The following is a 41,407-nucleotide window of genomic DNA, read 5'->3' as shown; positions in this document are numbered from 1 at the left end:
GGGGGAGGGTGGTGTGCGGGACCCGGGCGGGGCGGCGACGTGCGGGGGCTCCGGCCGGGCCAGCCGGTGGTAGGTCGCCCCGACCGGCAGCTCGGCGCGGTGGTGCAGGTCGGCGGCGAGGTCGGCGAGAAACGCGTCCCGGCCCGCGGGGGCGATGAGGGTCAGCCCGTGCGGCAGCGCGCCGGCGAAGCCGACGGGAACGGCGATCGCGGCCAGGTCGAGCAGGTTCACGAACGTCGTGTACCGGCCGAGCCGGCTGTTGAGGCCGACCGGATCGGCGTGCACCGCGGCGAGCGGGTAGGTCGTGGGCACCGTGGGCAGCGCCAGCACGTCGATGTGCCGCCAGACCTCGTCAGCCTGGCCTCGCAGCGCGCGCAGCCGGGTCAGCCCGCGGAAGGCGTCGGCGCCGGTGACCGCCGCGCCTGGTGCGAGCACCGACCGGACGACCGGATGCGTCCGGTCCGGATGGGCGAGGACGAACTCGCCGACCGAGGCGAACCGCTCGGCAAGCCACGGGCCGTCGTACAGCAGTTCGCCGGCGGCCAGGAACGGCCCGAGGTCCACCGGGACCAGCTCGCCACCGCCCGTCTGCAGCAGTCGGATCCCGTGCTCGTGGACCGCCCGGGCCCCCTCGTCCCCGAAGAAGGTCAGATCCGTCGACCTGGCCACCCCGACCCGGACACCGCCCGCCGCCCGAGCGCGCGGAACCCGAACCGGGGCCGGGATCGGAGCCGAGGTCGGGACCGGAGAGGTCGGGACCGGAGCTGGGGCCGGCGCCGTGGCCGCGACCGGGGTCGGACCCACGGGCGGCATCGGCCTGGACCACGGGTCGGCCGGATCGTGGCCGCTCATGACGGACAGCACCAGGCGGGCGTCCGCCACGTTGAGCGCGAACACGCTCAGGCAGTCCAGCGACCGGCAGGCGGGCACCAACCCGCGGGTGCTGACCAGCCCGCGCGAGGGCTTCACCCCGACGACGTTGCTCAGCGCCGCCGGCACCCGGCCCGACCCGGCGGTGTCGGTACCGATCGCGAAGCTGACCAGGCCGACCGCGACGGCGACGCCGGAGCCCGAGCTGGAGCCACCGGCGATCATGGTCGGGTCGAACGGCGAGACCGGGGTGCCGTAGGGGGAGCGGGCCCCGGTCAGGCCGGTCGCGAACTGGTCGAGGTTCGTCTTGCCGACGCAGACGGCGCCGGCGGCGAAGCCCGGGCAGCCGGCGGTCGTCGGCAGCCCCGCGACGTCGATGTTGTCCTTCACCGCGAACGGCAGTCCGAACAGGGCGGGCAGCTCGGCGCCGGCCGCCCGCCGCGCATCCAGGGCGGCCGCCAGGGCGAGCGCGGCGGCCCGTGGCACGAGTGAGATCCACACGCCGTCGTCGCCGCGGGACTCGATCCGGTCGTAGACCTCGGCGATCACCTCGGTCACCCGCAGCGTCCCGGCGCGGTACCGCGACCGCAGCACGGCGGCCTGCAGGTCGGGCGCCCGCAGGTCGGGGGCGGGGTCGGGGACGTCGATCGGCATCGGCCGGCCGGGCCGCTCAGCCGGCGGCCACGGCGGCGCCGACCGCCGTGCGCACGGCGGTGGAGGTCGCGACCGCGCCGAACACCCCGCCCTGCATGGTCACCATGTGCAGGGCCGCCGCGTGGTTGGCCGGGTCGGTCGCCCCGGTGCAGTCGGACAGCAGCAGGCACTCGTACCCACGGTCGTTGGCGTCGCGCATCGTGGTGTGCACGCAGACGTCGGTGGTGATTCCGGTCAGGATGATGTGGGTGATGCCGTGGCGGCGCAGCACCAGGTCCAGGTCGGTCGCGTAGAAGGAGCCCTTGCCCGGCTTGTCGATCACGATCTCGCCGGGCAGCGGCGAGACCTCGGGCACGATCTCCCAGCCGTCCTCGCCGCGGGTCAGGATCCGCCCGCGCGGGCCCCGGTCCCCGATACCGGCGCCGATCCGCTTCGAGCGCCACAGCTTGTTCGGCGGGCAGTCGGACAGGTCCGGTCGGTGGCCCTCACGGGTGTGCACGATGAGGAAGCCCAGCGGGCGCAGCAGGTCCAGCAGTGCGGCCGTCGGCGCGAGCCCGGCACGGGTCAGCGAGAGGTCGTAGCCCATGGCGTCCACGTAGCCGCCGGGGCCGCAGAAGTCGACCTGCCAGTCGATGTTGATGACCGCCGTGGTCGCCGGGCTGAACGACCCGTCGTAGGGCCAGGCGTAGGGCTCGGCGGCGACCGGCCCGATCCGGCGCCGCCCGGCGGTGGCGAGGCGGTCCGGCTCCGCCAGGGCGGGACCCGCGCTGACGGCGGGTCGCTCCTCGGCCGAGGCAGGCGATGCTCCGGTCGCGGGAGACGGTGCGTCGGCCGTCGGCGGGGCGTCCGTCGCGGGTGGGGTGGTGGTCATGGGACGGGGTCCTCTCGGGCGGTCCGACGCTGGTCGGGCGTGCTGGCGGTGGGCCGTCGGGGCGCCTGGTACGGCAACGGCACTAGGCCCGGTTGCCCGCGGCGCGGCTGCGGTGGAGCACCATCTGGGTGATCGCCCGGGCCGCCCGCTTCTCGACCACGTCCATGGACTCGCCGACGTGGCCGCGCAGCGCGAGGACGCTGGCTTCCAGGTCGCCGGCGAGGACCTTCTCGACGATGTCGAGGTGCTGGTCGATCGTGAGGCTCACCCGGTCGGCGGTGACGAAGTCGTGCATCCGGACGGGGCGGATGCGGGCGTTGACGGTGTCGAGCATGGTGGCGAGCTCCACGTTGCCGGACGCCCGGCTCAGCGTGATGTGGAACCGCTCGTCCAGGGCGACGAAGTCGGGATCCGGCGCGGGCGGGTCGGCGCGCAGCTCCCGCCAGGCGTCGCGCAGCGGCTCCAGCAGACCGGGGTCGTGGGTCGTGCCGGTCTCCACCGCACGCTGCAGGCCGCGCAGTTCCAGGGTGACGCGGATCTCGTAGAGGTCCCGCAGGCCGACGAGGTCGGGCTCGGCCGGGTAGTAGCCGCCGTCGGGCCGCTTCTCCACCAGGCCGTCGCTGGCGAGCCTGGTCAGGGCCTCTCGGATCGGGGTGCGGGAGACGCCGAGCAGCGCGGCCAGGCGTTCCTCGGCGAGACGGTCGCGGAAGGAGAACTCCCCGGACATCAGCTGGCGGCGCAATGCGACGTAGGCCTGGTCACGCAGGTTCCCGTTGGTGGACCGCGAGGTCGGCGACGGTGTCATACCGCCGAGCATCCGGCATCGCGCCGTGTGCCGCGGCACCCCCCTCGACCGTGCCGCGGCTGGCGGGGACCGTGACAGTCCTTCGGTCCGTGCTGCATACTGACCTGTATACAGGATCGGGTACATGATTGGGACGTTAAGGGATTCGTTCGCTTCCAATCAATGCGTTCATTGTTACGTTCACCCGACGGCGATTGCGGTCGCGTTAACGGCGATCTCCGCGGGTCGGGATGGGAGCCGTGATGGCGCTGGTCAGGTCGGCGGACACGGGCATGACCGGGGTGGCGTTGCCGCCGGTCGTCCTGGTGCACGGAACGGCGACGACCGGCGCGGTGTGGCGGCGGGTGCGCCGGGAACTCGGCGAGCGGCGCGTCCAGGCGCCTGACCGGCCGTCCAGCGGCCGGCTGTCGGCCGAGGTGGCCGCGTTGTGGCCGCTCGTCGACGGGGCGGTCTACGGCGGCGTCAGCGGCGGCGCGACGCTGGGGCTGGCGCTGCTCGCCGCGGGCGCGCCGCTGGCCGGCGCGGTCCTGCACGAACCGGCCGTCGGCTCCCTGCTACCGGGACTGCTCGCGCCGGTGGCCGCCGCGTACGCCGAGGGCGGGGTGGAGGCCTTCGGTCGTGCGCTCTACGGCCCGGCGTGGACCCCGGCGGAGGCACCGCCCGACCCGGCGGCGGTCGATCGCGACCTGTCGATGTTTTTGGAGTTCGAACCGCTGCCCCTGCCCGCGCGGCGCGGCCCCGTGGTCGTCACCGTCGGCGCGACGTCACCGCCGGTACGCCACCGGGCCGCGCGGCTGCTGCACGAGCGATTCGGCCTGACCGTGCGCGTCCTGCCGGACTGCGGGCATGCCGCGCATCTGGAAGCTCCCGCCGCCTTCGCCCACCTGCTCGCCGACGCTCATCGCCGCTGACCGGGCATTTCGCGTCGGGCGACCACCGATGCCGATGGCCGGCCGGGCCGGATTCCATCGCGGAATCCGGCCCGGATGGCCGGTCATATGGGGAGGCGGGCCGGCGATCGGCCGGATCATTGGCCCGGAAAGGGCGGAGTGTGGCTTTCCACTTCCGGGGTGCGAGCGCGCCCGGCTGGACGCGGGGGCTCAGCGCTCGACGTGGTGCGGCGGAAGATCCGCGAGGAGCCGGTCGATGTCCGGATCCTCATCCTCGGACAATGCCTCGTCGCCCCATCCGATCTCGCGATCGTCGTCGAACGGGTCGTCGTCGTGTGGCTCGGTGACGCTCATCGTCTCCCCCTCGTGTGGCGTGGCTTGTTCCGCGGTCACGATCCCACTCGGGATCCCGCCGCCGGGCCGCGTTCGCTGGTAATCGGTTACCGATGTGACGGGAGTGCCGACGCGCCCAGAAGGCGCGCGGGCGGCGGCGGAGCCGGCGGGTCAGCCACCCGCCGGCGGTCAATCTACGCCGCGCGTGGGCGGTGGCGTGGTAAGGGCGTGGCCGACCATCTCGACGACGAGCCGCAGGGTGGCCCGGCTGCCCGCCAGGAAGGCCTCCGTCTCGCGCTGGGACCAGGCGGTGGCGACGAACCCGGGGTCCGGCACCTGCGCCGCCAGCATCGCGCGGATGGCCGCCCGGTACCGGCTGACCGTGATGGGCGGATCCCCGACCGGATCCTGGTCGTAGTCCTCGTCGCGGTCTAACAGAGCGCCGACCTCATCGGACCGGCGCGGCCGGCCCTGATGGTGGTCCCCATCGATGGGGGGCATGGTTTCCTCCTCGAAGTCATTTGCTGTCGAGCAAATTAGACCCTAGCGAGGTTCTTGGGGAAGAGCAAAGTGGTTACGATGTTCCGCGTGGACGACGGTGAGCAGTTGGTCGGCATCGGGGACATCGCGTTCCAACTCAAGATCACGCGCCAGGCGGTGGACTACTGGACACGCAAGGACTCCCGGTTTCCGGCGCCCTTGCAGGTCATCAACGCGCCGACGGGTAGTGGTGCCAAAGGCACCCGGGTTTGGCGCAAGCGTGAGGTGGACGCCTGGATCGTGGAGCACTATCGGCGGCGCAAACAGTAGGACGTGGGTGGGCGGCCGCGACGCGCGCGGCATGCCCGATCCCGGTCCATCCGACAGTCATCCGATCCCGTCCGGATCGGGTCCTCGAGGTCGCCGCGCGGCCCGTCGCGTTCGCCGTTCCGGAGTGACCGGAAAATATCCGCCAACCGGTGGGAACGTGCCTGTCCGCGCATTGTGGCGATCCGGGGTGAAACGGAGGGATCGCTCCCGTCCGGACCCGGCGCGGCGTGTGTGCCGCGCCCGGGCCGGGTCACTCGTATGCCGGCATCCGCCGGCCCGTCCGGCTCGTCCGCCGGCCCCCGTCCGCTCGGCCCCCGTCCGCTCAGCCCGTCCGGTCGGACTCGGCCGCCCGCGGGCCCGACCGTGGCGGATCGGTCCCCGCACACGACGAAGGCGCCCGGGCGCTTACGCCTGGACGCCTTCGACGGTGTGATGTGGCTGACAGGTGCTCCTGGTGCGGCGGTGCCGTGCTGTGCGGGCGGTGTCTGGAGGGTCAGGCCGCCGCGGTGCTGGAGGCCGTGCTCGCCGTGGAGGAGGACGCGGCCGCGCCGCTGCCCGCCCCCGAGGCCGACGACGCGTCCGCCGTGGTCGACGAGGACGAGTCGCCGGACGAGGAGGCGCTGGAGCTCATGGCGTCGATGGTGGTGTCCTTCGGGCGCTGCTGCGTGGACCCGCCCGAGGAGCTGGAGCGGCTGTCGTTCTTGTAGAAGCCGCTGCCCTTGAACACCACGCCCACCGAACCGAACACTTTGCGGAGCCGCCCGGCGCAGGTCGGGCACTCCGTCAGTGACGCGTCGCTGAAGCTCTGCACGACCTCGAGGTCACGACCGCAGTCGGTGCAGCGGTACTGGTAGGTAGGCACGTACTCCTCCGGAGTTGGCACTCGGAAGTGGCGACTGCCAACTTTAGCTCGTGGGCGGCCCCGGATGTTCCCGGGTTCCGTCAGATGGTTCGCACCGTAGGGTACGACTCGGCGTGACGACGATGGTGACGCTGCGGTCGTGGGGCTCCGCCGGTACCCGTTCGAGCAGCTCCTGGTCGTACACGACGGCGATCACCGCGGCCCCCGTCGCCGCCCGGACGAGCGCCCGGTCGTAGGAGCCGCCGCCCCGGCCGAGCCGCCGGCCCGCCCGGTCCACGGCGAGCGCCGGAATGATCAGAGCCTGCGCCTCGCCGATGTCGCCCGGCGCCGCCGCCGGCGGTGGCTCGCGGGTGCCCAGGGCGCCGGGGACGAGTGTTCCGACGTGCTCGCGGAAGTCCAGATCCAGATCGGCGCGCAGGACGGGCAGCAGTACCCGGGTGCCGCGGGCGAGCAGCCGGGCCAGCAGGTCGCCGAGGTCGGGTTCCCCGGGCAGCCCCACGTACGCCGCCACGCAGCGCGCGTCGGTGATCTCGGGGATCGACAGGATCCGGGTGGCGAGCGAGCCGGGCGCCGAGCGGGGCCAGGTCGGATTCGCCACCGCCTGGCAGGCGCGGCGCTGGGCCAGGAGCCGGGCGCGCAGCCGGGCCTTGTCCGTGCCCAGGGGCGGGCGGGCCCGAGCCCGAAGCTCCGGGGGGAGTTCGTCGGGCGGTTCCTGTCGTCCCTGCACGTGCACGGCCTCCCGCGGGTCGGCACCGCGCGTGCGGCGCGGCCCAGGTCTCTGACCTCGGATGATGCATCGGAACTGGCACCAAGGAGGGGGTGGCGCGAAGGGTGACCACCAAGGGTCACAGCATGCCCCCGCGCAGGTCACGGCGGCCCCGTGCGGCCGGCCCGGCGGTAGCCCGGTCGATGTGAGCTGTGCGTTGCCCGTGAACGCCGCCGCGGCGCTGCCCCGCGCGAGGGACCCCGCTAAGGTTTGCCCATGCCAGTGACGAAGGCGGTAATTCCGGCCGCGGGTCTGGGCACGCGCTTCCTGCCGGCGACGAAGGCGGTACCCAAGGAGATGCTGCCGGTCGTCGACAGACCGGCCATCGAATACGTCGTCGAGGAGGCCTCGCGCGTCGGCCTGAGGGACGTCCTTCTTGTCACGAGCCGGGCGAAAAAAGCGGTCGAGGACCATTTCGATCGTGAAGGGGAGATCGAGGCCGCCCTCGAGCGCAAGGGTGACGAGGCCAGGCTGCGGCGGGTGCGCGCGTCGGCCGAGCTCGCCGAGGTGCACTCGGTCCGGCAGTCGTCGCCGCGTGGCCTTGGCCACGCGGTGCTGTGCGCCGCCGCGCACGTGGGCGACGAGCCGTTCGCGGTCCTGCTCGGCGACGACCTCATCGACGAGCGCGACCCGCTGCTCGCCGAGATGCTCAGCGTGCAGTCCCGCTTCGGCGGGAGCGTGATCGCCCTGATGGAGGTGCCGCGCGCGCAGGTCTCCATGTACGGCGTGGCCACGGTGGAGTCGGTGCCCAGCGGTCCGGACGACCGTTACGGCATCGTCCGCGTGCGTGACCTCGTCGAGAAGCCGCCCGTCGAGGAGGCGCCCAGCAACCTGGCGATCATCGGTCGGTACGTGCTCGCCCCGGAGATCTTCGAGGTGCTGCGCCAGACCGAGCCCGGCCGGGGCGGCGAGATCCAGATCACCGACGCGCTGCGGACGCTGGCCCTGCGCGCGGCAGCGGAACCCGGCGCGCTGCCGGTGCACGGCGTCGTGTTCACCGGCCGCCGCTACGACACCGGTGACCGGGTGGACTATCTGAAGGCCGTCATCCGGCTGGCCTGCGAGCGCGCTGACCTCGGGCCCGAGCTTTATCCGTGGATCGAGGAGTACGTGGCCGCCGGCGGGCCCAAGGGCGAGCTGTCCTGATTGGCAGGCGTCCACCCCTTGTCATGCACCTGACAAGCCTGGTTGCATTCGATTCACCGTGACGGCCCCCACAGGGTCGGGATCGCTCCCGGATACGGCCGGCGTGCGGATCGGCGCATCGCGCCGGCGCCGGCCGTGACCCGCGCCGGGGGCCTCCGGACCCCGTGGCCGGCGCCGTCGGGGACATGCCCGGGTTCCGATGGCCGCAGCCGGGGCGACGGCGGACGACGCGGCCACGGCGGGTCGCCGTCGCAGGCTCGGGAACGGGGATGGGCGCCGATGACGACGGTGGACGACCACCTGGAACGGATCCTCGCGGCGGTGACGCCGACCCGTGCCCGCCGCGCCGCCCTGCACGAGGCGCACGGCTGCGTGCTCGCCGCCGACGTGCGGGCGACCGTGGCCCTGCCCAGCTTCGACAACGCGGCGATGGACGGCTATGCGGTGCGGGCCGCCGACGTGGCCGGGGCCACCGAGCAGGAGCCCGTCACGCTGCCGGTCGCTGCCGACATCCCCGCCGGTCCCGGCACCCCGGCACCGCTGCCCGCCGGCACGGCCGCCCGGATCATGACCGGCGCGCCGCTGCCCCGAGGCGCGGACACCGTCGTCCAGCTGGAGTGGACCGACGGCGGGGGGGAGTCCGTCGCCGTGCGCGACGTCCCGCGCCGCGGCCAGCACATCCGCCGCGCGGGGGAGGACGTCACCCCCGGCGCGCTGGTCCTGGCCGCCGGGACGATCATCGGGTCGGCGCAGATCGGCCTGCTCGCCGCCGTCAACGTGGCCCGCCCGCCGGTGCACCCCCGGCCGCGGATCGCGGTGCTCTCGACGGGCACCGAGCTCGTCGAGGTCGGCTCCCCGCTGCGCGACGGCCAGATCGTCGACTCGAACAGCCACGGCATCGCCGCCGCCGCCCGCGAGTCCGGCGCGCAGGTCCAGCGGCTGACCGGGGTGCCCGACGAGCCCGACGCCTTCGCCAAGTCCTTCTACGGCATCCTGTCGCAGGTCGACGCGGTGGTGACCACCGGTGGGGTGAGCGTGGGCGCCTACGACGTCGTCAAGGAGGTGCTCACCGGGGCGGGCAGCATCCGCTTCGACCAGGTCGCGATGCGGCCGGGCCGGCCACAGGGCTTCGGCCTCGTCGAGGGCGTCCCGGTGTTCACGCTGCCCGGCAACCCGGTCAGTGCGCTGGTGTCGTTCGACCTGTTCGTCCGCCCCGCCCTGCAGCGGATGCGCGGCCTGCCGGCCACCGGCCTGCCGCGCGTCGAGGTGACCCTCGCCGAGCCGCTGCGCTCCCCGGCCGGCAAGCGCGGCTTCGTGCGCGTCACGCTCGACGGTCTGGGCGCCGACGGCCGCCCGGCCCCGGACACGCTCGCCCGCCCGGCCGGCGGCCAGGGCTCCCACCAGCTCACCTCGCTCGCGGCCGCGCAGGCGCTGGTCGTCATCCCCGAGGACGTGACGGAGGCGCCGGCCGGCTCGCGGGTGGCGGCGTTGTTGCTCGGCGATGTTCCAGGGTCCATCCTCTCCGGAGTGGGCTGGGCGGATGCGCACGCGGACGCGACGGGCCCGCCCGCGGGGCTCCCCACCCGATGAGCCGGTCGCACCTCACCCACGTCGACGAACGCGGCGAGGCCCGGATGGTCGACGTGTCGGCCAAGGAGGCCACCGCCCGCACCGCCGTCGCGACCGGGCTGCTGTTGGTGACCCCGGATGTGGTCGACCTGCTGCGCGGGTCGGGGGTACCCAAGGGGGACGCTCTGGGCACCGCCCGGATCGCCGGCATCATGGCGGCCAAGCGCACGCCCGACCTGGTGCCGCTGTGCCACCCGATCGCGATCTCCGGCGTGACCGTGGAGCTCACGGTCCGCGACGACGGCGTGGCCATCACCGCCACCGTGCGCACCACCGACCGCACCGGCGTCGAGATGGAGGCGCTGACCGCCGTCACCGTGGCCGGGCTGACCCTGCACGACATGGTCAAGGCGGTCGACCCCGGCGCCGAGCTGACCGGCGTGCGGGTACTCGCCAAGACCGGCGGCCGCCGCGGGGACTGGCAGGCCGGCCCGCCACGGGAGCCAGGCCCGTGAGCGGACGGCGGGCCACGCTGCCGCCCGGGACGCGGGCCCGGGTCGTCACCGTCTCCGACCGGGCGCACGCCGGGATCTACCCGGACCGCTCCGGCCCCCTGCTGGTCAGCGGGCTCGCGGAGCTCGGCTTCGCGGTGGGCCCGGCGACGATCGTGCCGGACGAGCGGGACCGGATCACCGGCGCGCTGCGCGAGGCGGTGGCTGACGGGTGCGCGCTGGTCGTGACCACCGGTGGGACCGGCCTCGGCTCGCGCGACGTGACGCCGGAGGCCACCGACACCGTCATCGAGCGCCCCGTCCCGGGCCTCGCCGAGGCGCTGCGGGCCGCCGGCCGCGACACCGTGCCCGCCGCGATGCTCTCCCGCGGCCTCGCCGGCACCGTGGGCGCCACCCTGGTGGTGAACCTGCCGGGCTCCACCGGCGGCGTCCGCGACGGCCTGGCCGTGCTGACCCCCGTGCTCGTCCACGCGATCAGCCAGCTGAGCGACATCGACGACGACGCCCACGGCGAGCCTGTCGTCGGCGGCCGTGCCCGCGGCGACCGGGCCATCGGCGACCCGGCCGTCGGCGACCGCGCCCGCGGCGGCCAGGCCCATGGTGGCCAGGCCCGTGGTGGCGGGCTCGGCGCCGCCGGGGCGCCGGGCTAGGGGGCGGGAATGGCGCGGGCGCCGGGATGGCCGGCCGTCCTGTCCGAGGGGTCCGTCGAGGCGCGCCCGCTGCGGCTGCGGGACGCGTCGGCCTGGGTGGACATCCGGCTGCGCAACGCCGACTGGCTGGCGCCGTGGGAGGCGACACCGCCGGGGCTGGTCATGGTACGCGAGACCTGGGCGCAGCGGCAGACGCTCGCCGTCTACCGGCAGATGTGGCACCGGCTGCGCCAGCAGGCACGCCTGGGCATCGCGCTGCCGTTCGCCGTCGCCCTCGACGGCCGCCTCGTCGGCCAGGTCACGGTCTCGACGATTGCCCGCGGCGCCTTCAACAGCGCACAGGTCGGTTACTGGGTGGACCGCGAGTATGCCGGCCGGGGCATCACGCCGACCGCTCTCGCCCTTGTCGTGGATCACTGTTTCGGCCCCGTCGGGCTGCATCGCGTCGAGGCGAATGTGCGCCCGGAGAACGTCGCCAGCCAGCGCGTCCTCGCCAAGCTGGGCTTCCGCGAGGAAGGCCTGCACCGGCGCTATCTCGCCATCGACGGCCACTACCGGGACCACATCGCATTCGCGCTGACGACCGAGGACGTTCCCGAGGGACTGCTGCGCCGGTGGCGGCAGAGCCCGCTGCGCCGCTCCTGACCCGCTGTCGCTCCCGTGCGGGCGCCGCCGCTTCCGGGCCGGTTCCCACCCCGGCGCGCCACCACCCGGGGGCCCGCACTCCGGTGGCCTCGAGGGTGGGGTGACGAGTTCCACTCCCGGTGTCGCCGGGGTGTCGTCATCCGGACGGTGACCGTGGTTCGTCACCCACCGTTGTTCCCGTACTCACCGCCGAGCCCATTCGCAGCGTCTGGCTGGAGCCTGGTGCTTTTCGTGAGTGTTTCCGTATGTTCTGTCGTGACCTTCCCGGGGGGTGATGGCCACTTGGACGACGAGGGGACGATGAGGCAACACCGCATTGCGGATGCGACACGCCGGGTTCGGGTCGGTGACCACGTGGATTTCGCTCACTAGCGTCAACGTCGAAATCGCAATCCGCTGGTGTCGAGAAGAGGCTCCTCATGGTCAGCGCCGCCGCCCCTGCCGGGCCCGCCGTGCCTGACGCGGGCACGGCGTTCGGGTCGCCGCTTCGCCGCCGGGGCCTCGACCGCCGCCGGGCGGTGATGCCACGGTGAGCGCGCTGATCTGGGTCGCGATTGTCGCGGTGTGGGGCTTCGTGCTGATCCCCATGTGGCTGCGCCGGCACGACACGTTGTCCGAGCAGCGTTCCACGGAGCGGTTCACGGTGGCGATGCGGGTGCTTTCCCGCCGCCCACCGCTGGACGACGAGGCCGCGGCCGCCGCGGACGTTGGTGGGGTGGGAGGAACGGCCATGTCGCACGTCGAGCCGTCGCACGTCGAGCTGCCGGACGTCGAGCTGCCGGACGTCGAGCTGCCGGGCGGCGAGCTGCCGCACGTCGAGCCCGGCTCCACCGGCGGGCCCTTCGCCGAGCGGGCGACGCCTGTCCGGCCGGCGGCCACCGGTACGCCGCCCGCCTCCACGGGGCCACGTACACCGCGCCCGCTCGGCGCCCGATCCGCCCCGGAGCCGCGGGCCGACACCCGCGCGGAGTCCCGTTCCGACACGCGCCCCGACGCCCGTTCCGAGCCGCGCCGGCCTGCCGCTGCAACGAGCGGCCCGAGCCGGCGGGTCAGCGCGGAGCGGGCGACCCTGATGCGGGTGCGCCGGCAGCGACTGACCGTTCTCGGCGCGCTGTTCCCCCTGACGGTGATCCTCGCCGCGGTGTTCGGTGGCCTGTGGATCGCCGTGCAGCTGCTGACGGACCTGGGGATCACCGCGTACCTCGTGCACCTGCGCCGGGCGGCGCAGATCGAGCGGCGCCTGGAGGTGACGCGGGCCGCGATCGAGCGCCGCATCGAGGCCGAGCGGGCCGCCCGCGGCCGCCGGCGGCCGGTGGGGTCCTCCTTCGCCTACCACGAGCGTGACGGGCTGGACGCGCTCACCCCCGAGGAGCTCGCCCACGCCCAGGCCGAGACCATCGACCTCGGCGCCCTGATGTCCGAGGCACCCAGGACCAGCGAACTTCCCGCTGGCTACCGGGCCGCGCCGGACCTCGAGGGGGCGTACGGCGTCGCCGCGGGTCACGCCGACAGCGGCGGCCACGCCACGGTGCTGCCGAACCAGGGAGCGATCGGCTCCGACCACGCGCCCGACTCGGATCAGGCCTTCGACGCGGGCCACGCGGACCAGGTGTTCGAGGGCGACCGCGGGCTCGTGCCCGGCCACGCACTCGGCGCGGAGCACGGTCTCGGCACGCAGTACGCGGCCGACGCGGACGAGGTCGAGGCGACCGCCGCGCGCACACCGTCGCGCTCCGCGGCCCGCCCGGCCGCGCGTCCGACGACCTCCAGGCCTGGCCGGGTCCAGATCAACCCGCCGGGCACGCACGGCGGCCTGACCGCGCCGCCGTCCGTCGAGCCGGCGCCCGCCCCCGTGGCGGACCCCGCCGCCCCCGAGGAACTCGACGATCCGCTGCTGCGCCGCCACGCCGTCGGCAGCTGATCCCGCCGCCGCGCCGGCCAGGCTCGGGGCGCCCACTTCGGAGGCGCGGTGCGTTCCGCGGAACGCGCACCCTGATCAGTGATGCGCGGTGCGTTCCGCGGAACGCGGACTCTGATCAGTGATGCGCGGTGAGCTCCGCGGTCGCGAACCCTGATCAGTGATCGACGGGTCGGATGGCGTGGGTCCCAGGCGGGCGACGGCTCGGACGGGAGCGCCGTCAGCGCCGGCGAGGGGCAGCGGGAACAGGAAGACCTCGATCGACCGGCGCTGACCGTGGGCGAGCACCAGCCGGTCGAGGCTGGTGAGGTTCTCGACGATCACCGCGCCGGCGCCGCACAGCACCCGGTGCGCCGCGAGGCCGTCCGTGCCGTCCGTGCCGTCCGTGCCGTCCGTGCCGTCCGTGCCGTCTGAGCCGTCTGAGCCAGCGGTGCGATCCACGCTGGCCGCGTCGATTCCCACCGTCCGCACGCCGGCGTCGACGAGCGCCTGCGCGGTGTCCACCGCCAGGTAGGGGTGGTCGAGGTAGGAGGGTCGTCCCCACCGGGTCGACCAGCCGGTCACGATGAGCACGACGTCGCCGGGCCGTAGCCCCGCCGGCAGCGAGGTGGGCCCGATCGGCGTTCGCGGAGGCAGGCCGCGGGCGTCGACGAGCCGTGCCGGTCCAATGAAACGTTCCAGCGGCAGCTCGTCGAGGCGGGGCAGCCGATCGTCGACATGCCAGGGCGCGTCGACGTGGGTGCCGGACTGGGAGCCCAGGTGCAGCCGCGCCACGTTCACACCATCGGCGGCGACCCGCAACGCCGGCGTGACGGTGATCTCGGGATCACCGGGGTACACGGGCATCCCATCCATGATCGGCACGGACAGGTCGACCAGCTCGGGCCCGGGCGCCATCACCGGCTCGCGGAGAGGGTCGCGCCGCGGGCGGACGGAGTGCGCGCGACGCCCAGGACATGCGCGCTCACGCTGTCGATCCGCATCCCGCCATTGTCGGCGATCAGGCCCCGGTCGGCGATCAGGTCACGGTCCGCGATCGGGGCGTGGTTCACGGTCGTCCTGCGCAGGCCCTGGTCATCGGTCCGAGGGTGGGCTAACATACAACCCGATGGTTGTAGATCGGGAGTCCGGGGACCGCGCCGACCGCATCTTCGCGGCGCTGTCCGACGCGACGCGCCGGGAGATCGTGGCGATGACCCTGACGGCGGAGTACTCGGTCTCCGAGCTCGCCCGCCGGTTCCCGGTGAGCTTCGCGGCGGTGCAGAAGCACGTGGCCGTGCTGGAGCGCGCCGGTCTGGTGATCAAGCGTCGCAGCGGTCGGGAGCAGCGGGTGCGCGGCAACGCGGATGCCCTGCGGGAGGCGCATCGCCTGCTCGACCAGCTGGCCGACGTCTGGCGGGGCCGGGTCGAGCGGATCGGGGCCCTCCTCGCCGAACCCGAACCCGAACCCGAACCTGGCCTTGACCTGGACCTGGACCCCGGCGGGGCATGACGTCCCGCGCGGACGGGACGGGGAACAGCCGGAAACGCCGAGAGCCGGAAACACCGAGAGAAGGAGAGGTACGCGCGCATGAGCGTGATCGACGTCCAGAAGGATCTGGCGGCCCTGACCCTGACGGTGACGTCCAGGTTCGAGGCGGCGCCGCCGCGGGTGTGGCAGGTCTGGTCGGATCCGCGCCAGCTGGAGCGCTGGTGGGGCCCGCCGAGCCATCCCGCGACGGTCGTCGAGTACGAGCTGACCCCGGGCGGGACGGTCACTTACTACATGACCGCGCCGGACGGCCAGCGCTTCCACGGCTGGTGGCGGGTGCGGTCGGTGGGCGCGCCGAGCGGGCTGGAGTTCGAGGACGGCTTCGCCGACGACGAGGGCAAGCCGAACCCGGACCTGCCGACGACGATCGTGCGGGTCACTCTCGACGCGGACGAGGCCGCCGGCGGCGCCGCGACCGTGATGCGGATCGTGACCACGTTCGGCGACGAGGCGGCGATGAAGCAGGTGCTCGACATGGGGGTCGCCGAGGGCATGTCGGAGGCGCTCGGCCAGATCGACGCGCTGCTGGCCGCCTGAGGAGCTGCCGGCGCCGCCGGGCCGGCGGCCCTCGCGAGCGCCGCCGGCCAGCCTGAGCAGGGGCGACGGCCCCGCCGTCACCGGTGGGGCCGTCGCCGCACGTGCTATCTTAAAAAGGAAACGACCCTGTTTCCTTTCTTTGACAGACGGGACGGGACGGCGGATGGACGGGACGGACCCCCGAGCCGGTGCGCGTCGGTCGGCGGGCGCCGGTCGGCCGATGAGCCAGGACCGGGAGGACGCCCTGCTGGACGCGGCGCTCGTCGTGCTGACGGAAGTGGGCTACGACCGGCTGACCGTCGGCGCCGTCTGCGAGCGGGCCGCCGCCAGCACGAAGACGGCCTACCGCCGCTGGGCGAACAAGGACGAGCTCATGGCGGCGGCCTTCCGCCGGGCGATCGAGCGGGAGACCGCGGCGCAGCTGGAGCCCGTGCGTACCGGCTCCCTGCGCGGCGACCTGATCGGCAACCTCGACCTGCGGGCGCGGTCCCACTGGACCTCGGTGAACCTGGTGGTCGGCCTCGTGGTCGCCTCGCGGATCGACGGGGACGCCGGCCGGCTCGCCCGCGAGCTCGTCCGTCAGCACGAGGCCGCCTACTGCGCCGAGCTGCTGCGGGCGGCGGCGGAGCGCGGCGAGGTCCGGCCCGGTCTCGACGTCGAGTCCTTCGCCGACCTGGCCCGCTCCTTCTTTCTGCACGAGCTCCTGGTCCGCGGCACGCGTCCCGATCGTGCCCGGATCACCGCCTTCGTGGACAGCGTGCTGCTCCCGGTCTGCTCCACCGGCGAGCCCCTGCGACCGTCCGGCCCGCCGGCCGGACCGGCCATCCCCTGACGACGGCCCACTCGGGCTGGAGAGGACCCCTGGTGACAGACGAGTTCGCAGCCAAGTACACCAAGATCCAGCATTCGGACACCGACGTGACCCTCGAGGATGAGGGCACCCACTTCGAGTCCCTGGCCAAGCCGTCGAGTGAGACCGACCTGTGGGAGGAGACGGCGCTGGGCGTCGTCGCCGAGGCCGGTGAGTACGACGTGCTGCTGTGGTCCGCCGGCTACGCGCTGTTCGGCAACGGGCGGGGCCTGTGGGGCCCGGGCGCGTCGGCCGAGCGCGAGATCCAGCTCATCGCGGTGCCGAGGTCGCAGCGCGGCACGATGAGCGACAACGACTTCTCCCGGGTCGGCTGGACCCAGGGGCAGCGGCTGCGCGGTGACCAGTTCGGCGTCACCACCACCGAGGACGCCGTGACCTGGGACTTCGACGGGCTGCGCTTCGTCTCCGCGCCGCCGCAGTGGCGGCTGGAGGGCAGCGCCGGCGACGCCACCTTCGACCTGCGCTACCACCAGAAGGGCTCGCCCCTGTGGAACTGGGGCCCCTTCGCCGGAGCCGCCGAGGCCGACCGCGCCGGCTACGACGTGTTCGTCGACGTCAACGGCACGATCCGCACGTCGAAGCACGACCTTGAGCTGACGAACGGCTACGGCGTGCGCGAGCACATCATCACCGGCCAGTCGAACGACCCGATCCGCAATCTGCCGGCGCCGCACTGGATGTGGTGGCTCTACACCATCAAGGACGACGTCAAGGTCAACTTCTTCCAGCCGCGGGACGACATGCGCCTCGGCTTCGTCAAGTACGGCGACAAGCAGGTGAACATCGCCCCCGGCGTCGGCCGCCTCGACTTCGAGGTCACCGAGCGATGGGACGACCCGCGCACCTCGCAGCACCTGCCCGTGCGGTGGCGGCTCGGGATGGAGCAGGACGGCGCCGCCGTCGACGTCGAGATCGCCGCGCACGGCCGCGCCTACAGCTTCTGGCAGATGTCGAACGGCGTCCGGATGTACTGCTACCTGCTGTCGACGACCACCGGCACCGTGTCGCTGCCCGACGGGCGCACCGTCGAGCTGGACAACCACCTGACAGTGAACTCGTTCTGCCGGACCATCCTCACCGCCAACGAGACCAGCCAGGGCCCCGTGTTCGACGCCCCCTGACGTCGACGCCCCTGGTTCAGGTTCTCGCGACGCCGGTGGCCCGCGGCCGCCCGCGTCGAGAGAACCTAACGGATGTTCGAGCCGAGGTCGATGCCCAGGACCTGGCCGGTGACGAAGCGGGCCTCGTCGGAGGCGAGGAAGAGCAGGGCGTGGGAGATGTCGACCGGCTCGGCCCAGGACTCGGGCAGCACGTTGATCATGGTGGCGAACATCTGGGCCGCGTCCTCCTTCGTCGGGTTCTCCAGGTCCGGGCGGAACAGTCGGTACAGGCCTTCGTTGAGGACCATGTCGGTGGCGACGGTGCCCGGGGTCAGGGCGTTGACCCGGATGTTGTGGCGGCCGACCTCGTTCGCGAGGCTCTTCATCAGGCCGATGACGCCGAACTTCGAGGCGCAGTAGTCCGAGAGGTTCGGCACGCCCTTCGTACCGGCGCCCGAGCTGGTCAGGATGATCGAGCCGCCCCGGCCCGCCTCGATCATCGGCGGCAGGCACACCGAGGTCGTGTTCCACACTCCGGTCAGGTTGACGGCGAGCACGTCCGTCCACTGCTGCGGGGAGATCTTCCAGCTCTCCGGGCCGAACGGGCTGATCCCGGCGTTGGCGCTGACGATGTCGACGTGGCCGAACTCGGCGAGCCCGGCGTCGAGGGCGGCACGCAGGCTGTCCCGGTCGCGCACGTCGGCCTGCCGGGCCACGATCCTGCGGCCGGTCTTCTCGACCAGGGCCACCGTCTCGTCGAGCTGGGCCGACTCCGCCTGCGGGTAGGCCATCCAGGGGAAGGCGTCGGGCTGGAGCAGGTCCACGGCGATGATGTCGGCGCCCTCGTTCGCGAGCGTCACCGCGTGCGAGCGACCCTGCCCTCGCGCGGCACCGGTGATGAAGGCGACCTTGCCCTCGACCCTACCCATGGCATCCACCTCGTTCTCGTCGACGGACTTCTGATCACCACGCGAGCGGGCCGCGCGGGGGGCTGCGGGCTGCGCTGAGGTTGCGCAGAGCGCTGGGGCCTACCGGAAGCCGCGGCCGCTGCCGCCGATGCCCGGGACGGTGCCGATGACGTTGTCGGCCTCCAGGGCCTTGATCTCCTCGTCGGTGAGGCCGACCAGATCGCGAAGGATCTCGACGTTGTGTTCGCCGAGCGTCGGGGCGGAGGTGTGGTTGTGGGTCTCGGGGCCGTCGGCGAGGCGTGCCGGGTAGGCCTGGAGCAGGTGCTTGCCGGTGACGGGTCGTTCGGCGGGCTCGTAGAAGCCGCGGGCGCGCAGGGGCTCGAGGTCCAGTGGCTCGTCCTGGCGCAGGATCGGGGCGGCGGGGACGCCGGCGGCGGCGAGCCGTTCGGCGGCGTCGGTGGCGTCCTGGTCACCGGCCCAGGCGGCGAGATGGGTGTCGATGCTGTCGTGGGCGGCGCGGCGACCGGCGCGGGTGTCCAGCGCCGGGTCGCGGGCCCAGTCGGGATCACCGAGCACGCGACGCAGGGCCTGCCACTGCTCGTCGCTCGCGACGGAGATCATCAGCCAGCGGTCGTGGCTGCCGTCGGGCAGCGGATCGACGGTGCGGTAGGCGCCCTGGGGGGCCGCGTACGGGGTGCGGTTGCCGTCACGGGAGAGCAGGGTGCCGTAGGCGGAGTGGGCGATGACCTGCTCGGCGGTGACGTTCAGCGCCCCGAAGATCATCGGGCTTTCGACGAGCATGCCGCGGCCGGTGCGGCGGTGGTGCTCGACGGCGAGCAGCAGCGCGAGGGTGGCGTGGCCGCCGGCGGTCGGGTCCATCGGGCCGTTGGGGATCTCGGGGGCGGCATCGGCCCAGCCGGTCATCCAGGCCATACCGGAGGTCATCTCCATGGTCTGGGCGTAGCCGCCGCGGTCGCGCCAGGGGCCGGTCAGACCGTAGGCGGGCGCGCGGACGACGATGATGTCCTCCTTGATCGCCCGCAGCTCGTCATAGCCCATGCCCCAGCCCTCCATGACCCGGGGCGAGTAGTTCTCGATGACGACGTCGACGTGCGCGATGAGGCGTTTCGCCAGCTCGCGGCCCTGTTCGGAGCCCAGGTCGAGGGTGAGGTCACGCTTGTTGGAGTTCGGGCCGATGAACAGCGGCGCCATCTCCCACCAGCCGGGCTCGCCCATCGGCCGGACGGCGTTGAAGCGCATCGCGTCGGGGCGCTGGGCCGATTCGACGTGGATGACGTCGGCGCCGAACATCGCGAGCACATGGCCGGCGACGGGCCCGGCCCAGTTCTGGGTCAGATCGAGAACCCGTAGGCCCTCGAACGGCAGTGCCGCACTCGGCATGCCGCCCGCGCTGCCCGCGCTGGGCGTGGTGGTGCCGGCGGCCGCCGCCCGGGGGGTGGAGATGATCTCCGGGGTTCGGGGTGGTTCGGCCTGGTAGTGCTCGGTCTGCTCGCCGAGACGGGGCGCGGGGGTGAACGGGCGGCGGGCCGCGCCGCCGGACAGGGTGTAGGAGACGTCGGGCTGCAGGAAGCCGCCGCGCGGGTTGGACAGGTAGCCGTGCCGTTCGACGAGATGGTCGAAGGCGGCGACCGTGTCGCCGCGGCCCACGGGCGAGGCGGGGACGCGTAAGGCGTCGGCGAGTTCGAGGATCTCGTCGGTGGTGTGCTCGGCGGCCCAGGCGTCGATGGCGGCGGTGAGTTCGGCGGAGCGGCGGGTGCGCACGTCGAAGCGGATGAGGGACTCGTCCTCCATCCATTCCGACTGGCCGGCGAGCACGCAGAAGTCGAGCCACTGCTGGCCGGTGACGACCATGAAACCGACGTAGCCGTCCTTGGTGCGGTGGATCGCAGGCAGGTTGCTCATGCGGTTGGCCCGCATCGGCGAGCCGGCGATCGACGCCCAGGTCACCGTGTACATGGTCATCGTGTGGATGGCCGCCTCGAGCTGGGAGACGTCCACCAGGTCGCCGGTGCCGGTGGCAAGCGAGCGCCAGCGGGAGGCCAGCGCGCCGGTGGCGGCCATCATTCCCGAGGTCCACTGGATCAGCTCGCCGCCCTGGATCACGGGCGGCCGGGTCGAGCTTCCCCGGGTCATCAGCGCACCGCCCAGCGCCTGGAGCGTCGCGTCGGTGGCCGGCCGTTCGGACCACGGCGAGTCCAGGCCCCACGGGGTGATGCTCACGACGATCGCGTGCGGATACCGGGCGCGCAGCGCGCGCGGGTCCAGCGCCTCCAGCCCGCGCGGCACCCCGTTGCGAGCGGTGACGATGATGTCGGCCCCGGCGAGCAGGGACCCGAGCAGGCCGGCGTCGCCGACGGCGGGGTCGACGAGCACGCTGCTCTTGGACGTCGCCAGGAACTGGAACAGCGCCCCGTCGTCACCCTCTGCGACGGGCGCGCCGTCCGCGCGCCAACCACGCAGCCAGTCGCCGTCCGGCCCCTCGGCCTTGATCACCTCGGCGCCGCCGTCCGCCAGCAGTTTCGTGGCGTACGCCCCCGCGATACCGCAGCTCAGGTCGACGACGCGAACACCGTCCAACGGCGTGGTTGGCATGTGCTTCCCCTCAGAGCGATGCGACGGGCCCTTCAGAGCGATGCGACGGGCGACGGCGTCACAGCGCCATCCAGACGTTCTTGGACCGGGAGAACTCGCGGATGCCCGCGATGCCGCCGAGCCGGCCGATGCCGCTCTGTTTCACCCCGCCGAAGGGGATCGCCTCGTGGATGCCGACGAAGCCGTTGACCCAGACGTTGCCCGCTTCCAGCGCGGCGCTGACCCGGTGCGCCCGGCGAACATCGTTGGTCTGGATGTAGGCGGCGAGGCCGAACTCGGTGTCGTTGGCGATGCGGATCGCGTCCTTCTCGTCGATGAACTTGATCACCGAGAGGACCGGCCCGAAGATCTCCTCCTGGGCGAGCCGGCTGGAGTTGTCGACGTCGACGAACACCGTCGGCTGGATGTAGTAGCCGCCGGCGAAGTCGTCGGCGCCGCGGGACCCGCCGATGAGCAGGCGCCCCTCGCCCTGGGACTTCGCCCGGTCGATGACGCCCATGATCCGGGTGCACGCGGCGGAGTTGATCACCGGGCCCATGGTGGGCGGCGCGAGCGCGGTGGCGGGGTCGCCGAGCGGGATCTGCTCGACGGCCGCCCGGATGATCTCGACGACCTGGTCGTAGACCGAGGCCTGGACGAGGACCCTGGTGCCGTTGATGCAGCCCTGGCCGGACAGGTTCACGATCGCGCCAAGCGACTGGCTCGCGGCGGTGACGAGGTCGGCGTCATCGAAGATCAGGTTGGCGGACTTGCCGCCGAGCTCCAGGGCGACGGGCTTGAGTGTCGCCGCGGCGCCGGTCAGGACCGCCTTGCCGACCGCCCCACTACCGGTGAAATGCACCTTGTCGACGCCCGGGTGGGCGACCAGGGCCGCGCCCGCGTCCGCCGCGCCCGGTACGACCTGGAACACGCCCGGCGGCAGGCCGGCCTCGAGGGCGAGCTGGCCGATGCGCAGAGCGGAGAACGGCGTCAGCTCCGGCGGCTTGACGATCACGCAGTTGCCGGCGGCGAGCGCGGGGGCGCAGGTCATGCCGATCGCGTGGACGGGCCCGTTCCACGGGATGATCACCCCGACGACGCCGAACGGCTCGTCCCGGGTGTAGTCGAACGACGGCACCTGGTCGGTGGTGATGACCTCGCCGCCGATCTTGTCGATCCAGCCGGCGTTGTAGGTGAACAGCTCGGCGGCCGCGTGCGGGGCGAAGTGGTGGATGTAGGCGGGTGCGCCGTTGTCGATGACGGCGAGCCGGCCGAGCTCCTCGGCGTGCTCGCGCAGCAGCCCGGCCAGGCGCAGCAGCGCGTCGCGGCGCGCGCTCGCGGGCATCGCCCGCCAGGCGCCGAACGCCGCCCGAGCGCTCGTCACCGCCTGGTCGATCTCCGCGGGTCCGGCGACCGGCACCTCGACGGTCGGGCTGCCGGTGGCGGCGTAGATGTGCTGGTGGATGCCGCCCGAGGCGGAGTGCACGATCTTGTCGCCGATCAGCAGACCGGCCTCGCCTAACAGGTCGAGCGGAGCTTCCTGGACGGGCATGAGGGTCCTCTCGCCGTACGGGTCGCACGGGTGTGACGGTCGCCGCGTGGATGTCCGTGACCAAAAAGTAGTGAACTTGTATTACTGACTCAACCCGCCGATTCGGTCAGTCCTCGAGAACGATCGCCCGCTCGGGGCAGCCGAGCTCCGCGAGCCGGGCCGTGGGCACGAGCTCGGGCGGGACCTCGGAGACGAGCGCGACGGCGTGACCGTCCTGCTCGCTCGTGTCGATCAGGTCGGGCGCGTTCATGGCGCACAGTGCATGCCCCTGACACTCCGCGTCCTCGATGCGGATCCGCATGGCCTACCTCCGTCTGACGGTGCCCAGATCTGTTGTCCGCGCGGGGCGCGGCTGGGACGCCACGTCCACCGGGCGCGGTGCGGGGTGGCGCTGCCGACCGCGAGCCGCCGCGGCGTCGTCTCCGGGGTGTGGTGTCCGGCCTCCTACGTGACCTTGGTCACGTGGAGTCTGAGTATAGGTAGTAGATATCGCTGATATCAACCAATGCGCGCTCGCCTGACGGCCCCGCCGGCCTCGGCGCCGGAGGTGGCACCCGCCGCCGCGGGCCGTCCAGGAGCCGGGCGGTGGATCTCACCGGAGGTGACGCTCAGGGGCAGCCACCGCCCTTCCGAGCGCAGTCCGATGATCTCCGCGGCGATGGAGACCGCGGTCTCCTCGGGCGTGCGCGCGCCAAGGTCCAGGCCGATGGGGGAGCGCAGCCGCGACAGTTCCGCGGTCGTGACCCCCGCGGCGCGCAGCCGGCGCACCCGATCGGCATGGGCGCGCCGCGACCCCATGGCGCCCACATACCCCGCCGGCCCGCGCAGGGCGGCGGCCAGCAGCGGCGTGTCGAACTTCGGGTCATGGGTGAGCGCGACGATCACCGTGCGGTCGTCGACCGCGGTTGACCTCAGATAGCGGTGCGGCCAGTCGCGGACGACCTCGTCGGCGTCCGGGAAACGTCTCCCCGTCGCGAAGACCGGTCGCGCGTCGCACACCGTCACCCGGTAGCCGAGGGCCCGCCCGATCCGGCTGAGGGCCGCCGCGAAGTCGACCGCGCCGAACACGAGCATGCGCGGCGGCGGACCGAACGACTCGACGAAAACCTCCACCCCGTCGGCCGTCTCGACGACATCCTCGGCCCGTTCGTCCTCGTCGGCCCGTTCGCAGTCCGCGGCCCCTTCGCCGTCCGCGGCCCCTTCGCCGGGCTGCTCGCGGCGCCGCCGCCTGCCGGGCGGCCCGTAGTGCCACAGCGCCACGCCGCCCTGGTCGAGCTGACCGCGCGTGTCCTTGACCACCGCCGCGTCCAGGTCCACCGCGTCCGGATCCGTCGCCTCCTGGGCGGCGTAGGCCAGGGTGTCCGGGCTGAGCGAGCCGGCGACCCTGTCGCCCCAGACCGCCAGCTGCGCCCCCGTCGACGCGGCGCCGGACACCACGGTGGCCACCGACACCGGCTCGCCGCCGGCGATCGACGCGAGAATGTCGCCGAGCGGCCCGCTGTTGGTCGGATCCACTGGCCGGATCAGCACGTCGAGCGTCCCGCCGCAGGTCAGCCCGACGGCGAAGGCGTCGTCGTCGGTGATGCCGAAGGACCGCAACACCGTCTGTCCGGTGGTCAGCACCTCAACTCCCGCGTCGTACACGGCGGCCTCGACGCACCCGCCCGACACGCTGCCCACCACCTCGCCGCCCGCGGTGACCGCCATCGCCGCGCCGGGCTCGCGGGGCGCGCTGCCGTGGACGCGGATCACCGTGGCGAGCGCGAAGGTCTCGCCGGCGTCCCACAGCCGCCGAAGTGACTCGAGGATGTCCCGCATTGTCCGCTCCTTGGCAGCGACCGCCCACGCCGAGGCGGGGGCGAGGGCGCCGACCCGTGCGGGACCAGGCTCCCGAAGGACCACCAGAACGTGGGAAGGCCGGCACGGACGAGGGTACGGGCGAGTTCCAGGGCCTGGTGCTCGCCCGCCTGCACCGCAGCGCCTTCGAGCACCTGGGTGTGCGGGCGTGCCCGAAGCTGACCGGCCGACGCGGCGTCCAGATCTGGATGCCGGTGGCACCCGGGACGACCTTCGACGAGACGCGAGCCTGGGACGAGCTCGACGACCCCGCGCTGCGCCCCGACAGCGTCACGATCCGCACGGTCTTCGACCGTCTGGCTCGGCGCGGCGACCCCTTCCGCGCCGTGCTCGACGCGAGCCAACCCCTCCCGCCCCTCACCTGAGACCCGGCGATGGTGGGCTTGTCCGTCGCGCCGTGGGGTTTTCGCCGGATCAGGCACGAAGTGGCCAGTGGGCCGCGACGGCCTGGCCTGGTTGGTATGAAGCAAGCACCCAGCCGCGTCTGATGGATGGAGAGCCGAAAAACCATGGTCTCGGCCCTTGCCGCAGTCTCCCTCGTACTGACCGGGCTCGTCGCCGGCACGATGACCATCGGCCTGGTCGCAGTGCGCCCCGCGATGCACTCCCTGCCTACGACCACCTACGTCCTCGTCAAACAGGCGTTCGATATCAGCTACCCGAAGTTCATGAAGCCGTTGCAGATCGCCTGCCTGCTCTCGACGGTCGCTCTGGCGGTGACCGCCGCCGTGGCCGGCTCCAGGGCCTGCGCGATCCTCGCCGCGGTCGCCGCGGTGGGCGTCCTCGTCAACATCATCGTCACCGTTCGGGGTGACCTCCCGATCAACAACGCGATGGCCACCTGGACGCCGGAGGCGCCGCCGAGCGACTGGCAGTCCCAGCGGGCCCGCTGGGACCATTTCAACTCCATCCGGACGATCGCCGCGATCAGCGCCCTGGTACTGCTCGCCCTGGCGGCGACCGCGTCCTGACTCCTCTCCAGTGGCGGCCGTGACGCCGCCTTCCGTGGCAGGTCACCCGGAGAGCGCCGGCCTCGTCGATGTCGAGGCCGGCGCTCTCCGGGCTTGACTAGTACGGCCGTCCTAGTGCATCCGCCGACGCGGCGGCGGCGGACTACGACGCGTTCGTCCTGCCCGGCGGCGTCGCCAATCCCGCCGCGGCCCGTTCCGCAGGTCTGGGGGTCCGGACGCCGCGGTCCGTCTGGTGACCGCTATCGTGGGGATCGTCGTCGGGATACGTTTCTCTTCGCGTTCGGAAACGTGGCGACGCTTGGGATACCTTGGTCAGATTCTTGTGAGCAGGTTCTGCATAGTTGTAATTTCGGTTGTCTGTGTGGTCTGAATGCTGTCCGCGAGCTTCTTCGCCGGGGCGTAGCGTCCGTCGCGGATCTCCGCCTTCGCCATGGCGACCGCTCCCTGGTGATGCATGATCATCATCGTGAGGAACATCCTGTCGAAGGCTTGACCGGTTGCCATCGACATTTTCGTCATGTCCGTGTCGCTCATCATTCCGGCCATGCCACCCGGCATGGGGGTGGCCGAACCGGTTCCGCCCATGCCGTGCTCTCCCATCCCGTGTCCGCCCATGCCGGGGGTGGAGTGGGCAGGCGTGATGGGCTGGTGCCAGGTGGTGAGCCAGTCGGTCATGGTGGCGATCTCGGGCGCCTGGGCTCGGCGGATCTGCTGGGCGAGCGCCTTCACCTCCGGGTTGTGGGCCCGGGTGCTGGCCAGGTCGGCCATCGCGATCGCCTGCTGGTGATGGGGGATCATGTTCTGGGCGAAGGTGATGTCGGCGGTGTTGTGATCGGTGGCATCGGTGGCGTCGGCGGCACCGCCCCCGCTGCCGCAGGCGCTGAGTACGATCGCCGCAAAGATCGCGGGAATGAGCAGGATGAGTCGTCTCATGCTGGTTCCTTGTCTGTCCGTAGGTCCGAAGGCCGGCGCGCGGCGCGGAGATCCGGCCGGTGCGCGAGGGTGATCGGTCTACAGGCGCAGCACGCAGAGTGAGGCGAGCGAGGGAGCACGGGACCGTGGCGGACCGTCTGGCGGCGATCGTCCGGATCGGAAGGTAGCCGTCTGCGACCGTCTCCCACCGCGGCGGACCAGGTGGGCGGCCCAGCCGATCAGCAGGACGGCGGTCAGGAAACCGGTCAGGAAACCGGCCAGGCGCAGGAACGCCAGACACATCGCGCCGGCATGTCCGCTCTCGCAGTCCGGGCTGTTCCGGATGTGGTCCACCGTGAGCGGCCGTTGCCCCGGGCCGTTACCAGCCCGAGACAGGGGCGTGGCCTCGGGACGCGTTGGCATAGCGCCCACGGGCATCGATGTACCGCTGTGTGCCCCGGCGGGGGCATGCGCCTGACGGTTGACGTGGGCAGACAGCCCGCCGTGCATGAGCAGGACGCCCAGCAGCACGAGGACGAAAAGCGGGAAGACGGACAGCGAGCCCCAGGTGGTTTTCCCCCGGAGCCGGCCAATCATGGCCTCATTCTGCCCGGGACCACGTGGGTCGACGCGGACCGAAACCACGTCAACCCGCCGTCGATGGAGGGAGAGAGGAACGGGTCACCTGACCCGGCCGACGTAGTAGGTGCTGGAGTAGATGGGTTGTAGGTTGATGGTGCGCCCCGTCTGCGGCGCGGCCCACATGTAGCCGTTTCCTGCGTAGATGCCCATATGGGTAATGTTGCCTGGCGTCCCGAAGAAGATCAGGTCTCCGGGCTGCTTGCCGGATTTCGGTATCCGGATCGTGGCCTGGAACTGTTGTTGCGCCGTACGTGGCAGATTCCGGCCGAGCTGCCGGTAGACGTACTGGGCGTAGCCCGAGCAGTCGAAGGCGTAGGGGCCCGCGGCCCCCCAGACGTAGGGCTTGCCCTTCTGTAGCGAGGCGAGGTAGACGGCTTTCGCGCCGATTCCGCTCGCAGGTACTTCGGTGACCACCGACGGGGTACCCGCGATCGAGGGTGCTTCGCTGGCGCTGGTGGACTGTGTGTTCGGTGCGGTGACGGTGACCGTGGTCGCGCCGGCGAGAGAGGGGCGCAACGCGTCGGAGCCGTCGAAGACAGCGGTGAGAGTGATGGTCGACAGCAGCCGGGCGGAGATATATGCCTCGCCGGCGCCGTTGGTCCGCAGCCGGGCGGTGGTGGTCCACTTCGGGCCGTCGACCATGGCGATCCGTACCGTCGCCCCTGCGAGGGGAGTCCGTCCGTCCGCCGTGGCCGCGCGCACGGTGAAGACGACGGAGGAGTTCGGGGCAATCGTGGAACGGTCCGGGCTGATGGACACGGCGGTGAAGCTGGACGCCGAAGTCGGTTCCGCGATCGCGTCGGCGAGGGGCACGGCCTGGCGATCTGGGGTGAGCGGGTGCGAGCCGGCGATCAGGTCCGCCGTGGTGACCGGTGTGGCGGGCACGGCGGGCAGGTTGTCGGAGGTCGCCAGGGCGAACCCGGTGGACGCCGCGGCGAAACTGCCCGTGGTCATCATCGCGACGGTCGCGGCTCGGCGCTGCGCGCGCGTGAGCCGGATGCTCCGTCTGCCGAGCTGAGTGGCCTGATACAGAAGGCCGCGCCCCGCGGCGTGTGTGGTGTCCAGCGCTGGAAGCCCGTTCCCCGCGGTGCGATCCACCAAAGATCCCTCCTTCGCCCCACTCGGCTCCTAACTACTATGCCATGTAGCAGATAGGGGCAGAGCGGGCGGCCTCCGGAACGGGCGGCGCATCCGGACCTCCGTCGCAGAGCGCCAGCTGGGAAGATCCTGGGGCAACCGGTGGCCCTCGCCGCCGCGGAGTCGCCGGGAGTCGGCGACCGGGAGCTCCCTGGCATGGCGGCCGCGTGGGTGACGCGGACGCGTGCGCAGTGGTGAACTCGGGTGTCGGTATCGCGGATCGCCGCCGTGCGGGTGGGACAGGAGACGAACGGGGCGTGGTGGAACAGCTCGGCGACCTGGAGGCCGAGATCATGGATCGGGTGTGGTCGGCCCGGGGGCCGATGGCCGTGCGGGACGTCCGGGGGCTGCTTGACCGCCCGTTGGCCTACACGACGGTGATGACCGTGATGGACCGACTGTTCCGCAAGGGCTGGCTCGCCCGGGAGCGGTCGGGGAGGTCGTACCGCTACCAGCCGGCGCTCAGTCGCAGCGCGTACACGGCCCGGTTGATGAGCGAGGTGCTCTCAGGGGCCGAGGACCGGGGCCTGACGCTGCTGCACTTCGTCGAGACCATGAACGCGGCGGAGTACGAGTCGTTGCGTAGCGCCGTGCAGTGGCACGAGGGTCAGCGCAGGCGGGGCGGCGACGACGACGGGACGCCGACGGCGTGATTCCCGCCGGGCTGACCGCCTATGCCCTGCTCGTCGCCTTCGGACTCCCGCGTCCGCTGGTCGGGGCCTCATGGACGTCCCGCGCGCCCCGGCTGGCGATCAGCATGTGGCTCGCCGCGGCGGCGTCTGTCGTCGCTACCTTGATCCTCGCCCCACTCCTGCTGATCGTGCCCAACCATGCTCTGGGTGACCTACTCGTCCTGCTGGTGCAGTGGTGCGGCTGGGCGGACCATCAGCTGCCCGTGCCCACCTGGACAGCGCCGCAGGCGGCAGGCGTCGCTGGCATCCTCGGCGTGATGGCACGTCTTGGGCATGCCATCGCCGCCGTCACGCTCACCCAGCGGCGGATTCGGCACCGCACCCACCGCGACATCCGCCTTGCGGGCCGCTTCCATCCGACGCTCGACGTCGTCGTCCTCGACCACCCCCAACCCAGCGCGTTCTGCCTACCGGGACGGGACGCGACCGTCGTACTGACCGCAGGAGCGCTCCGCACTCTGCCGGCCGCCGAGCTTCGCGCGGTGATCGCACACGAGCGGACCCATCTGCGCGGCCGGCATCACCTCATCCTGACCGGCGCGGCGATCCTCGACCGGGCGTTCGGGCCCGTCTCCCTCTTCGAGGACATGCACGGTGAGCTGCGGCGGCTCGTGGAACTCGCCGCCGACGACGGCGCAACGCGCCACTGCCCCCGTCACACCGTCGCGCACGCCGTCCTGCGTCTCGCGGCCCCACCCGCGTCCGCGCTGGGCATGGGAAGCACCGCGGTCCACCAACGGGTTCTGCGCCTGCTCACCGCACAGGCACCGCTCGGCGGTCCCGCTGTCGCGGCGCGGGCCCTGCTGATCGCCGCCCTCCTCCTCACGCCGCTGACGGTCATCACCATGCCCGCCCTGAGCGACCTCGGCTACCACTGCGCCTGACCAGGACGAGCCTGCACCAGCGCCGTACCGGGAAGTCCGACGACGAGCAGAGTGACGATGGCAAGCCCCACGACCAAGCCGTAGATCGGCGTGTACCTCTTCATCTCGGTCCTCCCTCACGGCCCTGTCTCGCTTTCCCCCTGGTCCCGGGGAGCCGAGCACTTGGGCCTCCCGGGGCGGGCCGGTGGACACTCCGGAGGTGCATCGAAGTTCCCTACTAGTCTCTGTAGTAGCAGCTCGGGTGGTTGCCGTTGCCCGAGGGAGGGCGACGGAGCGGGGCAGGGTGGTCCTCCGCCCACGATGTTGTGACCCTCGCCGGGCGCGGCGGACGCCCGGCGCTGCCGGCGCCACCAGCTCGGCCAGATCTCGGGCAACTACGTCGACGGGCAAACGATCAAAGGCCTTGATCGGATTTTTCCGATCAAGGCCCTGACCTGCGAGTAGCTGTGGACCCGTTGGTGGCGCCGAGCTGGTCCCGTCGTCCCGTCAAAGGCGAGTGGCCCTCGTACTGGCCTGGCGCCGCATCCCCGGCGGCAAGCCCCAGCCGAGCTCACCGGATGGTGTGCCCGCCCGGTCCTCGCCGACGCCGGCTACGGAGACTCGGCCAAGTTCCGCCAAGAGCTCACCGATCGGAACCTGGTCTACATCGTCGGCGTGACCCACACCGCGACCGTGGCGGCCGTGCGGGGGTGCGATCCGCCGTTCAGCTCGCGTCCCGGCGGATCTTGGTGGCTGGCCACGCGCCGGTCGTATCCACGACGGGTGAGTACTCTGCGGGATGAGCTGCACAGTCTGATCGACCGCCTACCCGAGTCGCAGGTGGCGCCGATCCTGGCTCTCGTGCGCGAGAGCGCGCCCGCCGAGAGCGGCGGCGACGAGTGGCCACTGCCCTATTTCGTCGGTGCGTTGGCCAGCGGCAAGGGCGATCTCGCCACCCGTTCGGCTGAGGTCCTGCGCGCCGAACTGGGGCGCGACCCCGAGTGATTGTCTGGGACACCGGGCCGCTGATCGCCGCCGCCGACACCGACGACGAGCACCACGCCCGCAGCGTCGCTCTCATGCGGCGCACGCCCCGGCCGCTACTCGTTCCCTACCCGTCCTGACCGAAGTCTGTTTCATGCTCGAACGGGAGAAAGGAACCCGCGCCGAAGCCGCGTTCCTGCGCTCCATCAACACCGGACAGATCAGCCTGATCCCGCTTGCTCGCCAGGACCTCGACCGGATGGTCGAGCTGGTCGAGAAGTACAGCGACTTCCCACTCGGCGCCGTCGACGCCTCCGTGCTCGCTGGTGCGGCCGACGAACGGTTGCTCCTGGCTCACCCGCAGCCAGCCGGCGGCCAGGACACAGCGCCAGACATCGTCGGGATACCAGGCCAGCACTCGACGTACGGTGAGCAGATCAAGCGGGTCGTCCCGGACCACGCCGCCCGTGAGGCTGGCCAGAATCTGGGTCGGCGCCAGCAGCAGTGGTCACTTCCACCTGGTGATGTGGCCGGCCGCCGTGTCGGTCGCCGTCGGGATAGACCACCGGGACACGTCGAACAGGGCCGGCAGCCTCTCCAGAGCGACGTCGATCGGCGTGGTGTCGAAGCCCGGCGGGACGAACAGCCGCACCCGGGCGCCGAACCGAACACGACCCGAGAATCTCCCCACGGCGTCCCGTCATGAACCAGACGACTCCATGATCCCACCGCCCCGCCGACGGATAGCGCCCGCGAGCTCCCGAAGACCCGCCCGAGACCACCTGACCACCTTGGGTCAACTCCACGCCGGCCGAACGGGGGTCCGGGGGTCGCCCCCCGGGAAAACATCGCGGCCCGCCGCGAAGCCGATCAAAGATCGGCGAACACGACGGGCCGGCTCGTGGAGGTGAGGGGACTCGAACCCCTGGCCTCCTCCGTGCGAGGGAGGCGCTCTACCAGGCTGAGCTACACCCCCTGGAAGTAACTGCAGCTTACAGGATGACGGGGGGCATGTGACGACCACCCCCCGCCGAGGAGGCGGAGACCGGGCGGGCGGACATGACGGGGGAGGTGGCGAGGGCGGGTTGGCCGGACCGTCCCGTGCGGGCCGCCGGAATGGTGATCTCTTCGGGGGTCTCGTGTCGTGTGGTCGGGCGGGCCGCCTGGCCGGCGGAGGGCGGGGCGGTGGCCTGGAGGACGGCCGCGGTGGCTGTCGGGTCGGCGAGGGTGGCCAGCAGGTGGTCGAAGAGGCGGGCCGCGGTGTCCGGGCGCAGCAGGCCGGCCTCGTGACCGCGCCAGCCCCAGGCGTCCGAGCCGTCCAGGATGACCTCCCGGTCGGGGCCCGCGTCGCCGGGGAAGGCGAGTCGCGCGTCCGTGGGGGGTGGCGTGCCGTCGAGCGGGCTGTGGACCCACAGCTGCAGCGATTCCTCGGGGCACCAGGACGCGTCCCGCACGGCGACCTGCCACGCCGCCCGACCGGGCCGGTACGCGGCCAGGCGGATGGCCGTCCCCCGGCAGCGGAAGTGCAGACCGACGCCGTCGCCGCGGACGCCGCGGACATCGACGGGCACCGCGCAGCTGCCGGGGCAGACCAGGTACCCGTCGGCTCGCAACCGGTTCATCCATGCCATGAAGGACACGGCTGACGCTGCCTTCCTGCTGGGTGCGGACGGATGACGACGTGGTGGGACGTGAGGCGGACGGGGTGCTGTCCACCGACTGGCCGATGTGACCGTTCTGGCACCGACACCGGACCTGAGCGTCGAGGTCCGGCTCCCGATCAGCCGTCGAATCGGCGGCGACGACCGGCGTGCACCGGTCGGGTCCCCCGGGTCGATCCCACGGCTGTGGCCGCGGCCGGCGTGAGCGTCGGATCTGGACATGCGGGCGGCGGGGATTGCCGGTGGGGTACCGGGATCATCCTGCGGCCGGGCTCGGCGCGGTGGGCTCCGAGATCCCTCGCGCCCTGGGCGGCGCCGGTGCTTACCGGGCCGCGCGGACCCTTCGCGTGGCGATGGGCCTCAGTGGGCGCGAGGGCTGGGACAACACGGACAGGCTCCGGGACGACAGACCACCTGCCACGCCCAGTGAGGGGCGCGGCCGTGCTGCAAGCGGAGCGTCACCTGCTCGATTATGCACGGTCTCGTGGGCGGCTGCCGCCGCGCGACGGCCGCCGGCGACCAATGTGATGGTCAGTGGCCCTATGCCAGTTCGGCACCTGTTCTTCGGGACATCCGCCGCTTCCTGGCGCCTGTCGAGGTGGGCGCGAGGGGGACGCGGGCAGGGCCGCAGGCCCGGCGCCGGATCCAGTGTGGATGGCCCGATCGGGTGACGGTGTCCGGGCACCGGGCGCCATGGCCCGGGTGGGGATCGGGCCGCACGATGGGGGCATCACCACCGCAGGCGGCATCGGCTCGAGGCCGGCCGCCCGTCGGGAGGGCGGTGAACCATCGTGATCTTCGAGAGTCGTGCGGACGCCGGGCGGCGGCTCGCGGGCCGGTTGGCGCACCTGCGCGGACAGGACGTGGTCGTGCTGGGACTGCCGCGCGGCGGTGTCCCGGTCGGGTTCGAGGTCGCGCGGACGCTCGCCGCACCGCTCGACGTGATGCTCGTTCGCAAGATCGGCGTGCCCTCCCAGCCCGAACTGGCGATGGGGGCCATCGCCGAGGGCGGCGTGCGGGTGGTCAACGAGGAGGCCATCCGCCTGGCCCGGGTGGGCCAGGACGACTTCGCGCGGGTGGAGGCCAGGGAGGCCGTCGAGCTGGAGCGGCGGGGCCGGCTGTTCCGCGCCGGCCGTCCGCGCGTGCCGTTGCTGGGCCGCGCGGTGGTCGTCGTCGACGACGGGATCGCCACCGGGTCGACCGCGCTCGCCGCCTGCCGGGCGGTACGGGCCCAGGGCGCCGCGCGCATCGTGCTCGCCGCCCCGGTCGCCGCCCGCGACCGGGTCGCCTGGCTGCGGCAGGAGGCCGATGACGTGGTCTGCGTCCAGACACCGGAGACGTTCTTCGGCGTCGGCGAGTTCTACACCGACTTCGCCCAGACCGGCGACGAGGAGGTCGTGGATCTGCTGCGGCAGGCGGCCGGCGGCATCGGCCGTGGCGCCGACGTCGAGATCCCGGCCCCCGCCCCCACCCACCTGGAGGGTCGGCTCACCGTGCCCGCGCGTCCCCGCGGCGTCGTGGCCTTCGCGCACGGCAGCGGCAGCAGCCGGCACAGCCCCCGCAACCGGCTCGTCGCCGACACCCTGGTGGCGGCCGGCTTCGCCACCCTGCTGTTCGACCTGCTCACCGGCGACGAGGAGGAGGACGTCGGGAACGTCTTCGACATCGGGCTGCTGGCCCGCCGGCTGCTGGCCGCCACCGCCTGGCTGCGGGGCGAGCCGTCGCTGGCAGGGGCGCCGGTGGGCTGGTTCGGCGCGAGCACCGGAGCGGCGGCCGCCCTGTGGGCCGCGGGGGAACCCGGCTGCGGCGTGGCCGCCATCGTCTCCCGGGGCGGCAGGCCGGACCTGGCTCGCGACCGGCTGGCGGCGGTGCGCGCGCCTACCCTGCTGATCGTCGGCGGGCGAGACGATCGCGTCCTCGACCTCAACGAATGGGCCCGCCAGCGCCTCACCGGCTGCCCGAACCGCCTGGAGATCGTCCCCGGGGCGACCCACCTGTTCACCGAGCCCGATGCTCTGGCCCGGGTCGCGACCTTCGCCCGGGACTGGTTCGTCGACCGGATGACCATCCGACGCCAGGCACGTTCCGCCTGACCGGGTCCTCCCGCCAGCCGTACCAGGCCCTGCCAGTCGGGTCATCGCCTCGTCGGATCGGGGCACCGCGAGTGGCCTCAGACGAGGGCGTTGTACCAGGTGTCATCAGGTGCCTACGGCTCGGAAACGGGGAACGTACAGGAGGGAACCGTGGGGCCCCATCGCCCGCGCACGCGCACGCGCCATGGGCCGTCACGCACGGTGGGCAGAGCGGAGGGGGAGGATCATGGCCTACGTCGGCTCGATGATCAGCAGGCCGCCGGTGACCGTCGACAGAAGCACCACGATCGCCGACGCCGCCCGGCGGATGGCGCGGACGGGCGTGGGCGCGCTGTTGGTGGTCGACGGCGACCGGCTTGTCGGCATCGTCACCGATCGCGACATCGTGGTCCGTGGGCTGGCGCGGGACGTCGCCGCCGATGGCCGCATCGACGCCCTGATGACCACGAACGTGGTCACGATTCCCGCCGGGATGGGCGTCGAGCGGGCCTACGAGATCTTCCGCGGCCATGCCCTGCGACGGCTGCCAGTGCTCGACGGCCGCCGCATCGTCGGCATGGTCACCGTCGACGATCTGCTCGTCCGCAGCGAGCGGGAGATGGCGGACCTGGTCCATCCGCTGCGCGATGAGACGTTCGCCCCGCGCCACGAACCCACCCCGCCGGTGGCCGTCGGCGCCGTTCCGGCGGCCAGCCCGACGTCATCGGTCGCAACCACGCCGTCGGCCGGATCCATGTCGTCCATGGGCAGCATGTCGTCGGCCGGAACCATGTCGTCGGCCGGAACCATGTCCTCCCCAGGGACCATGTCCTCGATCGGGAAGGCCGCGTCGGCTGGGAAGGCCGCGTCGGCTGGAAAGGCAGCTTCGGCTGGGAAGGCGGCGTCCGAGGGGGCGGCCTCCCGCGGGGCGCCGGCGGGAGCGGCGGCGTCCGCTCGGGCAGTGGCGGCGTCGTCGGCCGGGGCGGCGCCGGACGACGAGATGACGGTGGACGTCGAGATCTCGCGGTCGGACGTCTTCCCCCGCCGGACGGGTGTGCTGCGGGCCCACCCCGGTGACGTGCTGATCGTCCACAGCCACGTACCCCACACGGCGGACCGGTCGGGGGAGATCTTCGAGACGCGCTCGGACGCGGGCGACCCGCCCTTCGCCGTGCGCTGGACCGACACCGGGCAGGTCAGCTTCGTCTTCCCCGGCCCGGACGCGGAGGTCCGGCACCGCAACGGCAGCTGCGCCACGTTCGTCGGCGCCGGCGCCGAGCGGTAGGACGCGCCCGCCCGCGGCTCAGGTGCCGGCGAGATCGACCAGGCGGCCCGCATTGAGGGCGATGGTGCGGTCGGCCAGCACCTCGGCGTCCACCGGGTCGTGCGTGACGATGAGCACGGGCGCGGACAGGTCCGGCAGGACACCGCGCAGGAACGCCCGCACCTCGCCGCGGGTGGTGGTGTCCAGCGCCGCGAGCGGCTCGTCGAGCAGCAGTAGCCGCGGCTGGGTGGCCAGCGCCCGGGCGAGGGCGACCCGCTGCCCCTGACCGCCGGACAGCGCGCCGGGCCGGCGGTCGGCCAGCTCGCCGACGCCGAACCGGGCCAGCCAGGTGTCGGCCTGCGCCCGGGCGGCCTTGCCGCGCAGGCCGAGGCGGGCCCGCAGGCCGAAGGCGACGTTCTCCCGGGCCCGCAGATGTGGGAACAGCAGGTAGTCCTGGAACACGACCCCCACCGGACGTCGCTCGCAGGGCACGAACACCCGCTCGGCCGGGTCGTCGAGGACCTCGCCGGCCAGCGAGATCCGGCCCTCGTCGATCGGGAGCAGGCCGGCCAGCGCGCGCAGCAGTGTGCTCTTGCCGGCGCCGCTTCGACCGAGGACGGCGACCGTCTCGCCCCGCTCCACCCGCAGCCCGACATCGAGGACGAACTCGCCCCGGCGAACCGCGATCCGGGCGTCGAGGCCCTGCGCCGCTGCCGCGGCGGCCGCTGTGCCGCCGACCACATCCGTGCTCTCGGGCTGGCCGGGGCTCACCGGGGATCTCCGTCCGCCGGGATGTCGCGGGTCGCGCCGGCGCGCGGGAGCCGACGGGCGCCACCCAGACGGCGGGCGCCGGGCAGCCAGTTCGCACGCAGCGTCACCAGAACGGCGACACACACCGCCAGCAGAACGAGTGACAGCGCGATGGCCGCGTCCGGATCGCTCTCGAGCGCCAGGTAGACAGACAGCGGCATCGTCTGCGTGCTGCCGGGGAAGTTGCCGGCGAAGGTGATCGTCGCGCCGAACTCGCCGAGTGCCCGGGCCCAGCACAGCGCGGCCCCGGCGGCCACCGCGGGGGCGACGAGCGGGACCGTCACCCGCCGGAACGTCGTCCACGGGTCGGCGCCGAGGGTCGCCGCAGCGTCCTCGTAGCGGCGATCGGCGCTGTTCAGCGCCCCCTCCACCGAGACGACGAGGAACGGCATCGCCACGAACGTCTGCGCCACCACCACGCCGGTGCTGGTGAATGGCAGGGTGATCCCGAACCAGTCGTCCAGCCGTTCCCCGAGCACGCCGCGCCGGCCCAGCGCCAGCAGCAGCGCCACGCCGCCGACGACCGGCGGCAGCACCAGCGGCAGCGTGACCAGCGCCCGCAGCAGGGTCCGGCCGGGGAAGCGGGTGCGGGCCAGCAGCCAGGCCAGCGGAATGCCGAACACCAGCGACAACGCGGTTGCCTCGGTGGCGGTGCGCAGCGACAGCAGCAGGGCCTGCCGGACGCTCTTCTCCGTGATCAGCCTGGGCAGCCCGGACCACGGGGTGCGGATCAGCAGCCCGACGAGCGGAAGCAGCAGGAACAGGACGGCCACCGCCGCCGGCACCCACAGGGCCCACGGGACGCGCCGGCGGGTCTCGCGGCGCACGGCGCGGGCAGCACCGCGTGGGCCCTGCCGCCGCGACGGCAGGGCCCACGGCAGCGAGGTACCACCTGGGCTCGTCATCGACGGTTCAGCGGCGCTCGGGCATCTCGATGACGACGTTGGTGGACTTCACCGCGCCCACCGCGAGGACACCGGGCTCCAGGCCCAGCTCGTCCGCCGCCTCGCGGCTCATCAGCGACACCAGTCGGTGCGGGCCGGCCTGGATCTCGACCTGGGCCATCACCGTGTCGCGGGTGACCCGGGTGATGATGCCGGGGAAGCGGTTGCGGGCGGACTCCGCCACGACGGGTATCGTGGAACTTCCCTGCTCGCCCGCCAGGTCCTTGGCGAACTCGGCCAGGTTGGCGCCTTCGATGGCCCGGCGGCCCGCGTCGTCGTGGATGGTCGGCAGCCGGCCGCTGTCCGCCCACCGGCGGACGGTGTCGTCACTGACACCGAGCAGCGTCGCCGCCTCGCTGATCCGGAATGTCGGCATGCAGTGATGGTAACCCCGCAGCTTCGGTGTTTCCCGAAAGATTTACCCGATTTTGCGACGATTCCGGCCAGGTTCTGCCGCTGCCGCGGAGTTCGTGCCTGGGGTTCGTGGCGGGTTGGTCGTGGGCTTGCCCGGCCTGGTCCGGGCGGGATGCCCCGTTGGCGCCCGGCATCCGGCCCCGGCGGGGCACGATGCGGAGGTCACCACGTTCACCCCCGTCCCTGGAGCACCCGTGACCCTCCCCGAGAGCCTGTTCGCCACCGCCCCGATCGCCGACGGGACGAGGCCCGATCCGTCGCGCCGGGCCGCGGGACCGGTGCGGATCAACGTCCGCGCGCTGCTCGTCGAGGGGGACCGCATCCTGCTGGCCAACGTGCGCGGCCAGTCGACCTTCCACCTGCCCGGCGGGCGGGTGCCCCCGGGCGACTCGGTCCAGACGGCGCTGCGCCGCCTGCTCGACGAGCAGGCCGGCATCGACGCGGACCAGGTGACGTTCGTCGGCTGCGTGGAGACCACCGGGGTCGAGCACGGCGAACCGGTCGCGGAGCTCGACGTCGTCTTCGCGGTGGACAGATCGTGGGCGGGCGAGTTCGGCAGCCGGCTCGACGACCTGGACATCGTCTCGGCCTCCCTGGCCAGCCTGTCCGATCTCCAGCTGCGGCCCGACGTGCTGCGCCAACTCATCCCCGACTGGCTGCTGCACGCCCGGCCGGCCTGGTACGGCGCGTCGGGCCGCTGACGTCCGGGCGGGGTTGACCTCACGTCGGCTTCAGCTCCTAGCCTCGGGCGGACGCACCGTCTCCCGACCTGGAGAGCAGATCATGTACGCCATCCGGCTGCACGAGTTCGGCCCCGCGGACAACCTTCGGTACGAGGAGGTGGACGATCCGCGGCCCGGTCCCGGCGAGGTGCGGATCGCCGTGGAGGCCGCCGGGGTGCATCTCATCGACACCCGGCTGCGGGCGGGGGTCGCGTCGGGCCCACTCGCCGTGCCGTCGCTGCCGACCATCCCCGGACGCGAGGTGGCCGGGACCGTCGACGCGGTGGGCGACAACGTCGACGAGGGCTGGCTGGGACAGCGGGTCGTCGCCCATCTCGGGCCGCGCGGGCAGGGCTACGCGCAGCTCGCCGTCCGCGAGGTCGAGCACGTCCACCCGGTGGCGCCCGCGCTCGACGCTTCCACCGCCGTCGCGATGATCGGGACCGGGCGCACCGCCCTCGGCGTTCTCGACGTCGCCGAACTGACCGCGGACGACGTCGTCCTGATCACCGCGGCCGCCGGTGGTCTCGGTAGCCTGCTCGTGCAGGCGGCGCGCAACGCGGGCGCCGTCGCCGTCGGGCTCGCCGGGGGAGCGGCGAAGACCGCCGCGGTGCGTCGCCTCGGCGCCGACGTGGCCGTCGACTACCGCCGGCCCGGCTGGCCGGACGAGGTGCGCGCCGCGCTCGACGGGCGCTCGGTCACGGTGACCCTCGACGGCGTCGGGGGCGACACCGGCCGCGCCGCGCTGGAGCTGACCGGTCCGGCCGGCCGGTTCCTCGTGTTCGGCTGGTCCGCCGGTGCCCCCACACCGATCACCACGGCGGACGTGGTGCAGCGAGGCCTGCTGGTCGCGTCCGTCCTGGGCGCTCGGATGCTGCGCCGGCCCGGCGGGCTGGCCGCGCTGGAGGAGGCCGCGCTGGCCGCGGCGACCGCCGGGACGCTCGTCCCCGCGGTTCACACCTTCCCGTTGGCCGAGGCGGCGGCGGCACACGCGGCGCTGGAGAACCGGGGCACCATCGGCAAGGTCGTTCTGCTCACCTGAGTCCGCGGCCGGCCGGCATGCGCTGTCCCCCCGGCTACAGTCGCGGAGTGTCATTTTCCTGCGCGATCCTGGGCGTGAGGGTGCCGGCGTGCTTGTCGTCGGTGTGACAGGCCATCGCGGACTCACCGACGAGCAGCGCGCGTTCGTCGCCGGCGAGCTGTGGCGGCTGCTGGCGCCGCTGTCCCCCGGCGGTTTCGCGGGCATCAGCTGCCTGGCCGACGGGGCCGACACCGTGTTCGCCGACGTCGTCCTCAAGCTCGGCGGACGGTTGATCTCGGTGATTCCCGCGGCCGGCTACCGGGAGCTCCAGCCGGCCGACCACCGTCCCGAGTACGACCGGCTGGTGCGCAGCTCCGCCGAGGTCCGCCGGCAGGATCGGCCCAGCCCCGACCCGGCGAGCCTGATGCTCGCGAGCCGCGTGCTCGTCGACTCCTCCGACCGGATCATCGCGGTCTGGGACGGGCTGCCCGCCCGTGGCTACGGCGGCACGGCGGACGTCGTCGACTACGCGCGGCTGCGCGGCCGGCCCGTGCAGATCATCTGGCCGGACGGCGACGTCCGCGGCCCGGCTAGCGGGGAGTGAGCGGCACGATGCCGATGGGCACCGCGGTGAGGCCCGAGCTGGAGCCCCCCGCGGCGCTCCCGCCACCCGTGGCCGCGCCCGCGGTCGCCGTTGCGGTGCCCTGCTGGACCGTGGTGCTCTGACCGGTGCCCGTCTGGGCCGTGGCCGCGCCTGCCTGGGCGGCGCCCGTGGTGGCCTGTCCGCCAGCACCCGCCTGGGCCACGGCGGTGGTGGTCTGGGTGGTCGACGGGGGCGAGGGGTTCTGTGCCGGCTGGGCTGCCACCGCGGCGGCGGCCGTGCCGGCGGCCGGGATACGGCCCATCGGCCGGTTGACGGTGCCGGGGCTCGTGCCGGTGTTGGTTCCGGCCTGGACAGGCGGGGCGGCGGCTGCCTCGACGGCGGAGTGCTCCGGGGTGGCGGGCGTGCCCGGCGCGGCGGGGGTGGCCGGCTCCGTGGGAGTCAGCGGTGTGATCAGTAGGCCGGCCGGCGGCTCCGGGGCCGAGCGCGCGTCGCTGCCGGGTGCGCTCGGCTGGGTGGCTGGTGGGGATGCCGCGTCGGGCCGGCTGGCGGCCGCGAGGCGCAGCGTGCTGAGCGCGAGATCCTCGGCGGCGAGGCTGCCCTGCTGATCCTGCTCGGTGGGGGCGAGCGGGTCGCTGCCCCGACCTGACGGCGCGCCCGTCACCGTGTCCGCCGGATCGGTGGACCGGGGCACCGCCGGGGCGGGGACGCGGGCGGAATCCCGGCCGGTCGCCGGATTCCGGTCGGCGGAGCGGCTGGCGGCGGGACCGTCCGGTCGCGTGTCGTGCAGCGGGGCCTGGGCGCCGGTCGTCACGTCGTCACTGGCGGCGCTGAGACCCGCGGCGGTGGCGGCGGCCGCCACGGCGGCCACGGCCGCCACCGCGAGCGCGGCGACCGGGCGGCCGCGCAGCCGCCGACGCCGCTCCGACTCCGTCGCCGGTGCCGACTCGGCCAGACGGCGCACCCGCGGGTCTGCCTCCTCACGCGCCGCGGACGCGCCGCCGGCGCTCGCACCAGCGCCGGACGCCGCCGATGCCGCCGCGGCGGCCCGGGAGGGCGCCCGCGCCGCGCCGCGCGGTGGCGGCAGCGGTGTGGGCGGCAGGCCGTCCAACGGCGGCAGGAGAAGGCTGACCATGTCCAGGTCCGGCGCCGCGGCCTCGGTGCCGGGCGGGTCGCCGTCCCGCCCGGTGACCCGAGCGTGGTCCCGGGGCGCTGGCCTCTGCCGTCCACCCGACCGTCCAGCCGTTGCGGACCGGCCCGCGGACGGGGCCTGGGCGCCGTCCCGCGAGGTGCCGTCCGCACCGGCGTCGGCGCGGGCGGCGCCGGGACGGGAGGCGCCTGCTCGGGCGGCGCTGTGGCGCCCGCCGCCGGCCCGCGCCTCTGAGTCGCGGGCCCGGCCCGGTCGCGGCCGGTCCTCGGCGGGCGGCTCGGCGGCGGGGCGTGGATGC

General features: G+C 73.2%; 46 protein-coding genes, 1 tRNA gene and 3 pseudogenes. 25 read left to right on the top strand and 25 right to left on the bottom strand.

Features of this window, described 5'->3' with window-relative positions; translation table 11 throughout:
* The 3 genes from C1A33_RS22245 to C1A33_RS22235 form a co-directional block, all read right to left on the bottom strand.
* Positions 1 to 1,524 (bottom strand): allophanate hydrolase (locus C1A33_RS22245; protein WP_115537998.1); only part of this gene is annotated, 1,524 nt, incomplete at its 3' end.
* Between the two features lie 16 nt (positions 1,525 to 1,540).
* On the bottom strand, positions 1,541 to 2,395 hold the full coding sequence (gene biuH, locus C1A33_RS22240) for a biuret amidohydrolase (RefSeq protein WP_243407820.1): 855 nt from the start codon (positions 2,393 to 2,395) through the stop codon (positions 1,541 to 1,543).
* Between the two features lie 82 nt (positions 2,396 to 2,477).
* Positions 2,478 to 3,200 carry a GntR family transcriptional regulator gene (locus C1A33_RS22235; protein ID WP_101833317.1) on the bottom strand — a complete coding sequence of 241 codons (723 nt, stop codon included), beginning with the start codon at positions 3,198 to 3,200 and terminating at the stop codon, positions 2,478 to 2,480.
* Positions 3,201 to 3,442: 242 nt separating this feature from the next.
* Between C1A33_RS22235 and C1A33_RS22230 the strand changes: the two genes are divergently transcribed.
* The gene (locus tag C1A33_RS22230) at positions 3,443 to 4,111 is read left to right on the top strand and encodes an alpha/beta fold hydrolase (protein WP_243407819.1); all 669 of its coding nucleotides are present in this window, start codon (positions 3,443 to 3,445) and stop codon (positions 4,109 to 4,111) included.
* A 189-nt stretch (positions 4,112 to 4,300) separates the two neighbouring features.
* Here the strand turns inward: C1A33_RS22230 and C1A33_RS35155 are convergent, their stop codons facing one another.
* On the bottom strand, positions 4,301 to 4,444 hold the full coding sequence (locus tag C1A33_RS35155) for a hypothetical protein (protein ID WP_165818535.1): 144 nt from the start codon (positions 4,442 to 4,444) through the stop codon (positions 4,301 to 4,303).
* A 168-nt stretch (positions 4,445 to 4,612) separates the two neighbouring features.
* The gene (locus tag C1A33_RS22225) at positions 4,613 to 4,924 is read right to left on the bottom strand and encodes a hypothetical protein (protein WP_101833309.1); all 312 of its coding nucleotides are present in this window, start codon (positions 4,922 to 4,924) and stop codon (positions 4,613 to 4,615) included.
* Between the two features lie 78 nt (positions 4,925 to 5,002).
* Here C1A33_RS22225 and C1A33_RS22220 point away from each other — a divergent pair, with 78 nt between their 5' ends.
* Together C1A33_RS22220 and C1A33_RS36960 are read left to right on the top strand one after the other, a co-directional pair.
* Positions 5,003 to 5,233, top strand: a complete 231-nt coding sequence (locus tag C1A33_RS22220) for a hypothetical protein (RefSeq protein WP_173402713.1) — start codon at positions 5,003 to 5,005, stop codon at positions 5,231 to 5,233.
* Positions 5,234 to 5,667: 434 nt separating this feature from the next.
* Positions 5,668 to 5,940 carry a hypothetical protein gene (locus C1A33_RS36960; protein ID WP_243407822.1) on the top strand — a complete coding sequence of 91 codons (273 nt, stop codon included), beginning with the start codon at positions 5,668 to 5,670 and terminating at the stop codon, positions 5,938 to 5,940.
* A 14-nt stretch (positions 5,941 to 5,954) separates the two neighbouring features.
* Here the strand turns inward: C1A33_RS36960 and C1A33_RS37550 are convergent.
* A pseudogene (locus C1A33_RS37550) lies at positions 5,955 to 6,095 on the bottom strand (FmdB family zinc ribbon protein); the annotation flags it as partial.
* Positions 6,096 to 6,138: 43 nt separating this feature from the next.
* Positions 6,139 to 6,822 carry a 5-formyltetrahydrofolate cyclo-ligase gene (locus tag C1A33_RS22210; RefSeq protein WP_165818534.1) on the bottom strand — a complete coding sequence of 228 codons (684 nt, stop codon included), beginning with the start codon at positions 6,820 to 6,822 and terminating at the stop codon, positions 6,139 to 6,141.
* A gap of 255 nt (positions 6,823 to 7,077) precedes the next feature.
* On the opposite strand from C1A33_RS22210, the gene galU reads away from it, so the two are divergent.
* The 6 genes from galU to C1A33_RS22180 all read left to right on the top strand — a co-directional run bounded on the left by galU (position 7,078) and on the right by C1A33_RS22180 (position 13,304).
* The gene (gene galU / locus C1A33_RS22205; RefSeq protein ID WP_101833307.1) at positions 7,078 to 8,007 is read left to right on the top strand and encodes a UTP--glucose-1-phosphate uridylyltransferase GalU; all 930 of its coding nucleotides are present in this window, start codon (positions 7,078 to 7,080) and stop codon (positions 8,005 to 8,007) included.
* Positions 8,008 to 8,286: 279 nt separating this feature from the next.
* Complete coding sequence (glp, locus tag C1A33_RS22200) at positions 8,287 to 9,597, top strand: molybdotransferase-like divisome protein Glp (RefSeq protein WP_101833306.1); 1,311 nt, start codon at positions 8,287 to 8,289, stop codon at positions 9,595 to 9,597.
* A complete protein-coding gene (moaC, locus tag C1A33_RS22195) occupies positions 9,594 to 10,091 on the top strand; it encodes a cyclic pyranopterin monophosphate synthase MoaC (protein WP_101833305.1) in 498 nt (165 codons plus the stop codon). Before glp ends, moaC begins: the two co-directional genes overlap by 4 nt.
* Positions 10,088 to 10,738 carry a MogA/MoaB family molybdenum cofactor biosynthesis protein gene (locus C1A33_RS22190; protein WP_101833304.1) on the top strand — a complete coding sequence of 217 codons (651 nt, stop codon included), beginning with the start codon at positions 10,088 to 10,090 and terminating at the stop codon, positions 10,736 to 10,738. Before moaC ends, C1A33_RS22190 begins: the two co-directional genes overlap by 4 nt.
* Positions 10,739 to 10,747: 9 nt before the next feature.
* Positions 10,748 to 11,383, top strand: coding sequence for a GNAT family N-acetyltransferase (locus C1A33_RS22185; RefSeq protein WP_101833303.1), 636 nt, complete (start codon positions 10,748 to 10,750; stop codon positions 11,381 to 11,383).
* 529 nt (positions 11,384 to 11,912) lie between these two features.
* A complete protein-coding gene (locus tag C1A33_RS22180) occupies positions 11,913 to 13,304 on the top strand; it encodes a gephyrin-like molybdotransferase receptor GlpR (protein ID WP_101833302.1) in 1,392 nt (463 codons plus the stop codon).
* Between the two features lie 75 nt (positions 13,305 to 13,379).
* On the opposite strand, the gene C1A33_RS22175 is transcribed toward C1A33_RS22180, so the two are convergent.
* On the bottom strand, positions 13,380 to 14,198 hold the full coding sequence (locus C1A33_RS22175) for a cyclase family protein (RefSeq protein WP_101833301.1): 819 nt from the start codon (positions 14,196 to 14,198) through the stop codon (positions 13,380 to 13,382).
* On the bottom strand, positions 14,198 to 14,353 hold the full coding sequence (locus C1A33_RS35150) for a hypothetical protein (RefSeq protein ID WP_165818533.1): 156 nt from the start codon (positions 14,351 to 14,353) through the stop codon (positions 14,198 to 14,200). Before C1A33_RS35150 ends, C1A33_RS22175 begins: the two co-directional genes overlap by 1 nt.
* Before the next feature lie 56 nt (positions 14,354 to 14,409).
* Here C1A33_RS35150 and C1A33_RS22170 point away from each other — a divergent pair, with 56 nt between their 5' ends.
* The 4 genes from C1A33_RS22170 to C1A33_RS22155 all read left to right on the top strand — a co-directional run bounded on the left by C1A33_RS22170 (position 14,410) and on the right by C1A33_RS22155 (position 17,361).
* Entirely contained in the window at positions 14,410 to 14,793 is a 384-nt protein-coding gene (locus C1A33_RS22170) for an ArsR/SmtB family transcription factor (protein WP_101833300.1), read from the top strand.
* 78 nt (positions 14,794 to 14,871) lie between these two features.
* A complete protein-coding gene (locus C1A33_RS22165) occupies positions 14,872 to 15,369 on the top strand; it encodes an SRPBCC family protein (protein WP_101833299.1) in 498 nt (165 codons plus the stop codon).
* Positions 15,370 to 15,589: 220 nt separating this feature from the next.
* Positions 15,590 to 16,201: a TetR/AcrR family transcriptional regulator gene (locus C1A33_RS22160; protein WP_101833298.1), complete on the top strand. Its 612-nt coding sequence runs from the start codon at positions 15,590 to 15,592 to the stop codon at positions 16,199 to 16,201.
* A 32-nt stretch (positions 16,202 to 16,233) separates the two neighbouring features.
* Positions 16,234 to 17,361 (top strand): hypothetical protein, encoded by a 1,128-nt coding sequence (locus tag C1A33_RS22155; RefSeq protein WP_101833297.1) that lies wholly within the window; start codon positions 16,234 to 16,236, stop codon positions 17,359 to 17,361.
* Between the two features lie 65 nt (positions 17,362 to 17,426).
* Here C1A33_RS22155 and C1A33_RS22150 read toward each other — a convergent pair whose 3' ends face one another.
* The 5 genes from C1A33_RS22150 to C1A33_RS22130 all read right to left on the bottom strand — a co-directional run bounded on the left by C1A33_RS22150 (position 17,427) and on the right by C1A33_RS22130 (position 24,210).
* Positions 17,427 to 18,269, bottom strand: a complete 843-nt coding sequence (locus C1A33_RS22150) for a mycofactocin-coupled SDR family oxidoreductase (RefSeq protein ID WP_101833296.1) — start codon at positions 18,267 to 18,269, stop codon at positions 17,427 to 17,429.
* Between the two features lie 99 nt (positions 18,270 to 18,368).
* Positions 18,369 to 20,861 (bottom strand): CaiB/BaiF CoA transferase family protein, encoded by a 2,493-nt coding sequence (locus C1A33_RS22145; RefSeq protein ID WP_101833295.1) that lies wholly within the window; start codon positions 20,859 to 20,861, stop codon positions 18,369 to 18,371.
* A 58-nt stretch (positions 20,862 to 20,919) separates the two neighbouring features.
* Positions 20,920 to 22,392, bottom strand: coding sequence for an aldehyde dehydrogenase family protein (locus C1A33_RS22140; RefSeq protein WP_101833294.1), 1,473 nt, complete (start codon positions 22,390 to 22,392; stop codon positions 20,920 to 20,922).
* A gap of 106 nt (positions 22,393 to 22,498) precedes the next feature.
* Positions 22,499 to 22,693 carry a ferredoxin gene (locus C1A33_RS22135; RefSeq protein ID WP_101833293.1) on the bottom strand — a complete coding sequence of 65 codons (195 nt, stop codon included), beginning with the start codon at positions 22,691 to 22,693 and terminating at the stop codon, positions 22,499 to 22,501.
* 197 nt (positions 22,694 to 22,890) lie between these two features.
* Positions 22,891 to 24,210 carry an XdhC family protein gene (locus C1A33_RS22130; protein WP_101833292.1) on the bottom strand — a complete coding sequence of 440 codons (1,320 nt, stop codon included), beginning with the start codon at positions 24,208 to 24,210 and terminating at the stop codon, positions 22,891 to 22,893.
* A gap of 56 nt (positions 24,211 to 24,266) precedes the next feature.
* Here C1A33_RS22130 and C1A33_RS22125 point away from each other — a divergent pair, with 56 nt between their 5' ends.
* The gene (locus C1A33_RS22125) at positions 24,267 to 24,614 is read left to right on the top strand and encodes a hypothetical protein (RefSeq protein WP_207770438.1); all 348 of its coding nucleotides are present in this window, start codon (positions 24,267 to 24,269) and stop codon (positions 24,612 to 24,614) included.
* Between the two features lie 144 nt (positions 24,615 to 24,758).
* On the top strand, positions 24,759 to 25,220 hold the full coding sequence (locus C1A33_RS22120) for an anthrone oxygenase family protein (protein ID WP_101833291.1): 462 nt from the start codon (positions 24,759 to 24,761) through the stop codon (positions 25,218 to 25,220).
* Positions 25,221 to 25,532: 312 nt separating this feature from the next.
* Here C1A33_RS22120 and C1A33_RS22115 read toward each other — a convergent pair whose 3' ends face one another.
* The 3 genes from C1A33_RS22115 to C1A33_RS22105 all read right to left on the bottom strand — a co-directional run bounded on the left by C1A33_RS22115 (position 25,533) and on the right by C1A33_RS22105 (position 27,728).
* Complete coding sequence (locus C1A33_RS22115; RefSeq protein ID WP_101833290.1) at positions 25,533 to 26,153, bottom strand: DUF305 domain-containing protein; 621 nt, start codon at positions 26,151 to 26,153, stop codon at positions 25,533 to 25,535.
* 78 nt (positions 26,154 to 26,231) lie between these two features.
* Complete coding sequence (locus C1A33_RS22110) at positions 26,232 to 26,729, bottom strand: DUF6153 family protein (RefSeq protein WP_101833289.1); 498 nt, start codon at positions 26,727 to 26,729, stop codon at positions 26,232 to 26,234.
* An 84-nt stretch (positions 26,730 to 26,813) separates the two neighbouring features.
* Positions 26,814 to 27,728 (bottom strand): C40 family peptidase, encoded by a 915-nt coding sequence (locus C1A33_RS22105; RefSeq protein WP_243407818.1) that lies wholly within the window; start codon positions 27,726 to 27,728, stop codon positions 26,814 to 26,816.
* Positions 27,729 to 28,168: 440 nt separating this feature from the next.
* Here C1A33_RS22105 and C1A33_RS22100 point away from each other — a divergent pair, with 440 nt between their 5' ends.
* From C1A33_RS22100 to C1A33_RS37545, 5 genes and pseudogenes are all read left to right on the top strand, one after another.
* On the top strand, positions 28,169 to 28,564 hold the full coding sequence (locus C1A33_RS22100) for a BlaI/MecI/CopY family transcriptional regulator (RefSeq protein WP_480014663.1): 396 nt from the start codon (positions 28,169 to 28,171) through the stop codon (positions 28,562 to 28,564).
* The gene (locus C1A33_RS22095; RefSeq protein ID WP_243407817.1) at positions 28,561 to 29,487 is read left to right on the top strand and encodes a M56 family metallopeptidase; all 927 of its coding nucleotides are present in this window, start codon (positions 28,561 to 28,563) and stop codon (positions 29,485 to 29,487) included. The genes C1A33_RS22100 and C1A33_RS22095 overlap by 4 nt, the downstream gene beginning before the upstream one ends.
* 444 nt (positions 29,488 to 29,931) lie before the next feature.
* Positions 29,932 to 30,249, top strand: a pseudogene (locus tag C1A33_RS38085) (transposase); the annotation flags it as partial.
* Positions 30,250 to 30,471, top strand: a complete 222-nt coding sequence (locus C1A33_RS38080) for a hypothetical protein (protein ID WP_101833312.1) — start codon at positions 30,250 to 30,252, stop codon at positions 30,469 to 30,471.
* Positions 30,468 to 30,590, top strand: a complete 123-nt coding sequence (locus tag C1A33_RS37545; protein ID WP_279354683.1) for a hypothetical protein — start codon at positions 30,468 to 30,470, stop codon at positions 30,588 to 30,590. The genes C1A33_RS38080 and C1A33_RS37545 overlap by 4 nt, the downstream gene beginning before the upstream one ends.
* Here C1A33_RS37545 and C1A33_RS36945 read toward each other — a convergent pair.
* From C1A33_RS36945 to C1A33_RS35930, 4 genes are all read right to left on the bottom strand, one after another.
* Positions 30,578 to 30,910, bottom strand: a complete 333-nt coding sequence (locus tag C1A33_RS36945; RefSeq protein ID WP_243407816.1) for a DUF4037 domain-containing protein — start codon at positions 30,908 to 30,910, stop codon at positions 30,578 to 30,580. The two genes, C1A33_RS37545 and C1A33_RS36945, sit on opposite strands and share 13 nt — an antisense overlap.
* A gap of 48 nt (positions 30,911 to 30,958) precedes the next feature.
* Positions 30,959 to 31,141, bottom strand: coding sequence for a hypothetical protein (locus C1A33_RS36940; RefSeq protein ID WP_243407815.1), 183 nt, complete (start codon positions 31,139 to 31,141; stop codon positions 30,959 to 30,961).
* Positions 31,142 to 31,352: 211 nt separating this feature from the next.
* Positions 31,353 to 31,426 (bottom strand) — tRNA-Ala (locus C1A33_RS22070).
* 16 nt (positions 31,427 to 31,442) lie between these two features.
* The gene (locus C1A33_RS35930) at positions 31,443 to 32,072 is read right to left on the bottom strand and encodes a hypothetical protein (RefSeq protein WP_243407821.1); all 630 of its coding nucleotides are present in this window, start codon (positions 32,070 to 32,072) and stop codon (positions 31,443 to 31,445) included.
* Positions 32,073 to 32,902: 830 nt separating this feature from the next.
* On the opposite strand from C1A33_RS35930, the gene C1A33_RS22060 reads away from it, so the two are divergent.
* Entirely contained in the window at positions 32,903 to 34,204 is a 1,302-nt protein-coding gene (locus C1A33_RS22060; RefSeq protein ID WP_101833288.1) for a phosphoribosyltransferase family protein, read from the top strand.
* 226 nt (positions 34,205 to 34,430) lie between these two features.
* The gene (locus tag C1A33_RS36935; RefSeq protein ID WP_243407814.1) at positions 34,431 to 35,468 is read left to right on the top strand and encodes a CBS domain-containing protein; all 1,038 of its coding nucleotides are present in this window, start codon (positions 34,431 to 34,433) and stop codon (positions 35,466 to 35,468) included.
* Positions 35,469 to 35,486: 18 nt separating this feature from the next.
* Here C1A33_RS36935 and C1A33_RS22045 read toward each other — a convergent pair whose 3' ends face one another.
* Genes C1A33_RS22045 through C1A33_RS22035 form a run of 3 tightly spaced genes read right to left on the bottom strand, consistent with a single transcriptional unit; the run spans position 35,487 to position 37,577 of the window.
* Positions 35,487 to 36,218 (bottom strand): ABC transporter ATP-binding protein, encoded by a 732-nt coding sequence (locus tag C1A33_RS22045; protein WP_101833287.1) that lies wholly within the window; start codon positions 36,216 to 36,218, stop codon positions 35,487 to 35,489.
* A complete protein-coding gene (locus C1A33_RS22040) occupies positions 36,215 to 37,162 on the bottom strand; it encodes an ABC transporter permease (RefSeq protein ID WP_101833286.1) in 948 nt (315 codons plus the stop codon). Before C1A33_RS22040 ends, C1A33_RS22045 begins: the two co-directional genes overlap by 4 nt.
* Before the next feature lie 7 nt (positions 37,163 to 37,169).
* Entirely contained in the window at positions 37,170 to 37,577 is a 408-nt protein-coding gene (locus C1A33_RS22035; protein ID WP_101833285.1) for a TOBE domain-containing protein, read from the bottom strand.
* A 232-nt stretch (positions 37,578 to 37,809) separates the two neighbouring features.
* Between C1A33_RS22035 and C1A33_RS22030 the strand changes: the two genes are divergently transcribed.
* From C1A33_RS22030 to C1A33_RS22020, 3 genes are all read left to right on the top strand, one after another.
* On the top strand, positions 37,810 to 38,316 hold the full coding sequence (locus C1A33_RS22030) for an NUDIX domain-containing protein (protein WP_101833284.1): 507 nt from the start codon (positions 37,810 to 37,812) through the stop codon (positions 38,314 to 38,316).
* An 82-nt stretch (positions 38,317 to 38,398) separates the two neighbouring features.
* Positions 38,399 to 39,379, top strand: coding sequence for a zinc-binding dehydrogenase (locus C1A33_RS22025; protein ID WP_101833283.1), 981 nt, complete (start codon positions 38,399 to 38,401; stop codon positions 39,377 to 39,379).
* A gap of 88 nt (positions 39,380 to 39,467) precedes the next feature.
* Complete coding sequence (locus tag C1A33_RS22020) at positions 39,468 to 39,962, top strand: hypothetical protein (protein ID WP_101833282.1); 495 nt, start codon at positions 39,468 to 39,470, stop codon at positions 39,960 to 39,962.
* On the opposite strand, the pseudogene C1A33_RS22015 reads toward C1A33_RS22020, so the two are convergent.
* A pseudogene (locus tag C1A33_RS22015) lies at positions 39,949 to 41,407 on the bottom strand (hypothetical protein); the annotation flags it as partial. The gene C1A33_RS22020 and the pseudogene C1A33_RS22015 overlap by 14 nt on opposite strands.

The organism is Frankia canadensis (assembly GCF_900197875.1).
GTDB classification, from domain to species: Bacteria; Actinomycetota; Actinomycetes; order Frankiales; family Frankiaceae; genus Frankia; species Frankia canadensis.
This window is presented reverse-complemented; position numbering and strand designations above follow the sequence as displayed.

What these genes read in the sequence shown, in the direction of transcription:
- C1A33_RS22145 (WP_101833295.1), bottom strand. Translation starts at nt 20,861, where the DNA reads ATGCCAACCACGCCGTTGGACGGTGTTCGCGTCGTCGACCTGAGCTGC.
- C1A33_RS22185 (WP_101833303.1), top strand. Translation starts at nt 10,748, where the DNA reads ATGGCGCGGGCGCCGGGATGGCCGGCCGTCCTGTCCGAGGGGTCCGTC.
- C1A33_RS22235 (WP_101833317.1), bottom strand. Translation starts at nt 3,200, where the DNA reads ATGACACCGTCGCCGACCTCGCGGTCCACCAACGGGAACCTGCGTGAC.
- C1A33_RS22035 (WP_101833285.1), bottom strand. Translation starts at nt 37,577, where the DNA reads ATGCCGACATTCCGGATCAGCGAGGCGGCGACGCTGCTCGGTGTCAGT.
- C1A33_RS22115 (WP_101833290.1), bottom strand. Translation starts at nt 26,153, where the DNA reads ATGAGACGACTCATCCTGCTCATTCCCGCGATCTTTGCGGCGATCGTA.
- C1A33_RS22160 (WP_101833298.1), top strand. Translation starts at nt 15,590, where the DNA reads ATGAGCCAGGACCGGGAGGACGCCCTGCTGGACGCGGCGCTCGTCGTG.
- moaC (WP_101833305.1), top strand. Translation starts at nt 9,594, where the DNA reads ATGAGCCGGTCGCACCTCACCCACGTCGACGAACGCGGCGAGGCCCGG.
- C1A33_RS22165 (WP_101833299.1), top strand. Translation starts at nt 14,872, where the DNA reads ATGAGCGTGATCGACGTCCAGAAGGATCTGGCGGCCCTGACCCTGACG.
- galU (WP_101833307.1), top strand. Translation starts at nt 7,078, where the DNA reads ATGCCAGTGACGAAGGCGGTAATTCCGGCCGCGGGTCTGGGCACGCGC.
- C1A33_RS22170 (WP_101833300.1), top strand. Translation starts at nt 14,410, where the DNA reads ATGGTTGTAGATCGGGAGTCCGGGGACCGCGCCGACCGCATCTTCGCG.
- C1A33_RS35930 (WP_243407821.1), bottom strand. Translation starts at nt 32,072, where the DNA reads ATGAACCGGTTGCGAGCCGACGGGTACCTGGTCTGCCCCGGCAGCTGC.
- C1A33_RS22130 (WP_101833292.1), bottom strand. Translation starts at nt 24,210, where the DNA reads ATGCGGGACATCCTCGAGTCACTTCGGCGGCTGTGGGACGCCGGCGAG.
- C1A33_RS22225 (WP_101833309.1), bottom strand. Translation starts at nt 4,924, where the DNA reads ATGCCCCCCATCGATGGGGACCACCATCAGGGCCGGCCGCGCCGGTCC.
- C1A33_RS22220 (WP_173402713.1), top strand. Translation starts at nt 5,003, where the DNA reads ATGTTCCGCGTGGACGACGGTGAGCAGTTGGTCGGCATCGGGGACATC.
- C1A33_RS22135 (WP_101833293.1), bottom strand. Translation starts at nt 22,693, where the DNA reads ATGCGGATCCGCATCGAGGACGCGGAGTGTCAGGGGCATGCACTGTGC.
- C1A33_RS22025 (WP_101833283.1), top strand. Translation starts at nt 38,399, where the DNA reads ATGTACGCCATCCGGCTGCACGAGTTCGGCCCCGCGGACAACCTTCGG.
- C1A33_RS22120 (WP_101833291.1), top strand. Translation starts at nt 24,759, where the DNA reads ATGGTCTCGGCCCTTGCCGCAGTCTCCCTCGTACTGACCGGGCTCGTC.
- C1A33_RS22110 (WP_101833289.1), bottom strand. Translation starts at nt 26,729, where the DNA reads ATGATTGGCCGGCTCCGGGGGAAAACCACCTGGGGCTCGCTGTCCGTC.
- C1A33_RS22230 (WP_243407819.1), top strand. Translation starts at nt 3,443, where the DNA reads ATGGCGCTGGTCAGGTCGGCGGACACGGGCATGACCGGGGTGGCGTTG.
- C1A33_RS22140 (WP_101833294.1), bottom strand. Translation starts at nt 22,392, where the DNA reads ATGCCCGTCCAGGAAGCTCCGCTCGACCTGTTAGGCGAGGCCGGTCTG.
- C1A33_RS22040 (WP_101833286.1), bottom strand. Translation starts at nt 37,162, where the DNA reads ATGACGAGCCCAGGTGGTACCTCGCTGCCGTGGGCCCTGCCGTCGCGG.
- C1A33_RS22150 (WP_101833296.1), bottom strand. Translation starts at nt 18,269, where the DNA reads ATGGGTAGGGTCGAGGGCAAGGTCGCCTTCATCACCGGTGCCGCGCGA.
- glp (WP_101833306.1), top strand. Translation starts at nt 8,287, where the DNA reads ATGACGACGGTGGACGACCACCTGGAACGGATCCTCGCGGCGGTGACG.
- C1A33_RS22105 (WP_243407818.1), bottom strand. Translation starts at nt 27,728, where the DNA reads ATGACCACGGGCAGTTTCGCCGCGGCGTCCACCGGGTTCGCCCTGGCG.
- biuH (WP_243407820.1), bottom strand. Translation starts at nt 2,395, where the DNA reads ATGACCACCACCCCACCCGCGACGGACGCCCCGCCGACGGCCGACGCA.
- C1A33_RS35155 (WP_165818535.1), bottom strand. Translation starts at nt 4,444, where the DNA reads ATGAGCGTCACCGAGCCACACGACGACGACCCGTTCGACGACGATCGC.
- C1A33_RS36935 (WP_243407814.1), top strand. Translation starts at nt 34,431, where the DNA reads ATGGCCTACGTCGGCTCGATGATCAGCAGGCCGCCGGTGACCGTCGAC.
- C1A33_RS22175 (WP_101833301.1), bottom strand. Translation starts at nt 14,198, where the DNA reads ATGGCGCCCGGGCCCGAGCTGGTCGACCTGTCCGTGCCGATCATGGAT.